Annotated in this window: 53 protein-coding genes (2 of these 53 cut by a window edge); 28 read left to right on the plus strand and 25 right to left on the minus strand. The window is 71.6% G+C overall.

Annotation, left to right across the window (positions count from 1 at the left end; genetic code table 11):
- Positions 1-451, plus strand: the 3' portion of a protein-coding gene (locus tag ACFPLC_RS29430) for a flavoprotein (protein ID WP_378190827.1). It extends 47 nt beyond the left edge of the window; 451 of the gene's 498 nt are visible here — the last part of the coding sequence; the start codon falls outside the window, past its left edge; its stop codon occupies positions 449-451.
- Between the two features lie 67 nt (positions 452-518).
- Here the strand turns inward: ACFPLC_RS29430 and ACFPLC_RS29435 are convergent, their stop codons facing one another.
- The 4 genes from ACFPLC_RS29435 to ACFPLC_RS29450 all read right to left on the minus strand — a co-directional run bounded on the left by ACFPLC_RS29435 (position 519) and on the right by ACFPLC_RS29450 (position 5,126).
- The gene (locus ACFPLC_RS29435; RefSeq protein ID WP_378190825.1) at positions 519-1,616 is read right to left on the minus strand and encodes a serine hydrolase domain-containing protein; all 1,098 of its coding nucleotides are present in this window, start codon (positions 1,614-1,616) and stop codon (positions 519-521) included.
- Positions 1,617-1,718: 102 nt separating this feature from the next.
- The gene (gene phoA, locus ACFPLC_RS29440; RefSeq protein ID WP_378190823.1) at positions 1,719-3,113 is read right to left on the minus strand and encodes an alkaline phosphatase; all 1,395 of its coding nucleotides are present in this window, start codon (positions 3,111-3,113) and stop codon (positions 1,719-1,721) included.
- 157 nt (positions 3,114-3,270) lie between these two features.
- On the minus strand, positions 3,271-3,930 hold the full coding sequence (locus ACFPLC_RS29445; protein ID WP_378190821.1) for a response regulator transcription factor: 660 nt from the start codon (positions 3,928-3,930) through the stop codon (positions 3,271-3,273).
- Positions 3,927-5,126 carry a sensor histidine kinase gene (locus ACFPLC_RS29450; RefSeq protein ID WP_378190819.1) on the minus strand — a complete coding sequence of 400 codons (1,200 nt, stop codon included), beginning with the start codon at positions 5,124-5,126 and terminating at the stop codon, positions 3,927-3,929. The genes ACFPLC_RS29445 and ACFPLC_RS29450 overlap by 4 nt, the downstream gene beginning before the upstream one ends.
- A gap of 121 nt (positions 5,127-5,247) precedes the next feature.
- Here ACFPLC_RS29450 and rpe point away from each other — a divergent pair, with 121 nt between their 5' ends.
- From rpe to ACFPLC_RS29475, 5 genes are all read left to right on the plus strand, one after another.
- Positions 5,248-5,919, plus strand: coding sequence for a ribulose-phosphate 3-epimerase (gene rpe / locus ACFPLC_RS29455; RefSeq protein WP_378190924.1), 672 nt, complete (start codon positions 5,248-5,250; stop codon positions 5,917-5,919).
- A gap of 79 nt (positions 5,920-5,998) precedes the next feature.
- The gene (locus ACFPLC_RS29460; protein ID WP_378190817.1) at positions 5,999-6,619 is read left to right on the plus strand and encodes a riboflavin synthase; all 621 of its coding nucleotides are present in this window, start codon (positions 5,999-6,001) and stop codon (positions 6,617-6,619) included.
- Positions 6,616-7,938 carry a bifunctional 3,4-dihydroxy-2-butanone-4-phosphate synthase/GTP cyclohydrolase II gene (locus tag ACFPLC_RS29465; protein WP_378190815.1) on the plus strand — a complete coding sequence of 441 codons (1,323 nt, stop codon included), beginning with the start codon at positions 6,616-6,618 and terminating at the stop codon, positions 7,936-7,938. The genes ACFPLC_RS29460 and ACFPLC_RS29465 overlap by 4 nt, the downstream gene beginning before the upstream one ends.
- Positions 7,935-8,441 carry a 6,7-dimethyl-8-ribityllumazine synthase gene (ribH, locus tag ACFPLC_RS29470; RefSeq protein WP_191314255.1) on the plus strand — a complete coding sequence of 169 codons (507 nt, stop codon included), beginning with the start codon at positions 7,935-7,937 and terminating at the stop codon, positions 8,439-8,441. Before ACFPLC_RS29465 ends, ribH begins: the two co-directional genes overlap by 4 nt.
- The gene (locus ACFPLC_RS29475) at positions 8,438-8,881 is read left to right on the plus strand and encodes a PH domain-containing protein (RefSeq protein WP_378190812.1); all 444 of its coding nucleotides are present in this window, start codon (positions 8,438-8,440) and stop codon (positions 8,879-8,881) included. The genes ribH and ACFPLC_RS29475 overlap by 4 nt, the downstream gene beginning before the upstream one ends.
- A gap of 60 nt (positions 8,882-8,941) precedes the next feature.
- Here the strand turns inward: ACFPLC_RS29475 and ACFPLC_RS29480 are convergent, their stop codons facing one another.
- Complete coding sequence (locus ACFPLC_RS29480; protein WP_378190810.1) at positions 8,942-9,718, minus strand: exodeoxyribonuclease III; 777 nt, start codon at positions 9,716-9,718, stop codon at positions 8,942-8,944.
- A 64-nt stretch (positions 9,719-9,782) separates the two neighbouring features.
- A complete protein-coding gene (locus ACFPLC_RS29485; RefSeq protein ID WP_191314252.1) occupies positions 9,783-10,505 on the minus strand; it encodes a S1 family peptidase in 723 nt (240 codons plus the stop codon).
- A gap of 227 nt (positions 10,506-10,732) precedes the next feature.
- On the opposite strand from ACFPLC_RS29485, the gene uvrC reads away from it, so the two are divergent.
- Genes uvrC through whiA form a run of 4 tightly spaced genes read left to right on the plus strand, consistent with a single transcriptional unit; the run spans position 10,733 to position 15,568 of the window.
- On the plus strand, positions 10,733-12,688 hold the full coding sequence (gene uvrC, locus ACFPLC_RS29490; protein ID WP_378190808.1) for an excinuclease ABC subunit UvrC: 1,956 nt from the start codon (positions 10,733-10,735) through the stop codon (positions 12,686-12,688).
- A 42-nt stretch (positions 12,689-12,730) separates the two neighbouring features.
- Positions 12,731-13,588 (plus strand): RNase adapter RapZ, encoded by an 858-nt coding sequence (rapZ, locus tag ACFPLC_RS29495; RefSeq protein ID WP_014466867.1) that lies wholly within the window; start codon positions 12,731-12,733, stop codon positions 13,586-13,588.
- A gap of 1 nt (position 13,589) precedes the next feature.
- A complete protein-coding gene (locus ACFPLC_RS29500; RefSeq protein ID WP_378190922.1) occupies positions 13,590-14,576 on the plus strand; it encodes a gluconeogenesis factor YvcK family protein in 987 nt (328 codons plus the stop codon).
- On the plus strand, positions 14,576-15,568 hold the full coding sequence (gene whiA, locus ACFPLC_RS29505; protein WP_043788299.1) for a DNA-binding protein WhiA: 993 nt from the start codon (positions 14,576-14,578) through the stop codon (positions 15,566-15,568). Before ACFPLC_RS29500 ends, whiA begins: the two co-directional genes overlap by 1 nt.
- Positions 15,569-15,572: 4 nt before the next feature.
- Here whiA and ACFPLC_RS29510 read toward each other — a convergent pair whose 3' ends face one another.
- Positions 15,573-16,094, minus strand: a complete 522-nt coding sequence (locus ACFPLC_RS29510; RefSeq protein WP_378190805.1) for a hypothetical protein — start codon at positions 16,092-16,094, stop codon at positions 15,573-15,575.
- Positions 16,091-16,945, minus strand: a complete 855-nt coding sequence (locus tag ACFPLC_RS29515) for a hypothetical protein (RefSeq protein WP_378190803.1) — start codon at positions 16,943-16,945, stop codon at positions 16,091-16,093. The genes ACFPLC_RS29510 and ACFPLC_RS29515 overlap by 4 nt, the downstream gene beginning before the upstream one ends.
- Positions 16,946-17,108: 163 nt before the next feature.
- Here ACFPLC_RS29515 and ACFPLC_RS29520 point away from each other — a divergent pair, with 163 nt between their 5' ends.
- Positions 17,109-18,068, plus strand: coding sequence for a glucosyl-3-phosphoglycerate synthase (locus tag ACFPLC_RS29520; RefSeq protein WP_191314249.1), 960 nt, complete (start codon positions 17,109-17,111; stop codon positions 18,066-18,068).
- Here ACFPLC_RS29520 and ACFPLC_RS29525 read toward each other — a convergent pair.
- The gene (locus ACFPLC_RS29525) at positions 18,018-18,914 is read right to left on the minus strand and encodes a phosphotransferase family protein (RefSeq protein WP_378190801.1); all 897 of its coding nucleotides are present in this window, start codon (positions 18,912-18,914) and stop codon (positions 18,018-18,020) included. The genes ACFPLC_RS29520 and ACFPLC_RS29525 overlap by 51 nt on opposite strands.
- Complete coding sequence (locus tag ACFPLC_RS29530; RefSeq protein WP_378190799.1) at positions 18,911-19,390, minus strand: glycine-rich domain-containing protein; 480 nt, start codon at positions 19,388-19,390, stop codon at positions 18,911-18,913. The genes ACFPLC_RS29525 and ACFPLC_RS29530 overlap by 4 nt, the downstream gene beginning before the upstream one ends.
- A 95-nt stretch (positions 19,391-19,485) precedes the next feature.
- On the opposite strand from ACFPLC_RS29530, the gene ACFPLC_RS29535 reads away from it, so the two are divergent.
- The gene (locus tag ACFPLC_RS29535; RefSeq protein WP_378190796.1) at positions 19,486-20,247 is read left to right on the plus strand and encodes a GntR family transcriptional regulator; all 762 of its coding nucleotides are present in this window, start codon (positions 19,486-19,488) and stop codon (positions 20,245-20,247) included.
- Here the strand turns inward: ACFPLC_RS29535 and ACFPLC_RS29540 are convergent.
- Positions 20,226-21,098 carry a sterol desaturase family protein gene (locus tag ACFPLC_RS29540; RefSeq protein ID WP_378190793.1) on the minus strand — a complete coding sequence of 291 codons (873 nt, stop codon included), beginning with the start codon at positions 21,096-21,098 and terminating at the stop codon, positions 20,226-20,228. The genes ACFPLC_RS29535 and ACFPLC_RS29540 overlap by 22 nt on opposite strands.
- Before the next feature lie 70 nt (positions 21,099-21,168).
- Between ACFPLC_RS29540 and ACFPLC_RS29545 the strand changes: the two genes are divergently transcribed.
- Positions 21,169-21,777, plus strand: coding sequence for a TetR/AcrR family transcriptional regulator (locus tag ACFPLC_RS29545; protein ID WP_378190790.1), 609 nt, complete (start codon positions 21,169-21,171; stop codon positions 21,775-21,777).
- Positions 21,778-21,840: 63 nt separating this feature from the next.
- On the opposite strand, the gene ACFPLC_RS29550 is transcribed toward ACFPLC_RS29545, so the two are convergent.
- Positions 21,841-22,788: a hypothetical protein gene (locus tag ACFPLC_RS29550; RefSeq protein WP_378190788.1), complete on the minus strand. Its 948-nt coding sequence runs from the start codon at positions 22,786-22,788 to the stop codon at positions 21,841-21,843.
- 213 nt (positions 22,789-23,001) lie between these two features.
- On the opposite strand from ACFPLC_RS29550, the gene ACFPLC_RS29555 reads away from it, so the two are divergent.
- Positions 23,002-23,370: a hypothetical protein gene (locus ACFPLC_RS29555; RefSeq protein ID WP_043788295.1), complete on the plus strand. Its 369-nt coding sequence runs from the start codon at positions 23,002-23,004 to the stop codon at positions 23,368-23,370.
- A gap of 49 nt (positions 23,371-23,419) precedes the next feature.
- Here the strand turns inward: ACFPLC_RS29555 and ACFPLC_RS29560 are convergent, their stop codons facing one another.
- The 3 genes from ACFPLC_RS29560 to ACFPLC_RS29570 form a co-directional block, all read right to left on the minus strand.
- The gene (locus ACFPLC_RS29560; protein ID WP_378190787.1) at positions 23,420-25,984 is read right to left on the minus strand and encodes a PQQ-dependent sugar dehydrogenase; all 2,565 of its coding nucleotides are present in this window, start codon (positions 25,982-25,984) and stop codon (positions 23,420-23,422) included.
- A gap of 188 nt (positions 25,985-26,172) precedes the next feature.
- Positions 26,173-27,006, minus strand: a complete 834-nt coding sequence (locus tag ACFPLC_RS29565) for a coproporphyrinogen III oxidase (protein WP_378235965.1) — start codon at positions 27,004-27,006, stop codon at positions 26,173-26,175.
- Positions 27,007-27,044: 38 nt separating this feature from the next.
- Positions 27,045-27,482, minus strand: coding sequence for a PPOX class F420-dependent oxidoreductase (locus ACFPLC_RS29570; protein WP_378190785.1), 438 nt, complete (start codon positions 27,480-27,482; stop codon positions 27,045-27,047).
- Positions 27,483-27,600: 118 nt separating this feature from the next.
- Here ACFPLC_RS29570 and ACFPLC_RS29575 point away from each other — a divergent pair, with 118 nt between their 5' ends.
- The 4 genes from ACFPLC_RS29575 to ACFPLC_RS29590 are packed head-to-tail and all read left to right on the plus strand — an operon-like array spanning position 27,601 to position 35,174.
- On the plus strand, positions 27,601-29,082 hold the full coding sequence (locus tag ACFPLC_RS29575) for a hypothetical protein (protein ID WP_378190784.1): 1,482 nt from the start codon (positions 27,601-27,603) through the stop codon (positions 29,080-29,082).
- Positions 29,082-29,882: a hypothetical protein gene (locus ACFPLC_RS29580; RefSeq protein ID WP_191314241.1), complete on the plus strand. Its 801-nt coding sequence runs from the start codon at positions 29,082-29,084 to the stop codon at positions 29,880-29,882. The genes ACFPLC_RS29575 and ACFPLC_RS29580 overlap by 1 nt, the downstream gene beginning before the upstream one ends.
- A gap of 11 nt (positions 29,883-29,893) precedes the next feature.
- A complete protein-coding gene (locus tag ACFPLC_RS29585; RefSeq protein WP_378190781.1) occupies positions 29,894-34,351 on the plus strand; it encodes a coiled-coil domain-containing protein in 4,458 nt (1,485 codons plus the stop codon).
- A gap of 37 nt (positions 34,352-34,388) precedes the next feature.
- A complete protein-coding gene (locus tag ACFPLC_RS29590; protein WP_378190779.1) occupies positions 34,389-35,174 on the plus strand; it encodes a TIGR03620 family F420-dependent LLM class oxidoreductase in 786 nt (261 codons plus the stop codon).
- On the opposite strand, the gene ACFPLC_RS29595 is transcribed toward ACFPLC_RS29590, so the two are convergent.
- Positions 35,171-35,653, minus strand: a complete 483-nt coding sequence (locus ACFPLC_RS29595) for a YybH family protein (protein WP_378190778.1) — start codon at positions 35,651-35,653, stop codon at positions 35,171-35,173. The two genes, ACFPLC_RS29590 and ACFPLC_RS29595, sit on opposite strands and share 4 nt — an antisense overlap.
- Before the next feature lie 35 nt (positions 35,654-35,688).
- Here ACFPLC_RS29595 and ACFPLC_RS29600 point away from each other — a divergent pair, with 35 nt between their 5' ends.
- Positions 35,689-36,033 (plus strand): ArsR/SmtB family transcription factor, encoded by a 345-nt coding sequence (locus tag ACFPLC_RS29600; RefSeq protein WP_378190776.1) that lies wholly within the window; start codon positions 35,689-35,691, stop codon positions 36,031-36,033.
- Here the strand turns inward: ACFPLC_RS29600 and ACFPLC_RS29605 are convergent.
- Positions 36,014-36,658, minus strand: a complete 645-nt coding sequence (locus tag ACFPLC_RS29605) for a LysE family translocator (protein WP_378190773.1) — start codon at positions 36,656-36,658, stop codon at positions 36,014-36,016. The genes ACFPLC_RS29600 and ACFPLC_RS29605 overlap by 20 nt on opposite strands.
- Before the next feature lie 72 nt (positions 36,659-36,730).
- Between ACFPLC_RS29605 and ACFPLC_RS29610 the strand changes: the two genes are divergently transcribed.
- From ACFPLC_RS29610 to ACFPLC_RS29635, 6 genes are all read left to right on the plus strand, one after another.
- The gene (locus tag ACFPLC_RS29610; RefSeq protein ID WP_378190771.1) at positions 36,731-37,927 is read left to right on the plus strand and encodes a winged helix DNA-binding domain-containing protein; all 1,197 of its coding nucleotides are present in this window, start codon (positions 36,731-36,733) and stop codon (positions 37,925-37,927) included.
- 395 nt (positions 37,928-38,322) lie between these two features.
- Entirely contained in the window at positions 38,323-39,327 is a 1,005-nt protein-coding gene (gene gap, locus ACFPLC_RS29615; RefSeq protein WP_091308527.1) for a type I glyceraldehyde-3-phosphate dehydrogenase, read from the plus strand.
- Between the two features lie 5 nt (positions 39,328-39,332).
- The gene (locus ACFPLC_RS29620; RefSeq protein ID WP_378190769.1) at positions 39,333-40,547 is read left to right on the plus strand and encodes a phosphoglycerate kinase; all 1,215 of its coding nucleotides are present in this window, start codon (positions 39,333-39,335) and stop codon (positions 40,545-40,547) included.
- Positions 40,547-41,332: a triose-phosphate isomerase gene (gene tpiA, locus ACFPLC_RS29625; RefSeq protein WP_378190766.1), complete on the plus strand. Its 786-nt coding sequence runs from the start codon at positions 40,547-40,549 to the stop codon at positions 41,330-41,332. The genes ACFPLC_RS29620 and tpiA overlap by 1 nt, the downstream gene beginning before the upstream one ends.
- A gap of 127 nt (positions 41,333-41,459) precedes the next feature.
- Positions 41,460-41,690, plus strand: a complete 231-nt coding sequence (gene secG, locus ACFPLC_RS29630; protein WP_003071471.1) for a preprotein translocase subunit SecG — start codon at positions 41,460-41,462, stop codon at positions 41,688-41,690.
- A gap of 107 nt (positions 41,691-41,797) precedes the next feature.
- Positions 41,798-42,142: an RNA polymerase-binding protein RbpA gene (locus tag ACFPLC_RS29635; RefSeq protein WP_043788280.1), complete on the plus strand. Its 345-nt coding sequence runs from the start codon at positions 41,798-41,800 to the stop codon at positions 42,140-42,142.
- A gap of 463 nt (positions 42,143-42,605) precedes the next feature.
- Here ACFPLC_RS29635 and ACFPLC_RS29640 read toward each other — a convergent pair whose 3' ends face one another.
- Entirely contained in the window at positions 42,606-43,805 is a 1,200-nt protein-coding gene (locus ACFPLC_RS29640) for a sensor histidine kinase (RefSeq protein WP_378190763.1), read from the minus strand.
- A 292-nt stretch (positions 43,806-44,097) separates the two neighbouring features.
- A complete protein-coding gene (locus ACFPLC_RS29645; protein WP_378190761.1) occupies positions 44,098-45,189 on the minus strand; it encodes an FAD-dependent oxidoreductase in 1,092 nt (363 codons plus the stop codon).
- A 70-nt stretch (positions 45,190-45,259) separates the two neighbouring features.
- Here ACFPLC_RS29645 and ACFPLC_RS29650 point away from each other — a divergent pair, with 70 nt between their 5' ends.
- Positions 45,260-45,820 carry a TetR/AcrR family transcriptional regulator gene (locus tag ACFPLC_RS29650; protein WP_191314231.1) on the plus strand — a complete coding sequence of 187 codons (561 nt, stop codon included), beginning with the start codon at positions 45,260-45,262 and terminating at the stop codon, positions 45,818-45,820.
- A 279-nt stretch (positions 45,821-46,099) separates the two neighbouring features.
- On the opposite strand, the gene pgl is transcribed toward ACFPLC_RS29650, so the two are convergent.
- From pgl to tkt, 6 genes are read right to left on the minus strand one after another with little or no spacing between them, the layout of a single operon-like run.
- On the minus strand, positions 46,100-46,879 hold the full coding sequence (pgl, locus tag ACFPLC_RS29655; protein ID WP_378190759.1) for a 6-phosphogluconolactonase: 780 nt from the start codon (positions 46,877-46,879) through the stop codon (positions 46,100-46,102).
- A complete protein-coding gene (gene opcA, locus ACFPLC_RS29660) occupies positions 46,876-47,883 on the minus strand; it encodes a glucose-6-phosphate dehydrogenase assembly protein OpcA (RefSeq protein WP_378190757.1) in 1,008 nt (335 codons plus the stop codon). The genes pgl and opcA overlap by 4 nt, the downstream gene beginning before the upstream one ends.
- Positions 47,880-49,403, minus strand: a complete 1,524-nt coding sequence (zwf, locus tag ACFPLC_RS29665; protein ID WP_378190755.1) for a glucose-6-phosphate dehydrogenase — start codon at positions 49,401-49,403, stop codon at positions 47,880-47,882. Before zwf ends, opcA begins: the two co-directional genes overlap by 4 nt.
- A complete protein-coding gene (locus tag ACFPLC_RS29670; protein WP_378190753.1) occupies positions 49,400-51,022 on the minus strand; it encodes a glucose-6-phosphate isomerase in 1,623 nt (540 codons plus the stop codon). Before ACFPLC_RS29670 ends, zwf begins: the two co-directional genes overlap by 4 nt.
- A gap of 8 nt (positions 51,023-51,030) precedes the next feature.
- Positions 51,031-52,143 (minus strand): transaldolase, encoded by a 1,113-nt coding sequence (gene tal / locus ACFPLC_RS29675; protein WP_378190751.1) that lies wholly within the window; start codon positions 52,141-52,143, stop codon positions 51,031-51,033.
- A gap of 14 nt (positions 52,144-52,157) precedes the next feature.
- A complete protein-coding gene (tkt, locus tag ACFPLC_RS29680) occupies positions 52,158-54,260 on the minus strand; it encodes a transketolase (RefSeq protein ID WP_378190749.1) in 2,103 nt (700 codons plus the stop codon).
- A 283-nt stretch (positions 54,261-54,543) separates the two neighbouring features.
- On the opposite strand from tkt, the gene ACFPLC_RS29685 reads away from it, so the two are divergent.
- Both ACFPLC_RS29685 and ACFPLC_RS29690 read left to right on the plus strand, forming a co-directional pair.
- A complete protein-coding gene (locus ACFPLC_RS29685; RefSeq protein WP_378190747.1) occupies positions 54,544-55,524 on the plus strand; it encodes a heme o synthase in 981 nt (326 codons plus the stop codon).
- An 89-nt stretch (positions 55,525-55,613) separates the two neighbouring features.
- Positions 55,614-55,961: the 5' portion of a hypothetical protein gene (locus tag ACFPLC_RS29690; RefSeq protein ID WP_378190744.1), read on the plus strand. The gene runs 168 nt beyond the window's last position; the window shows 348 of its 516 coding nt (coding positions 1-348); the start codon lies at positions 55,614-55,616; the stop codon falls past the right edge of the window.

Here is a 55,961-nt window from a genome sequence, read left to right on the forward strand (position 1 = left end):
CCGGTTCGCCGCCGAGTTGGCCCGCCCGGCCGCCGACCGCGGCTGGCGGACGGCGATCACGCTGACGCCGACCGCGCACCGCTGGCTCGACGCAACCGGTGCGCTCGCCGACGTCGCCGCCTGCACGGACCTGCCGGTCCGCAGCGTGTCCCGGCTGCCGGGCGAGCCGCGGCCGCACCCGGATCCGACGGTGTTCCTCTTCGCGCCGGCGTCGGCGAACTCGGTGGCCAAGCTGGCGCTCGGGATCGCGGACAACCAGGCCCTGACGGTGCTCGGTGACGTGCTGGGCGCGCCGGGGATCACGATGGTGGTGGCGTACCAGATCCAGGACACCCGGGTGCACCACCCGGCGTGGCAGCGCCACCTCGACACCCTGGCGGGCGCCGGGGTGACGCTGCACCGCCTGGACGTCCGGCGGCCGTGGACCGAGGCGCTCGACCTGCTGCCCTGAGCGCGCCGCGGGGGCGCCCCCCGTCTGCCACGCTACCGGCCACCACCGACAGGTTCGGGTCGTCGGCCTAGGAACAGAACGCTGCATCCACAGCCGCGAGCAAATGTGGATTCGTCTCCGCCGGGGTCGGGTTTTCGTTCAGCGCCACCGTCGCTCGCCGCTCTTTCGGACCCGTTCCTGCGAAGTTCGTGAACCCGATGATGCCGCCTTCATGCCCCCACACCACGCCGCACGACAGCGGGATGCTGCCCAGCCCCAAGCCGTACCGGGCGCCCGGGACGCCCAGGTCCGCCGGGACCGTGCGGCGCATTTCCGCCAGTTCGGCCGGGCGCAGCAGCCGGCCGCCCAGGAGAGCTCCGTAGAACCGGTTCAGGTCCGCCGGAGTGGAGACCAGGCCGCCCGCCGCTCCCGCGATCGAGGCGTCGAAGTCGCTGAAATCCACCAGCTTCTCACCGAGCGGGAAGTAGCCGATCGCGTGCGGGGACGGCAGCTTCTCGTCGCCGCGGCGAGGGAGGTACGTGTCGCGCAGGCCCAGCGGGCGGGTGATCCGGCGGGCGATCTCCGTGTCGAGCGCATGGCCGGTCACGCGTTCCACGAGCATCCCCGCCACGATGTAGTTCGTGTTCGAGTACGACCAGCTCGTGCCCGGCGGGAACAGCGCCGGGTGCTGCACCGCCAGCGCCACCAGCTCGGCCGGCTCGGCGCCGCGGTGGCGCAGCGCCTCCGGGTCGCTCAGGTCGAAGTCCTGCAGATAGTCCGGCACCCCGCTCGTGTGCTGCAGCAGCTGCCGGACCGTGATCCGCTCGTCGGGCAGCAGCCCCGGCAGGTACCGCGCCACCGGCGCGTCCAGCCGGACCCGGCCCTCCGCGACCAGCTGCAGGACCACCGTGGCGACGAACGTCTTCGTGACGCTGCCCGCGCGGTAGGAACCGTTGCGCGGGAACGGCTTCCCGGTGGTGACGTCACCCCGGCCGCTGCGGGTGACCTGCGTCCGCCGGTCGTCCTGGACGACCGCCGCCGCCCCCGGTACGCCGTCCTGGACCGTCAGCACGTCCAGGCTCTCCTGGACCGGGTTCTTGACCGCCGCCGGCGCCGGTGCCGCCGTGGTGGCCGCGAGCAGCGCGACGAGCGTGCCGGCGGTGACGGCCCGCAATGACTTCCGCATGAGAAAACCCCCTGGTGTCTCGGTGTTCCCCACGCTAGGGACACCGGACACCAGGGGGTATCGGGGAGACCACCGGAAAGTCCCGGGGGTGTACCCCACCACTCAGCGCAGCTTGAGGGCCCGCTTCAGGGTGCCGAACAGGTCGGTCTGGTTGGTCAGGCCGACGATGTTGGCCGCCTGCGGGCCGAGGCCCGCGATGCGCACCTGGGTGCCCGTGTGCGACTGCGAGCCGCCCGCTTCCGCGGTGCCGTAGGCCAGCGTCATGTTCGCGCCCTCGTTGGTGATCAGGGTCGCGGTCAGGCCCGGGGTGGCGGCGGGCTCGACGATCTGGCTGCTGTGGCCGTGGTCGGCGGTCACCAGCACCAGCGTGTCCGGGTGGCTGCGGGCGAACGCCGTGCCCGCCGCGATCGCCGCGTCGAAGTCGACCGTTTCGCCGATCTGGCCGCACGGGTCGGCCGCGTGGTCCTGCTTGTCGATGCTCGCGCCCTCGACCTGCAGGAAGAAGCCCTTGTCACTGCGGCGGTCGTCGAGCAGCTCGAGGGCCTTGCGGGTCTGGTCGGCCAGCTTCGGCTGGGTGGACGGCAGCTTCGGGTTCGGCGCGCAGCGCGTGGGCGCGGTGCCGCCGTGCACGGCCGCCGGGCCGGTCCAGTTCACCGGCATGTTGCCGTCGGCGAACAGGCCGAGGACCGGCTTGCCCTTCTTCGCCGCGGCCAGGTCGGCCGCGGTGTTCACCACGGTGTAGCCGGCCGCCTTGGCCTGGTCGAGGACGGTCTTGCCCTGGAACTTGCCCGCCGTCACCTGCTGCTTGAAGTACTTCGCGCCGCCGCCCAGCAGGACGTCGGGGCGGGTCTGCACCAGCTGCTCGGCGATCGAGCCGAGGCCGCCGTTCTCCTTGGCGTTCTTCGCGCACTTGGCGGTCGTCTCGACCGGGCCCTTGCAGTCGCGGTTGACGACGTGCGCGCCGAGCACGGCCGGGGTCGCGTCCTGGACCTCGGCGGTGGTGACGTCGCCGGTGCGCAGCCCGTTGCGCTTGGCCAGCTCCAGGATCGTCGGGACGTCGTTGCCGTAGGCGTCGACGGAGATCGCGCCGTTGTAGGTCTTCGTGCCGGTGGCCCAGCCGGTGCCGGACGCGGCCGAGTCGGTCACGTAGTTCGGCTTGGCCGGGTTGTTCTGCTCAACGGCGTAGGTCGTGTAGTCACCGGTGAGCGGCAGCTCGTCCATGGCGAGGCGGCCCGCGGCGCCGCGCTCGTAGTTGCGGGCGGCGGTGATCTCCGACTGGCCCATGCCGTCGCCGATGAACAGGATGACGTTGCGGGCGTGGCCGCCCTGGACCGCGGCGCGGACGTCGGCGGTGCGGTCACCGGTGCCGGCGGACGAGCGCGCGTCGGCGTTGTCGGAGCCGTTGGTGGCCAGGGCGACCGGCGCGGCGGCGACCAGGGCGGCGCCGAGCGCGCCCGCGACGAGCCACCGGCGGCGGCCGGCGAACAGCGAAGCCATGTTTCTCCTCGTTGGGGAACTTCGGGAGGTAAGCGCCCGGATTTCGGACACGGGTCATTAGTCCTCCCGCATGTGTGCCGCGGAGGGACTGAGGGTGACGGGAGGGTGGCCGCTGGCCGAACTCATCACTTCCCGCCGGTGACCGGGAGCACGTCGGTTATTGACCGCCAAGGTGTCCCGGCCGGACGACGCCCGATTCGTACGCTATGACCACTGCTTGACTGCGGTTCCCGGCGCCGAGCTTGGTGAAGACGTTGCCCACGTGGGTCTTCACCGTCTCCAGGCTGATCACCAGCGCCGTCGCGATGTCCTGATTGGACAGTCCGGTGGCGATGAGCCGCAGCACCTCGGCTTCGCGGCGGGTGAGCCTCTTCGCCGCCCGCGCGTGCTCGCCGCCCGGGACCCGCCCGCTCACCAGCCGCCGGATCGCCTCCGGGAACAGCAGGGACTCGCCGGCGGCGACCGTCCGGACGGCGTGCGCGATCTCCTCCTTGCGCGCCCGCTTCAGCAGGAACCCGCTGGCCCCGGCCAGCAGCGCCTCGTGCACGTAGTCGTCGTTGTCGAACGTCGTGACGACCAGGATCTTCGGGGGTTCCGCCAGCGCCGCGAGCACCTGCCGGGTGGCCTCGATGCCGTCCGTGCCGGGCATCCGGACGTCCATCAGCACCACGTCCGGCCGGGTCCGCCGCACCGCGTCCAGTACCTCGCCGCCGTCGGCCGCCTCGCCGACCACCGGCAGGCCCTGCTGCTCCAGCAGCGCCCGCAATCCGGTCCTGACCAGCGGCTCGTCGTCGGCGAGCAGCACCGTGGGCGTCACGCGCCCGCCCGCAGCGGGATGGACGCGCGCAGCCGCCACTGCTGCCCGTCCGGCCCGGCGTCGAGTTCGCCGCGCAGGGCTTCGACGCGCTCGGCGAGCCCGGCCAGCCCGCGCCGCCCGGCCCGTGGCCCGTCGCCGGGCAGCGCGTTGACGACGGCGATGCCCAGGCGCTCCGGCCCCGCCTCGACGCGCACGTCGACCGCGCCGGGACCGGCGTGGCGCAGCGCGTTGGTCAGGCCCTCCTGGACGATCCGGTAGCCCTCGCGCGACACCGTGGCGGGCAGCGAGGCGACCGGCCCGCTGACGGCCAGCCGGACGTCGAGCCCGGCTTCGCGGGCGCGCACCGCGAGGACGTCGACTTCGGCCAGCGTGCGCGTCGGCGCCTTCGCCGCCGGCTCCTCGCGAAGCAGGCCCAGGACGTGGTCGAGGTCCTCGAGGGCGCTTCGGGACGCTTCTTCGATCGTGCCGAGTGCGCGCCGGACCTGGGCCGGGTCCGCCTCGACCAGATCGGCCGCGGCGGCGGCCTGGATCGTCGACGTCGTGAGTGTATGCCCGATCGAGTCGTGCAGCTCGCGGGCCAGCCGGTTGCGCTGGGCGAGCACGGCCGAGCGGCGTTCGGCCAGCGCCGCGCGCTCGGCCGCGGACGGGCCCAGCAGCGCGGTCGCGCCGGCCTGGAACCCCCGGGTGGCGACGGCCGCGAGCAGCAGCGCCGCCACCAGCATGACCAGGGCGACCGGCACGGTCCACGGCCCGGCGGCGGCCCGCACGCCGAAGAACTCGAACTGCCCTTCGTCGCCGTTCAGCCACAGCGCCGGGATGAGCACGCCGAGCAGGAGCAGGCCTTCCACCGCGAGCAGCAGCCCGCCCAGGCCCGCGTGCAGCACCAGCCAGGCGGCCGAGCGCAGGCGCGCCGGCCACGGCGGCCGGGCGCGCCCCGGTGGGGGCAGCTCCAAGCCGAGCATGGTGTTGGCCGCGGCCACGCCGAAGCGCCGGGCCGGTCCGGCCAGCCCCGCGAGGCCGAGCACGAAGGCGACCACCGCCAGCGCGAGCACGAAGTGCAGCTGGGGCGGGCCCGGCAGCAGCGCCACGACGAGGGCGAACGGGAAGGCGGGCAGGCTCAGCGTCGCGCCCAGCAGGGCGAAGGGCACGCCGAGGTAGCCACCGGGGCGCAGCAGGGATCTCGCGAAACCGGACATGCGCCGAGGTTAGGGCGCACCCGTGCCCCGTGACCTCCCTCTCCGGAGCCAGATCCTGGTCACAACCGGTTAGCGACCGTTAGCGCCGTCCTCCTACACTCGGGAGGTGGCCGACCGACCTTTGATCGCACCCAGCATCCTCGCGGCGGACTTCGCCCGGCTCGGCGAGGAGATCGCCGCCGTGGCCGGCGCCGGGGAGAACCGCGCCGACTGGGTCCACGTCGACGTCATGGACGCGCACTTCGTGCCGAACCTGACCCTCGGCCTGCCCGTGGCCAAGGCCCTGATCGACAGCACCGACCTGCCGATCGACTGCCACCTGATGATCGACGACCCGGACCGCTGGGCGGTCGGGTACGCCGAGGCCGGCGCCTACAACGTCACCGTGCACGCCGAGGCCGCGAAGGACCCGGTCGCGCTGGCGAAGAACCTGCGGGCCGCGGGCGCGAAGGCCGGCCTGTCGATCAAGCCGGGCACCGCGCTCGAGCCGTGGCTCGACGCGCTCAAGCACTACGACACGCTGCTGGTCATGTCCGTCGAGCCGGGCTTCGGCGGGCAGTCCTTCATCGCCGACGTCCTGGAGAAGGTCCGCACCGCGCGGCGGCTGGTCGACACCGGCCACCTGAAGCTGGTCGTCGAGATCGACGGCGGCATCAACACCGACACGATCGAGCAGGCCGCCGAGGCGGGTGTCGACTGCTTCGTCGCCGGATCCGCCGTCTACGGCGCCGCCGACCCGGGCAAGGCGGTCGCCGCGCTGCGCGAACAGGCGGCCCGCGGCCGGGCCGGCTGACCTCGCGGCGGCACCGGAGAAGCCACCGGACCGCGGCGGGTGTTGGATGGAAGGACCGGCTCTCAAGGAGGCAGCGCACGTGTTCACCGGCATAGTCGAGGAGATCGGCGAAGTCACCGCGGTCGAGCAGCTGACGAACGCGGCCCGGCTGCGCGTCCGCGGCCCGCTGGTCACCAGCGACGCCGGGCACGGCGACTCGATCGCGGTCAGCGGGGTCTGCCTGACCGTCGTCGAGGTGGCGGGCGGCGAGTTCACCGTCGACGTCGTCAACGAGACGCTGCAGCGCTCCAGCCTGGCCAAGGTCGCGGTCGGCGACCGGGTCAACCTCGAACGCGCCACCCCGGCGGGCGGACGGCTCGGCGGGCACATCATGCAGGGCCACGTCGACGGGACCGGCGTGTTCCTCGGCCGCGACGAGAACGGCGTGACGACGTTCGCGCTGCCGGCGCACCTGTCGCGGTACGTGGTCGAGAAGGGCTCGATCGCCGTCGACGGCGTCTCGCTGACGGTCGCGGCGATCACGGACGACCGGTTCGCGGTCGCCCTGATCCCGACCACCCTCGAAGTGACCACCCTCGGCGGCCGGGAAGCCGGTGACCTGGTCAACCTCGAGGTCGACGTGGTCGCGAAGTACGTGGAAAAGCTGGCCGAGGCACACATCCGCGACCAGGTGCAGAATCGGCACGGAGGAGCGTCATGAGTGAGACGGCAGAGCCCGCGGCGGGCTGGACCCCGTGCGGCAGCGGAGCGGTGTTCGACGCCGACGCCATCGAGCGGGCGATCGCGGACATCGCGGCGGGCCGTCCGGTCGTCGTGGTCGACGACGAGGACCGCGAAAACGAGGGCGACCTGATCTTCGCCGCCGAGAAGGCGACGCCGGAGCTGCTGGCGTTCATGGTCCGCTACACCTCGGGGTACGTCTGCGTGGCGCTGACCGAGGCCGAGGCCGACCGGCTCGACCTGCCGCCGATGTACCACACGAACCAGGACGCGCGCGGCACCGCGTACAGCGTCACGGTCGACGCCGCCGAAGGCATCAGCACCGGCATCTCCGCCGCCGACCGCGCGCACACGATCCGGCTGCTGGCCGACCCGTCGTCCACGGCGAAGGACTTCCGCCGTCCCGGGCACGTCGTGCCGCTGCGGGCCAAGGAAGGCGGCGTGCTGCGCCGCCCCGGGCACACGGAGGCCTCGGTCGACCTGGCCCGGATGGCCGGGCTCGCCCCCGCCGGCGTGCTCTGCGAGATCGTGTCGCAGAAGGACGAAGGCGACATGGCCCGCCGCGACGAGCTCGAGGTCTTCGCCGCCGACCACGACCTCGCGATCATCACCATCGCCGACCTGATCGCCTACCGCCGCCGCACCGAGAAGCAGGTCGAGCGGGTCGCCGAAGCCCGCATCCCGCTGGCCGCGGGCACGTTCCGGGCGGTCGGCTACGACTCGCTGCTCGACGGCATCGAGCACGTCGCCTTCGTCTACGGCGAGATCGGCGACGGCCAGGACATCCTGGTCCGCGTCCACTCCGAGTGCCTCACCGGCGACGTCTTCGGCTCGCTGCGCTGCGACTGCGGCCCCCAGCTGGAGGCGGCCCTGGAAGCGGTGGCCACCGAAGGCCGCGGCGTCGTGCTCTACATCCGCGGCCACGAGGGCCGCGGCATCGGCCTCCTGCACAAGCTGCAGGCCTACCAGCTGCAGGACGACGGCGCGGACACGGTCGACGCGAACCTCGCGCTCGGCGTCCCGGCCGACGCCCGCGACTACGGCACCGGTGCGCAGATCCTCTGCGACCTCGGCGTCCGCACCATGCGGCTGCTGTCGAACAACCCGGCCAAGCGGATCGGCCTGGAGGGCTACGGCCTGCGCGTCACCGGGCGGGTGCCGCTGCCGATCTCGCCGAACCCGGAGAACCTGCGCTACCTGCGGACCAAGCGCGACCGGATGGGTCACGACCTGGCCCAGTTGGAGCACTACGACCAGGTCGGCGCGCGCGCCGAGCACCCCGACGGAGGAGCACTGTGAGCGGCGACGGCCGACCCGATGTCAAGCTGGACCTCTCCGACTGCAAGTCGCTGAAGCTCGGCATCGTCGCCACCCGCTGGAACGCGGACATCACCGACGTCCTGCTGGAGCGGGCGCTGGTCGCGGCGAAGGAAGCCGAGCTGGAGGAGGAGCCGACGGTCGTCCACGTGGCGGGCGCGGTCGAGCTCCCGGTGGTGGCGCAGGCGCTGGCCCGCAACCACGACGCCGTGGTCGCGCTCGGCGTGGTCATCCGCGGTGGCACCCCGCACTTCGAGTACGTGTGCGACGCGGTGACGGCGGGCCTGACCCGGGTCGCGCTCGACGAGAGCACCCCGGTCGGCAACGGCGTCCTGACGTGCGACACGCACGAGCAGGCCGTCGACCGCTCGGGCCGCCCAGGGGCGAAGGAGGACAAGGGCTACGAGGCGACGGTGGCCGCCCTGGACTCCGCGCACGTGCTGCGGAGCCTGCGCCAGCCGTGGACCGAGCGGGGTTTCCAGTGAGCGTCGCGACTTCGCTGGTGATCCGCCCCCGCCGGGCGATGATCATGTGCAGCGTGCTGGCGGTGGCGCTGCTCGCGGTGTTCGTCGTGGTGGCGGTCCTTCTGCGCAACGGCGACACGGGCGTGCGTTTCCAGCGCTCCGACCAGGCGGCGATGGTGGGCATCGGGATCCTGCTGGCGTGCGGGGTGATGCTGTTCGCGATCGCGCGCGTGCGGGCCGACGCCGAGGGCATCGAGGTCCGGAACGTGCTGATCACCCGGCGCTTCGCGTGGAGCGAGGTGCTGTCGGTGAGCTTCCCGGACGGCGCGTCGTGGGCGCGGCTGGAGCTGCCGGACGACGAGTACCACGCGGTGATGGCCGTGCAGGCGGTGGACCGGGACCGGGCGGTGGAGGCGGTGCGGGCGCTGCGCAAGCTGCACCGCGCGGCCACCGGCGCCTGACACACCGTCGTGAGTGGTAAAGCGGGTTAGAACCCTCCTTGCCACTCACGACCGGGCGGGTCAGAGGTTCAGGTCGACCACGATGGGGGCGTGGTCCGACGGGCCCTTTCCCTTCCGCATGTTCCGGTCCACATAGGAATCCGTGACCGCGGACGTGAAAGGCTCGTTGCCGTACACCAGGTCGATCCGCATGCCCTTGTTGTTCGGGAAGTTCCCCGCCCGGTAGTCCCAGTACGTGAACGGGTGGTCGTACTTCAGCGGCCGCGGGAAGACGTCCGACAGGCCGAGGTCCCGCAGCCGGGCCAGGGCGTCGCGCTCCGGCTTCGTCACGTGCGTCGACTCCGCGAACAACGCGATGTCCCAGACGTCCGCGTCCGTCGGAGCCACGTTGAAGTCGCCCAGTACCGCGAACGGGCCGCCGGAAACCTCCGAAGCCACCAAGGACCGCAAGGCGTCCAGCCACTCCAGCTTGTACGCGTAGTGCGGGCTGTCCGGCTCCCGCCCGTTGGGCACGTACACCGACCACACCCGCACGCCCCCGCAGGTGGCGCCCACCGCGCGGGCCTCCGCGGCGCCGTCGAACTGCGGCTCGCCCGGCAGGCCGCGCACCACGTCGGCCAGCCCCACCCGCGAGACGATCCCGACGCCGTTCCAGCGCCCCAGCCCGTAGGCCGCCACCTCGTAGCCCAGCGCCTCGACCTCGGCCAGCGGGAACTTCTCCGTCGTGGTCTTCAGCTCCTGCAGGCACAGCACGTCCGGCGCCGTCTCCTCCAGGAAGCCCAGCAGGCGGGGCAGGCGGGGGACGATGGAGTTCACGTTCCAGGTGGCGATCCGCATGTCCGCGAGCATCCCACACACGACCGACAAAACCGGGGCGGCGCCGGAGCGCCGCCCCGGTGACTCACACGCCCGCGGTCGTCCGGATCCAGGACCGGCTCGCCGCCACGCTCGCGTAGTTGTTCGTCCCGCGCGTGTTCGACCCGCTCTGGTTCTGGACCGTCGACGCGACGCCGACCTGCACGCCGTTCGCGACCTCGGGGCCGCCCGAGTCGCCCTTCCACGCCGAGCCGTTGATGCCGACGCTCTGGATCGCGCGGCCGCCGTAGGCGTCCGTGGAGCGGCCGGTCACCTGGACGTTCGCCGTCTTCAGCGACGTCGCCGGCGGGCCGGTCGGGGTGGTGCGGCCCCAGCCGTAGATCTGGTTGGTGCTGCCGGTGGCCGGGTCCGAGCTGCCCAGTGAGATCGGCGCGGCGCTCGTCGCGGAGGCCAGGTGCAGCAGCGCGATGTCGCCGTTCGGGGACTCGTACTCGTTGTCGACGGCGATCTTCGTGCCCGAGAGCAGCGTGTTGCTGCCGACCCGGACGAACATCCCCGAGCCGTCGGAGTCGAGGCAGTGCACCGCGGTCAGCACCCAGCGGGCGGCGATGACCGTGCCCGAGCAGTTGAAGCCCTGGTAGTCGCGGCCGGGCGTGTTGACGTACACCTGGGCGCCCCAGGAGACCGTCGGCGCGGTGGTGCCGCCGACGATGTTCGGCTGGACACCCGCGGAGGCGACCGCGCCACCGGCGAGGGTGAGCGCGACGGCGGCCGCGGAAGCGGCGCCGAGGAGGCGGAGAGAGGTCACGGCGGTGATCCTTTCGACAGGGGGGACCGGATCGCCGTCGGAAAGTAACCACCGCGTCACAGGTGCGGACACCGACGAAGGTCGGAAGCGGACGAACACCCTACTTCCGGCGGTGCCAGGCCTCGTGAGTGTTTAGGGCGGTTCTAACCGCCCTAAACACTCACGAGGGGGCAGGCCAGAGCCGGGGGTGTGCGAGAACTGTCGGTGGTGCCAAATACGCTGGGGGGGTGGCTGACCCGACCACCTACCGTCCCTCGCCGGGGAGCATCCCGGATGCCCCTGGCGTGTACAAGTTCCGCGACGCGACCAAGCGGGTCATCTACGTCGGCAAGGCCAAAAGCCTCCGCAGCAGGCTGAACTCCTACTTCGCCGACCTCTCCGGCCTGCACCCGCGCACCCGCCAGATGGTCACGACGGCCGCGAGCGTCGAATGGACCGTCGTCACCACCGAGGTCGAGGCGCTCCAGCTCGAGTACAACTGGATCAAGGAGTTCGACCCGCGGTTCAACGTCCGCTACCGCGACGACAAGAGCTACCCGGTGCTCGCGGTGACGCTGAACGAGGAGTTCCCCCGCCTGCACGTCTACCGCGGCGCGCGCAAGAAGGGCGTCCGGTACTTCGGCCCGTACGCGCACGCGTGGGCCATCCGCGAGACGCTCGACCTGCTGCTGCGTGTCTTCCCGGCGCGCACCTGCTCGGCCGGGGTGTTCCGCCGCCACGGCCAGATCGGCCGTCCCTGCCTGCTCGGCTACATCGACAAGTGCTCGGCGCCGTGCGTGGGCCGCGTCTCGGCCGACGAGCACCGCGACATCGTCGAGGACTTCTGCGACTTCCTGGCCGGCAAGACCGACGTCATGATCAAGCGCCTCGAAGCGGAGATGGCCGCCGCGTCCGAAGAGCTCGAGTTCGAGCGCGCGGCCCGGTTGCGCGACGACCTCGGCGCGCTGCGCCGCGCCATGGAGAAGCAGGCCGTGGTGCTCGGCGACGGCACGGACGCCGACGTCGTGGCCTTCGCGCACGACGAGCTGGAGGCCGCGGTCCAGGTCTTCCACGTGCGCGGCGGCCGGGTCCGCGGCCAGCGCGGCTGGGTCATCGACAAGGCCGAGGAGATGGACGTCCCGGCGCTGGTCGACCACTTCCTCACCCAGTTCTACGGCGACGAGGCCGAGCTCGACGCCCGCGACGACGTCGACGCCGGCCCGGTCGTCCCGCGCGAGGTCCTGGTCCCGGAGCTGCCGGCGGACGCCGAGGCGGTCGCGGAGTGGCTCACCGGGCTGCGCGGCTCGCGCGTGCAGCTGCGGGTGCCGCAGCGCGGCGACAAGAAGGCGCTGGCCGAGACCGTGCAGCGCAACGCGGGGGAGGCGTTCACCCAGCACAAACTGCGCCGCGCCGGCGACCTCACCGCCCGCTCGGCGGCGCTCACCGAGCTGCAGGAGTTCCTCGGCCTCGACACCGCGCCGCTGCGCATCGAGTGCATCGACATCAGCCACATCCAGGGCAGCGACGTCGTGGCGTCGCTCGTCGTCTTCGAGGACGGGCTCGCGCGCAAGTCCGAGTACCGGCGCTTCGCGCTGCGGGAGGCGGCCACGGAGGGTGACGTCGCCTCGATCGCCGAAGTGGTGCGCCGGCGGTTCTACCGCTACCTGAAGGAAAGCGCGGAGGAGTCGAGCACCCCCGGCCTCGACCCGGAGACCGGGCGGCCGAAGAAGTTCGCCTACCCGCCGAACCTCCTGGTCGTCGACGGTGCCGGCCCGCAGGCCACGGCGGCCGCGGACGTGCTGGCCGAGCTCGGCATCACCGACATCTCCGTGGTCGGGCTGGCCAAGCGGCTCGAAGAGGTCTGGCTGCCCGCCGACCCCGATCCGGTGATCCTGCCCCGGACGTCGGAGGGGTTGTACCTGCTGCAGCGGCTGCGTGACGAGGCCCACCGCTTCGCCATCGCCTACCACCGCGAGAAGCGGTCCAAGCGGCTGGTGACGTCCGAATTGGACAGTGTGCCCGGGCTGGGGCAGGCTCGCCGCACCGCGCTGATCAAGCACTTCGGCTCGGTGAAGAAGCTCAAGCAGGCCAGGGTCGAAGAGATCGAGGCGGTGCCCGGCTTCGGCAGGCGCACCGCGGAGGCCGTGGTCGCCGCGCTGGCCGGGGAGTCCGGCGCGAGCAACGGCACAGGAGCAGGGGAGTAGGGAAACACAGTGAGTGCGCAAGAGGAGATCCGCGGCTCCGGCATGGAGGTCGCGGTCGTGTCCGGGTTGTCGGGGGCGGGCCGCAGCACCGCGGCCAAGTGCCTGGAGGACCTGGGCTGGTTCGTCGTCGACAACCTGCCCCCGGAGCTGATCGCCACCATGGTCGAGCTGGGCGCGCAGGCGCGCGGCGCGATCACCAAGGTGGCGGTGGTGATGGACGTGCGCTCGCGCGCGTTCACCGACGACCTCGCCTCGGTGATCAAGGACCTCGACGCCCGGGGCTACAAGCCGCGGGTGCTGTTCCTGGAGGCGACCGACGCGGTGCTGGTGCGGCGCTTCGAGGCCGTCCGCCGGGGCCACCCGATGCAGGGCGACGGCCGGCTCGCCGACGGCATCACCGCCGAGCGGACGCTGCTGGAGCCGCTGCGCGAAGAGGCCGACCTGGTGCTCGACACGTCGTCGCTGTCGGTGCACGACCTGCGTGCCAAGATCGAGGACGCGTTCGGTTCGGAGGCGAGCACGCAGACCCGCGTCACCGTGCTGTCCTTCGGCTACAAGTACGGCCTGCCGATGGACGCCGACCTGGTGATGGACGTCCGGTTCCTGCCCAACCCGTTCTGGATCCCGGAGCTGCGCGAGCACACCGGCCTCGACGGCGAGGTCCGCAACTACGTCCTCTCGCAGGAAGGCGCCGAGGAGTTCCTCGACCGCTACCACCAGCTGCTGCGGCTGATCGGCGCCGGCTACAAGCGCGAGGGCAAGCGGTACCTGACGCTGGCCGTCGGCTGCACCGGCGGCAAGCACCGCAGCGTGGCGCTGTCGGTGGAGCTCGCCGAGCGTCTGTCCAAAGAGGACGGTATGGCCGTGAAGGTGGTGCACCGCGACCTTGGTCGTGAATAACGTGCGCGCGGTCGCCCTCGGGGGCGGCCACGGGCTGCACGCCACGTTGTCCGCGGTGCGGCGGGTGACCCCCGACGTCACCGCGGTCGTCACCGTGGCCGACGACGGCGGATCGTCCGGCCGGCTGCGGCGTGAACTCGGGCTGCTGCCGCCGGGCGACCTCCGGCAGGCCTTCGCGGCCTTCGCGGCGGAAGACGGCGGCACGTTGTGGGCCGAGGTCTTCCAGCACCGCTTCGGCGGCGACGGCGCACTGGCCGGGCACGCGGTGGGGAACCTGCTGCTGGCCGGGCTGTTCGAGGTCCTCGGCGACCCGGTCGCCGCGCTCGACGAGGCCTGCCGGCTGATGGGCGTCTCGGGCCGGGTGCTGCCGATGTCGCCGGAACCGCTGGAGATCGAAGGCGAGGTCAGCGGGCTCGACAGCGAAGACCCGGCGGCGCTGCGCACGATCCGCGGTCAGGTCGCGGTGGCCTCGACCCCGGGCCAGGTCCGGCGGGTCAACCTGCGCGCGCCGGGGGTGGCCGGGCGGCCGCCGCAGGCGTGCACGGAGGCCGTCGACGCCGTGCTCGCCGCCGACGTCGTGTTCCTCGGGCCGGGCTCGTGGTTCACCAGCGTGCTGCCGCACCTGCTCGTGCCGGGGCTGCGCGACGCGCTCGTGCACACGGCCGCGACGAAGGTGCTCGTGCTCAACCTTGTCCCCCAGCCGGGGGAAACCGCGGGATTCTCCCCGGAGCGCCACCTCGACGTACTCTTCGAGCACGCGCCCGATCTGCGGGTCGACGCGGTGATCGCGGACCGCGATTCCGTGCCCGACCCGGCGAATCTCCGCCGCGCGGCGGAACGGCTGGGCGGCCGGGCACACCTGGGGGCGGTGGCCGACCCCGAAGTGCCGGGACGGCATGATCCTGATGCGCTCGCGTTGTGCATGCGGGAGGCTCTCGGTCTCGGCGGGGAGCACGGGGGAGGAGCGAAAGGCAGGGAGGGGCAGTAATGGCGATGACCGCCGCGGTGAAGGACGAGCTGAGCCGGCTGGAGATCACGAAGATCGGGCCGCGCCGGGCGGAGGTCGCGTCGCTGCTTCGCTTCGCCGGCGGGCTGCACATCGTGGCCGGCCGGGTGGTCGTGGAGGCGGAGCTGGACACGGGCTCGGTCGCGCGACGGCTGCGCAAGGAGATCCACGAGCTGTACGGCCACCATTCGGACGTCCACGTCATCACCGCCAGCGGCGGCCTGCGCAAGGGCACCCGCTACGTCGTGCGCGTGGTGAAGGACGGCGAGGGCCTGGCCCGCCAGACCGGGCTGATCGACCAGCGCGGCCGCCCGGTGCGCGGGCTGCCCGCGGCCGTGGTGTCCGGCGGGGTGGCCGACGCGGAAGCGGCGTGGCGGGGCGCGTTCCTCGCCCACGGGTCGCTGACCGAACCGGGCCGCTCGTCGTCGCTCGAGGTGACGTGCCCGGGCCCGGAGGCGGCGCTGGCCCTGGTGGGCGCGGCGCGCCGGATGGGCATCCAGGCGAAGTCCCGCGAAGTCCGGGGCGCCGACCGCGTGGTGGTCCGCGACGGCGACGCGATCGGCGCGCTGCTGACCCGCCTGGGCGCGCACGCGAGCGTCCTGCAGTGGGAAGAGCGGCGGATGCGCCGCGAGGTCCGCGCCACGGCGAACCGACTGGCCAACTTCGACGACGCGAACCTGAGGCGCTCGGCCCGTGCGGCGGTGGCGGCGGCGGCCCGCGTGGAGCGCGCGCTGGAGATCCTCGGCGACACGGCCCCGGACCACCTCCTGGCGGCGGGCCGGCTGCGGCTGTCCAACCGGCAGGCGTCCCTGGAGGAGCTGGGCCAGCTGTCGGACCCGCAGATGACGAAGGACGCGGTGGCGGGCCGGATCCGGCGGCTGCTGGCGATGGCGGACAAGCGGGCCAAGGACCTGAACATCCCGGACACCGAGTCGGCGGTCACCCCGGAGATGCTCGAAGAGGAAGACGCCTGAGGACTCAGCGGTCGCTGTCGGGCCCGTGGTTCGGGCATTCGGCCTCGTGCTTCGCCCGCCAGACCGCGTGCATCGACTCCTGCTGCCGCTGGAACTTGGCGTCGCGACGCGCCTGCCAGGGCGAAGGGGCCAGTCGGCGGGTGACCAGCAGCTGGTCCGGCGAGTAGTCGTCGCCGCTGTCGGCGACTTCGAGCCCGGCCGCGGTGAGGATCTTCCGCATCGCCTCGGCCATCGCCTCGCCGATCGCGACCGCGAGTTTGCCGAACGCCGCGCACTCGACACCTTCCTGGAGGGGGTCCTCGGCCATGGCTTCCTGGCTCGCGTCCCAGAAGAGGGTGTGCTCCTGCCAGTCGACCGTCACACCGCGCAGCTCCGGCACGTCGGCGTGCACGACGGCGCCGACCGAGCCGATCGGGTCGTTGCCGGACAGGACCGGCAAGCCGGCCGCCATCAGCTCCGCCTGGACGGTGGTGGCCAGCACGTCCAGGCGGAACCGCCGGTCCTGATCGTCGTTCGCGGCTGTCATGTGCTCCCCTTGGAGGTGAGACGCCCGACGAGGTCCCGCAGCCACGGTTCGGCGATCGCGGGCTCGCGGCTCATCGTGCGGGCGAGCCGCTCGCGCACGTCCCGGGTGCGACCGGCTTCGACGATCGCGACCGCTTCGGCCAGCGCCCGGCGGGTCCCGTGGTCCCGGGCCGGCTCGCGGACCTCTTCGGCGGCCCAGAGGTACCGGCCGAACGACGACGTCAGCTTGTGCTGGTGGTCGGCGAGGTAGCTGAACAGCGCGGACTCGACCGAGACGTTCCGGATCGGGACGGCGCGCGCCCAGTCGGCGTGCTGCTGCCACCGGTGGGTGTTCGGGCTGGTGTGCGTGCGCCGCGTCAGGCCGACGATCCGGATCCGGCGCAGGATCGCCGGCCAGTCGGCCCGTTCGTCGGAGGCCCAGTCGCGGAGGATGCCCAGCAACTGCTTCATGGTCGTGCCCGTCGACACGACGTCGGCGAAGACGATCGGCCGGGAGCCGCGGGCGAGCGCGGTGGGGGCCAGTCCGTGCGCGGCGAGGTTGACCCGCAGCTGCGTCACCTCGGCCGGGTGAAGCCGCCCGTCGAAGAAGCTGTCCATCGAAGCGGTGGACAGCGGCAGCAGGTGCAGCCGCCCCGGGTCGGGCAGGGCGCCGCCGAGCAGGTCGAACACGGAGTCCGCGGACCGGCCGACGAAGTACAGCTCGCCGTCCTCGGACCGCGCGAGGACCTTCGCGGCGCAGTCGACGAGGTCGTCGAGGAACCACAGGTCCGGCTCGGGAATGCCGTCGAGCAGGGAACCGAGGTGGTCCGGGCGCACCAGGTCCCACCGGAACGGCCGGATCGCTTCGCGCATTTCGTGGTTCCCCCTCGGTCCGCCGTGAGCCTAGGCGCGTTGCCTGCGGCCGTCAGCCGGTTTAACGCGGGCCGCCATCTCGTAACACCCCGGTAGCACCGGGGAGCCGTCGCCGAAACGCGGCACCCGGAACCTCGGAAGCGAACGAGGGAAGGGGAAACGCATGCTGCAGGTTTCGCCGGAGATCGGCACCTGGCTCACCCGGCGCAGCAGCAAGGCCGGGGACTGGACCACCCGCGAGCTCGTCGCGGCCAAACGCGGCACCACCGTCTCGGTCGTCATCCCGGCCCGGAACGAGGAAGCCACGGTCGGCGCGATCGTCACGGCGATCCGCGACGAGCTGCAGGGCGTGCTCGTCGACGAGATCCTCGTCGTCGACAGCCACTCCACCGACGCCACCGCCGAAGTCGCCGCGGCCGCGGGGGCGGACGTCGTCGCGCAGGACGCCGTCTTCCCCGGCCTCGCCGGCCTGGCCGGCAAGGGCGAGGCGCTCTGGAAGGGCGTGGCGGCCACGAGCGGCGACCTCGTCGTCTTCGTCGACGGCGACCTGTACGACTTCACCACGGACTACGTCACCGGGCTGCTCGGCCCGCTGCTCACCGACCCGACGGTCGCCTACGTCAAGGGCTTCTACCACCGCCCGCTGGGCACCGAGGCGGACGGCGGCGGCCGGGTCACCGAGCTCGTCGCCCGGCCGCTGCTCAACATGTTCTGGCCGGAGCTGGCCGGGTTCGTCCAGCCGCTGGCCGGGGAGTACGCGGGCCGCCGCGAAGTGTTGGAGAGCATCCCGTTCGTCGCGAACTACGGCGTCGAAATCGGGCACCTCATCGATTTGCTGGAGTTGCGCGGCCTCGACGCGCTAGCCCAGGTCGACCTCGGCCACCGCGCGCACCGCCACCAGAGCACCCAGGCACTGGGCCGGATGTCCGGCCAGATCATGCAGACGCTCTTCGACCGCCTGGAACGCCACGGCCGCCTGGTCACCGCGGCCCCGCCGGCCACGCTGCTCGCCCAGTTCCGGCGCGGGACGTCGCCGGGTGTCGAGCGAGAGATCGTGCTGACGGATCTGACTTCACCGCAGCGACCGCCGCTGAACAGCTTGGCGCTGCGGGACATCGCCTAGCTCAAGCCGCCAGCTCGCGTAGCCACGGGCCGTCCGGGCCAGGGATGCGGCGGCCGCCTTGCCGGTCCACAACCCCGCGACACAGGCGGCGAAGGCCGTCACGGATTCCGGGGGTGCCGAAGCCCAGCACGTGTGCGCACGCGCCCAGGCTTCGGCGTCCGCCGGACGGTGCCCGGCGGCGACGAGCCGGATGACGAGGAACGCCGGGTCGATCCACGGCGCGCCGGAAGCGGGCCAGCCCCAGTCGACGACGTGGGTGGTGCCGTCGGCGTCGAACAGGAACTGGTCGGCGTGCAGATCGGTGTGGAGGAGGCAGTCGCCGGCCAGCAGCTCCGGAGCTTTTTCTTCCCAGGTGGCGAGTCGGCGGACATCGAGAGCATCGGACAGATCCGGCCGGGTGGCGGCGAGGCGAGGCCACCAGGGAGTCTTCCATCGCTCGCCCAGCGACCGCAGGTGGGGCGCCGCGATCGCGCCGATCCGATTCACGGCGGCGGCGACGGCGGGAAGATCCGGCGACCCCGGTCCGAGAGCCGCGGGCCGCCCTTCGACGTGGGCGAAGCCGACGAGCAGCCACTCGCCGACGTCCTGGTGGAACAGCAGCTCCGGCGCGACCCCGCCGAGGAGCGGCGCGATCTCGACCTCGTTGCGCAGCCACCGCATCGCGGCCGACACACCCCGGACCCCCTTGAGGAAGACGGACGGCCGGCCGGGGCGCCGGAGGGTCAGCGCTACGCTCGCACTCTGCATCGCCGACGCCGGAACGGTTTCGCTGATCGGTCCGAGGTGGTCGTGGATCACGTCCCGGACCGCGGCGGGCAGCTCGGTCCAGTCGTACAGAGCCGTCACCTTCCGTTCGTGTCGGTGTTTTCGTTGCCGTCCTTGCCGGACGCGCGGCATCCGTCGTCCCCGCTGCTGCAGTTCGCCGCGCGGAGGGACCACAGATCAGGATCCACCGGGAAGCCTGCGGACGCGATCGCGGAGACGGCCCGGGTCAGCTCGGCGTACCGGTGTGCGATCGAGGTGTCCCGATCAGGCTCCGGCACGTGGTGGATGTAGCCGCCGGCCACCCGGTCGCAGAACTCGGCGTATTCCTTGGTGTGCAGGATGAAAGCGTGCCAGCCGAGGTCGACGAGTGGTGAGGGGGCCAGGCCCGAGCCTCGCTCGGTGGCGCACGCGCACAGGAAGGCGAGAGTCTGGTCGACGATCCGTTCGGCGAGTGCGTGGGGCAGGTCGTCGGTGTCGGCGATCCGGTCGGTCAGGCGGTCGAACAGCGCGCCCGGGATGAGGGATCGAGGGGAAACAGCTTCGGCGACGACGGTCATGGGGCCTCCCGTAACTGGTAAGGACGTCAATACCAGTACGGTCGCAGCAGAGTGCCAACTGGTCAAGACGAGTTACCCAGTGGGAGGATGGACGCATGGTGGATCGCCGAAGTGGAGTTCCTGCGTTCCGGCAGGTTGCCGCCGATCTGCGCAACAAGATCACGACCGGTCGGCTGTCGGCCGGCGAGCAGCTTCCCAGCGAGCGTGACCTTGTCGACCAGTACGGTGTTTCGAGGCCTACAGTTCGGGATGCGGTGAATGTCCTCCGATCCGAAGGTCTGGTGACCTCCGAGCATGGGCGAGGTGTATTCGTGCGTCCGCCTGCGAATGTCCAGCGTCTCGCGCGATCCCGGCTCTCGCGTTCGGCGCGGGAAGAAAATCGCGGCGCATTCCTCGCGGATGCCGCAGCGCACGGGTTCACGCCGTCGACATCGGTGAAGGTCTCCTTCGAGGCCGCAGATGACCGGGTCGCCGGCTATCTGGCGATTGAAACCGGCGCGGAAGTCACCGTGCGAGACCGGGTGCTGCGCGCCGACGGGCTCGTGGTCCAGCTCGCGGTGTCGCGGCTTCGCCGGGAGTTCACGCGCGGTACCGCGATCGAGCAGGTCGACACCGGGCCGGGCGGCACCTACGCGCGGCTGGAAGAGGCCGGGCACCGGCTGGCCTCGTTCACCGAGCACGTCGGTGCGCGGATGCCGACGCCTGATGAGGCTTCCCTCTTGCAGCTCGCCGAGGGCGTGCCGGTCGTGACCGTCACGCGGGTGGCGTACCGCGAGGACGGCGTGCCGGTGGAAACCAACGACATGGTCCTCGCGGCGGACCGCTATCAGCTGTCCTACGAGTGGGCGGCCGACTGAAGATCGGCGGGCTGCCAGCCGGGTGGACCGAACACGTACCCCGCGCGCTCGCGCCACGTCCGGGCCCCACGCAGGTCACGCAGGATCGAGCCGTACTCGTGGAAGCCGACCCGCAGCAGGTTGTACGTCCCGATGTTCGTCGTCAGCCCGTACGTCGGACGCTTGCCCTCGGGCACGAAGCTGCCGAACAGCCGATCCCAGATGATCAGGATTCCGCCGTAGTTGGCGTCCAGGTACTCCTCGTCGCTGCCGTGGTGGACGCGGTGGTGGGACGGGGTGTTGAAGACGTACTCGAACCAGCGGGGGAGCTTGCCGACCTTCTCGGTGTGCACGAAGAACTGGTAGACGAGGTCGATCGACAGCCCGGTCAGGATCATCCAGGGCGGGATGCCGCACAGCGCCAGCACCGACCAGAACGGCAGCTGGAAGTACGGGGTCCACTTCTGGCGCAGCGCCGTCGAGAAGTTGTAGTGCTCGCTGGAGTGGTGCACCTGGTGGCCGGCCCAGAGCAGCCGCACGCGGTGGCTCGCGCGGTGGTAGGCGTAGAACACGAGCTCCTGGCCGAGCAGCATGAGCACCCACGTCCACCAGTCGCGCGGGTCGAACCTGACCGGCGCCAGCTCGAACAGCGCCGCGAACACGACCAGCATCACCAGCCGGAACAGCGCGTTGACGCCGACGGCGACGGTGCCCATCAGCATGCTCGTGCGGGTGTCGGCGACGCTGTAGCCGACGACGTTGTCGTCGTGGCCGAGGACGTGCACGGCGACGATTTCGATCGTCACGAACAGCAGGAACACCGGTATCGCGAACAGCACGGGGTCGCGCAGGTGCGCCACGAACTCGGCCACGTCGCCTCCTCTGATCTGACCATACGGTAACTTACCCTTGGGTCACTTTACGCACGGTAGGCTCTGGCGTGTGACGGAGTCAAGGGCGGTGGGGACCAAGGGGATGCCCCGCGAAGAGCGCGAGGCCCAGCTCGTGGTGGCCGGCACCGAGGAGTTCGGCCGGGCGGGGTACGCGGGCGCGTCGATGGTCGAGATCGCGCGCCGGGTCGGGGTCACGAAGCCGTTGCTGTACCAGTACTTCGGCTCGAAGGACGGGCTGTACCTCGCGTGCCTGCACCGCGCGGGCGGCCGCCTCACCGACGGCGTGGCCACGACCATGGCGGCCGGCGGCGAGCCCGACCAGATGCCGCTGAAGGTCCTTTCGGCGATCTTCACGACGTTCGACCACGACCGCTACGCGTGGCGCCTCCTGCGCGACCCGACGGTGCCGTCGACGGGTGACATCGCCGCGGCGGCCGCCGACTACCGCCGCCGGCTCGACGTGTTCGCGGTGCTCGGCGCGACGCAGCTGCTGAGCTCCCGCGGCCTGGCCGACCCGACGGACATCGAGGCGGTCGCGCAGGTGTGGACCGGGGTGGTGGACTCGCTGATCAGCTGGTGGATCGACCGGCCCGACGAAGACGCGGACGCGATGACGGCCCGCTGCGCCCGGATCATGGGCGGCCTGTTCGGCTGGTGAGCGGTGGCCGGACGGCTTGGCGCGGGAGGCTCGGCGTGCCGGTCGTCACCGAAACCCGCCGGGTCAGCCGCTTCCAGCCAGCTCGGCCAACGCCGCCCGCACTTCCGCCGAGAACCGCTCCCGGTCGGCGCCGTAGGTGTACTCCGCCGCTGACAACGCCTCGCCCAAAGCCCTCGACAAGTCCTCGTGCGCCGCGGCGAAAATCGCCGGGAACGCCATGGCCTGCTGCAACGCGTTGTCGTGGCGTCCGTCCGGTGTGCGCACCAGTGTGTGCGGGACCTCCGGGTCCGACAACAGCCGGTCCCACGCCGCGGTCCAGTCGTCGAACGGTGGGGGCAGCGTGCTCCCTTCGTCCAGCGCGCGCAAACCGTCGGCGATCCAGCCGACGCCGTCCAGCCCGGCCCGCTCGAACGCCAGGCGTGCTACCCGGCGGGCGAGCGCACGCCGGACCTCCGGGCCGGCCGCCAGCGCCGCGGCCACCAGTTCGCGGTCGCGCTGGGCGAACGCCCGCAGCGGACCCGGTGGCAGGTCGAGCACCGGTGCGGGCGGCAGCACCCCCTCCCACTCCCGCAGCAGCTGCTCGTGCTCCGCCTTCGCCCGCGCCTGCTCCTCGGCCCGCCGGTCCGCCTCCCGCTGCGCGGCGTGCTCGGCTTCCGTCGGCGGCGGAGGCAGGTTCCGCGCGAAACCGTGCCAATAAGCCGCGATCGCGCTCGTTTCGCGGACGACGACGTCCGGCGCCGCCGGTGCGGGCCAGAACTGCAGCAGGTAACTGTCCAGCCGGGGCTCGCCGCCGAGGCGGGTGTCGCGCTCGCGGCCGCCCGGTGTCAGCTCGAGGTCCCACCAGTCCCCGCCACCCCACGTGACCAGCACCGTCCGGCCGAGAGCCCGAAACGATGCCTCGACGACGTCCTCGCCGCCGCCGTCCGGTGGCTCGGACGAGTGCACCTCGGCGGTGAAGCCGACCTCGCCGGTGTGCAGCCTGGTGATGAGAAAGAGGGTGCCGGGCACCATAGACGTAGATTTGTCCATAGTGGACGTGAACGTCGCCGTGGACCTCGCATGGCGGTCAACATGGCAGAGATCACCGACAGTTTCGGTTTGCCCTGTTTGTCCGCTTCTTTCGCCACGCAGAGTGCATCCGCCGAATTCGTTGCTCGAATGGCGTAGCGAAACCGCCCCGGTTCGCGATTAATCTGGGAAGCCGTCGCGTCGAGAGGTTGCCCCATGCCCGAACCAGCCGCATCCGTCCCGGCCGATCCTCGGCTGGCTGCGCGATTCACCGAGGATCTGCTCGATGGATGCCGGGTTCTCGCCAAGGATTACGGCTACCGGCCCGCCCAGTTCGAACGCATGGTGCGCGAGCACGGCGGGGTCGAAGCGGCCCGGCTGCTGCTGCGCGGGGCCGGCACCGCGGGCGGGTTCACCGTGCTCTGGGAGAAGAACCAGCTCGGCCGCAGCTCCGAGGCGGTCATGCTCCGCGAGGAGTACGCCGAGCTGTTCACCCCCGACGAGCTCCTGCTGGCCCGCCGCCGGCTGGAGGAACACGGCTTCGACGTCGACGCCCACCTGCGCCGGGTGGCGGAGTCGCAGTGAAGGGCGGCAGGGGTGACCGGCGCCGCTCCGGTCACCCCTGCCGCGGCTTTCAGGCGGCCGCGCTGGACTTGCCGCGCAGCACCACGTTCGCCGTCGACGCGCCCTTGATCGCCGTCTCGATCTGGGCCATCGTCGAGGACGACGTCAGGCCGGGGACCGTGGCGGTGTTCAGGGCGTAGAGGGTGAACGTGTACGGGTGGCTCGGACCGCCCGGGCAGGGGCCGAAGAACTTCTGCGCGTTCGCCCCGCTGCCCATCGCCTTCTGCTTGGCGCCACCCTGGTTCGGCACGGTGTACCCCGCCCCGAGCCCCTCCGGCAGCGAGCGGGTGGCCGCCGGGACGTCCCAGATCGCCCAGTGCAGCTTGTTGCCGCTGTTGGCGACGTCGGCGAACACGACCGCGTAGCCCTTCGCGCCCTCGGCGGCGCCCCACGCCAGCGGCGGCGACGGGTCCTGGCCCGCCGTGCCGTCCCCGGCGCAGGTGTACTTGTCCGGGATGGTCGTGTTGTCGGCGAAGGCGGAGCTGGTCAGCTTGAAGCCGCCGGGTGTGCTGCCGCCCGGGAACTTCAGCCGCACGATCACGTTGTCCAGCACCGACGGCGTGCCGCCGTTCTTGTCGTTGTTCGTCGAGGTCAGCCAGAGCCCGCCGTCCGGGGTCTTGGTGACCGAGCGCAGCCGGCCCCAGCGGCCGGAGAACAGCGTCGACACTGTGCCGACACCCGTGCCCGCCGCGTTGATCTGCGTGGCGAACAGCTGCTGCCCGGTGACACCGGCGATGTAGATCCAGTCGTTGACGATTTCCACGCCGCTCGGCCCGGCCTGCGAAGTGGACCACGTCTTCTTCGGCGCGATGTAGCCGCTGCAGCTGCCCTGCGTGCCTTCGCAGCTGGGCCAGCCGAAGTTGCCGCCCTTCTGGATCAGGTTGAGCTCGTCCTGGCTGCTCTCGCCGAACTCCGCCGCCCACAGCTGGCCGCGCGAGTCCCAGGCCAGGCCCTGCGGGTTGCGGTGGCCGTAGCTCCAGACGTACCGCGCGTTGCCGCCGGTGGCGTAGAACGGGTTGTCGGACGGCGCCGAGCCGTCCGGGTTGAGCCGCAGGATCTTCCCGTTGAGCGAGCTCTTGTTCTGCGCGTTGTCGCTGTTCTTGGCGTCGCCGACGGTGGCGTACAGCTTGCCGTCCGGGCCGAACTTGATCCGGCCGCCGTTGTGGTAGCGGTTCTTCGCGATCCCGGTCAGCACCGGCGTCGACGTCGACGACAGCGTGCTGCCGTCGTAGGTCATCTTCACGATCCGGTTGTCCCCGGAAGCGGTGTGGTACAGGTAGATCGCGTGGTCGCTCGACCAGTTCGGCGAGATCGCCAGGCCGAGCAGGCCGCCTTCGCCGTTGGTGCCGACCGCGCCGGGCACCTTGCCCAGCGTCGTCTTCTGGCCGGACGGCGTCACCAACAGGACCTCGAAGCGGTCCCGCTCGGTCACCAGGGCGTTGCCGTTCGGGAGGAAGTCCACCGACCAGCCGAGGTCGACCTTCGCGATGTCCCGGTCGTACTCGGGAATGCCCCCGGCGCCGCCCGGGGCGCTGGTCTTCGCCGTGACGGCGTTGCTGGCCGCCGAGGTGTTGCCGTCGGGGTCACGGGCCTTGACGGTGAACGTGTAGGAGGTGTTCGGGCTCAGGTCGGTGACCGTCGTGCTCAGTGACGTCGTGGTCGCCACCTTCGTGGCGCCCTGGTAGACGTCGTAGCCGGCGATGGTCCCGCCGTTGTCCGTGGAAGCGTTCCACGCGAGGGAGACGCTGTTCGCGGTGACACCCGTGGAACGCAAGTTGGCCGGCACGCTGGGCGGGGTGGTGTCGTTGCTGGGCGGCGTGGTGAAGGTGACCACGTTGCTCTGCTGCGACGGGTTGCCCGCGGCGTCGTACGCGCCGACCGAGATGTCGTAGGCCGTGTTCGGGGTCAGGTTGTCGACGGTCGCGCTCGTGGTGTTCCCGTCGACGGTCTTGAGGATGTTGCCGCCGCGGTTGATCTCGTAGCGGACGACGCCGACGTTGTCCGTCGCGGCGGTCCAGGTGAAGGTGGCCGCGGTGGGCAGGATGTTGCTGGCCTTGAGGTTCGACGGCGCCGACGGCGGTTCCGGGTCCACCGGCGCGGTGAAGGTGTCGGTGACCTTGTCGGCGTTCGGGCCGCCGTTGGCGGTGGTCGCGGTGGTGCGGACCTTGTTGACGCCGGCGGTGAGCTGGACGGTCGCGGTGACGGTTTTCCACGTCGTCCACGCGCCGGTGGCGGGGAAGTCGACGGTGCCCTTGTCGCCGCCGTCGACGGTCAGCTTCACCGGCCGGTTGTCGGCGGTTCCGTTGGCGTAGCGGAAGGTCAGCGTGTGCGTGCCCGCCTGGGCGGCGTTGACGGAGTATTCGACGTAGCTGCCGACGACGTTGTCGAAGTTGACGAAGCCGGTGCCGCTGTAGCCGGCGTGGTTCGATTCGACCGCGCCCTGCGAGATGGTGGCGTTCTCGGACTCGTATCCGGTGTCGGCCGCGAAAGCGTTTACCGGGCTGAGCGCGGTGAGGCCGAGCGCCGCGACCGCGGTACCGGCCAGTACCGCACGCCACGGTGGACGGGGTGCCACTGGGAGCCTCCTGCGTTGTCGGGGACAGGGGGTGACCGGGGCGGAAGGGTCGGCGGACCACCGGCGGTAATAGTTAGGAAAGTTTCCTATCTATGGGACAGATCACACACCCTCCGAGCGGGCTCTGTCAATACTCGACACGACGGGCTCACCCGGCGTGCCAACGGTTTCCCGCTCAGCGGGGCGCGTCAGCCCGCGGTCACCGGGGTCTCGGCGGCCCAGTCACGCGGGACCAGGAACGAGGCCAGTTCCGCCTCCGCGCTCCCCGGTTCGGGCGTGAACTCCGCCTCCCACCGCGCCAGCGGCGGCAGCGCCGTCAGGATCGCTTCGGCGTCGGCCTGCACCGCGGTCGCCGCGTCGTGGACGAGCGTGAACTCGACGTACCGGCCGCGGCGGTAGAGCTGCCACTGCCGCTCGCGTTCGCCGTGCGGCAGGTCCTTCCGCCGCCGCACGAGCGGGAAGTACGCGGGCGCGATCGCGGCGATGCCCGCCGCGGTGAACGCCGCCGACCGCCGCCAGCCGTCCGGGCCCGGCAGGCACAGGTGGTCGAAGAGGATGCCGCCGATGCCGCGGGCCTCGTCGCGGTGGGGCAGCCGGAACCGGTCGTCGCACGCGCGTTTCGCCTGCGCGTGGAACGCCGGGTCGAGCGTGTCGCAGTAGTTCTTCAGCACCCGGTGGAAGTGGGTCGCGTCCGAGGCGAAGCCGTAGCAGGGCAGGAGGTCGACGCTGCCGCCGAACCACCACGCGTCCGCGGTCTCGCGGTAGCGGAAGTGCGCCTGGAACGCCGGAACGTACGGGTTGCGCGGGTGCAGCACGACCGACAGGCCGGCCACGAAGAACTCGTCGGAAAAGGCCGCGCTGACCACGGCGCGCTCGAAGACGTCACCGTTCTCCAGCCGCCGCGTGCGGCCGGACCGGCCGAAGCGGCCGCCGCCGTCGAGGCGTTCCAGTTCGGCGACCAGCTCCCGCTGGCCCGCGCTGACGATCGCCTTGACGGCGTCGCGTCTGTCCCCTGAAGGCATACCCCCACCCCCGGGGGCAGATTACCAGCGAATCGGGGTCAGTCGGCGATGTCGGCCCGGGCGATCACCCTGGTGATCTTCGCCCGGACGAGGGATTCCTCGGGGACGGCGTTGCGCTTGCCGTACTCCTCGGCCTGGGCGGCGCCCATGTACCGGCCGCCCAGCCTGGTCGCCCAGTCGAGCAGTTCGTCGTGGTCGTGGGTCAGCCGGGCTTCGGCGGTGAACTGGACGTAGGAGTACGGCGGCTTCTGGTCGTCGACGGCGAGCGAGATGCGGCCGTCGCGGGCGATGGCCTTGCCCTTGAGGGTCTCGGTGCCGGTGGTGAAGATCAGCTCGTCGCCGTCGGGGCCCTCGTTCAGCAGGAACCAGATCGGGGTGACGATCGGGGAGCCGTCCTTCCTGACCAGGCCCAACATGCCCGTCCGCGTGCCTTCCGACGCGAACTGCCACCACTCGTCACGGCTCATCTCACGCATAGGAGGGACGTTATTACAAACACTGCGACGCGTCAGCGTCACCGTTGAGGGTGGTGGTGGGGGCATGGATGGAGTCACCTGAGCGTGCGCAGAGGGTGGCCGACTAGCCTGGCCTGCTGTGCGAGACGACGAGACCGGACTGACGGGCCTGGCCGACGAGGGGCTGACGCGCCGCCTCAAGGCGCTGGCCTGCACCGCGCCGCTGCACGACCTCGACGCGCGGAAGGCGAAGCTCGACTGGGCCGACGCCACGATCTACCAGATGGCCGAGATCGCGCTGCACACGATCGACCAGGTCACCATCGCCATGGACTTCGACACCGGCGCCGGCCACGACGAGGTCATCGACCGGCTGCTGCCGTTCATCGCCCAGCAGGCGCCGTCGCGGATGCCCGAAGAGCACGTCCGGGTGGCCAAGTGGGTCCTGGACAACCTGATCAACGTCGGCACGACCGACCGCGGCTTCCGGCGCGTCTACGGCTCGATCGGGCCCGGCGGCTACCAGCGGCGCCAGTTCGACTTCAAGCTGCTGGTCGAGCTGGCCGCCCGCGACGGCGAGGTCTACCTGCGCGCCACCGACGAGGCCATCAACGTCCTGGTCGGTGCCCTCGACACCGACGTCGAATCCGCGCAGATCGCGGCCGAGGTCAAGCTGGAGAACCTGATCAACCGCGGCCGCCTGGCCGACGCGAAGCTGGCTGCCGAGCAGGCCCGCTACCGGACCGTCCAGTACGGCGAGACGCTGCGCGCGAAGCTCGACGCGACCCGCCGCGACGTCCGCTCGGTCGACTGGGAACGCGAGGTCCCCGAGCTGCTCGACAGCGCGCTGAGCCACATCGAGGCCCGGTTCCGCGCCGAGAACGCCATCCTCAAGAACATCACCACCGCCCGCGACGAGACCGAGGACCTCGACAAGAAACGCCGCGCCGCCGAGCTCGTCGACATCGTCGGCGACTGCATCCGCCGGCACACGCGCCTGCAGTCCCGGCTGGCCGACGCGGGCGCGGTGTTCCGCGCCGAGCAGGACCGCCAGCAGTTCTCCGGCCCGCCCCAGCGCGCGACCCTGGACCTCTTCGGCCAGCTCCTCGTGCCGACGCTGGGCCTGCCGCTGGCCGACGCCGTCGCCCCCGCCGAACACTTCTTCCACGCCGCCGCCGGCATCACCGCGCCGGTGGTGCCGTCGCTGTCCTCCCTCGTCTCGCTGCTGCTGCGCCCGGCCCCCGAACGCGACCAGCTGGTCGGGGAGATCCCGGAACCCGAGCTGATGCCCGCCGAGGTCACCGACAAGTTCGGCGACGACGTCTGGCGCGCGGCCGACGAACTCCTCGACCTGCCCGACGTGCCGCGACGGCTGTCGGGCCTGCTCGAAGAAGCCCGCCGCAGCCGCCAGCCCGGGCTCGCCACCCTGGTCGCGCTGCGGGCGGTGCACGCCTACAGTCCCGGGGTCGGCGCGGCCCGCCGCCAGGGCGACCGGCAGGTCCTGCTGGCCGTCGACGACGGCACGCTCCTGGACGACCCGGAGTTCGGCGGCGCCGACCTGCTGCTGTCCACGGCCGCCGTCGAACGCGCCGGCGAAGAAGAAAACGAGGAGGTCGCCTGATGGCGCTGTCCCACAGCAGCGTGGACGCCGAGGCCGCGGCCCGGCTGGTCGCCTTCGGCATGCGGCCGAAGCAGCTGCCCGCGCGGGACGTCGTGTACGGCGACCTCGTGCGCCGCTACGGCGAGGACAACGCGTTCAAGGCCCTCACGCACGCCGTCGCCGCCGGGCTCGGCCTGATGGTCCTCGAAGTCAACCAGCAGGCCGGCGCGGTGCTGGCGGCCACCGACGAGTCCGTGTTCGAGATCAAGATGGACTCCTACGCGCGCCAGGCCAAGATCCGCGAGCGCCGCGAGACCGAGAAGGTCCTGCACGGCCTGATCCACCTCGCCACCGCCGCGCTCGGCTATCCGCGTCCCGACGACCTGGCCAACGACACCTACATCGGCCGCGTCAGCGTCGAGCAGGTCGACGCGATGGTCCGTGAAGCCGCGCGGATGCTGGACGAACGCGCCGCGCAGGCCGAAGCCAACAACGACCCCCTGGCCGACGCGCCCGAGCTCGAACAGGCCTGGCGCGCCTACACCCGCCGTCCCGCCGCGGCCGCCACCAAGGACGGCCGGCTGGCCGCCGACACCACCCGCGGCATGGTCAGCCGCGCCCTGCGGTTCCTCGCCGACCAGGGCTTCCTGGTCCCGGTGAGCGACGAGCAGGGCGGCACCTACCGGACCACGCCGCGCTACCAGATCCAGGTCCGCGAACTCGCCGCCGACGCCGCCTTCGACGACCTGCTCGCGCTCGACGTCGTGGCCGTCGCGGCCGCCGGGGGCACGCTGCGCGCGGCCGCCTCGGACACGCTCTAAGAGGGGAACCGATGTACGAGCTTTCGCGGGTCCGCCTGCATTCGGTGGGCCCGGCGGGTGCCCGCTACCAGGACGTCGTGCTCGACTTCAGCGGGGTCGGCGCCAAGATCACCGCGCCCCAGCAGGACGCGCTGTTCAGCGCGGGCATCCACGCGACCGGCCCGGCCGAGCTGCGCCGCCCGTCGCCGGCGAGCGTGCTGTTCCTGGAGAACGGCGGCGGCAAGTCCGTGCTCATCAAGCTGATCTTCTCGGTGATGCTGCCCGGCCGCCGCCAGGTGGTGGGCACGACGAGCACGAAGGTCCTCGAGAAGTTCGTCGCCGCCAAGGACGTTTCGCACGTCGTGCTGGAGTGGCTGCACGTCGAAAGCGGCCACCGGATCATCACCGGCAAGGTGTCGGAGTGGCGCGGGCACGTCGTGTCCGCCGACTCCGAGAACCTGGTCGACTCCTGGTACTGCTTCCGGCCGACCGCGGCGCTGGGGCTCGATTCACTGCCGATGACCCAGGACGGCCGGCTGCTCACCATGTCCGGCTTCCACGACAAGCTCACCGCGGCCCAGCTCGCCGAACCCGAGCTGGAGCTGTCCTGGACCCGCCGTCACCACGAGTGGACCGGCCGCCTCGACGGCCTCGGCCTCGACACCGAGCTGTTCCGCTACCAGCGCGCGATGAACGCCGGCGAAGGCGAGGCGGCGGACGCGTTCGCCTTCGGCACCGACGACGCGTTCGTCGAGTTCCTGCTGCGCGCGGTCATCTCGGAAGAGGAGCCGAAGGACCTCGCCGAGGTCGTCGCGACCTACGCCCACAACCTGGCCCAGCGCGGGGATCTGCTGTCCGAGCGCGACTTCGTGGCGGGTGCGCTCGACCTGCTGGGCCCGCTGGCCGCCGAAGAAGGTGTCGCCGCGGAGTCGCGGAAGATCGCCGAGTCCGCGAAGGCCGACATGGCTTCGCTGGCGGCCCGCGTGGTCGCGCGCAACGAACTCGAGAACGCGCGGCTGTCCGGGCTCGAGGACCACGTCACCGAGGTCAAGTCTGCGGAGAAGCTCGCCGAGGGCGACCACCGGCGGCTCGCCGCGGCCGTCACGGAGCTGCGCCGCCTGGTCGCGGTGCTGCGGCTGGACGAGGCCCAGGAGGCCCGCAAGCGCGTCGACGCCGAGCTCGCTCAGGCGAAGACCGAAGCGGAGGCCTGGCGCGAGACGGCGACCGTGCTCCACTCCCTGAACGCGGCCCGCAAGGCGAAGGACCTGCGCGAGCTCGTCGGCAGCCGCGAGGAGAAGGCCCGTCCCGCCCTGAAGGCGCGCAACGACGCCGCTTCGGCGCTCGCCCGCGGGTTGCACGCGCTCGCGCAGGACGCCCAGCGGCAGGCCGACAAGGCCGAAGCGCACGCGGGTGCGTTGCGTGCCGAAGCCGAGAAGGCGCAGACCGAGCGTGACGAAGCCGCGAATCTCGCGGCCGCGCGCCGGGCCGAAGCCCTCGGGCTGACCACGCGGATCACCGAACTGCGCGAAGAGGTCCAGGCCGCCGTCCGCGCCGGGTTGCTGCCCGCGGGCGCCGACGTCGCCGAAGCGTCGCGGGCCGCGCGCGCCGCGGCCGAGCAGGCCGCTGCGGAACTGACCCGCCGCGAGCAGGAACTCGACCGCGTCGGCGCGGATCTGCAGGCGGCGCAGCGGGCCGTGAACGAGGCGCACCAGCTCGCGGGCACCACCCAGGACCGCCTGGAACGCGCCACCGAGGACCTCGACCGCGCCCACCGCCGGACCGACGCGCTCGCCGCCGAAAGCCGCCTGGTCGAGCTGCTCGGCGCGGACGACGTCAACCTGGAGAGCGACCTTCCGGTGCTGCTGGAACGGCTGCGCGAGGCGAGCGCGGCCGTCGAGAAGGAGCAGACCGCGCTGCGGATGGAGGAGTCCGCCGACGAGCGGGCCCTGGCCGCGCTCGGCTCCGGCGGGCTGCTGCCGCCGCCCGAAGACGTCCAGGCCGCCCTGGACGCACTGGAGGAGGCCGGGATCACCGCGTGGTCCGGCTGGCGCTATCTGTCCAAACTGGACGCTCCGCGGCGCGCCGAGGTGCTGGAAACCCTGCCGCAGCTGGTGTCCGGCGTGCTGCTGAACGACGCCGCGCACGCCGATCGCGCCCGCGAAGTGCTGACGAAGCGCCGCCTCCTCCCCAGCTCCATCATCGCCGTCGGCACCACCGAGGCGGCACTTTCACGTGAAAGTGCCGCCCCCGGCGTCGAGTTCCTCGTGCCGCCGAACCCCGCGATGTACGACGAAGAAGCCGCCGACGCCGAGCGGGAAGCTGTCGCCCGGCGGCACACCGAGCGGCAGCGGCGGCTCGAAGCGTTGTCCGCCAAGCTGTCCGCGGACGGCGCCTTGACGTGGAAACTGACGACCTGGCGCGAGGACTACCCGGCCGGCGCCGTCGCCACCCTGGCCGAGCAGGCCCAGGCCGCCCGGACCGCGGGGGAGACCGCCCGGACCGCGCTGGCGCAGGCCGAGGCGGAATTCGCGCGGCTGAGCGAAAAAGCCGCGTCGCTGCGCGAGCGCGTCCCCGAGCTGCGGGCGGCCGCCGCCGAGGCCGAGGAGAAGGCCCGGCGGCTCGGCGAGCTGGGCGTGCGCAGCGCGCGGATCGCCGAGTGGACCGAAGAAGCCGAGCGCGCCACCGAGATCGCCGAGCGCGCCGACCTGCAGGCGTCCGACGCGGCGGGCAAGGCCGCCCGGCTGCGCGAGCAGGCGGGGGAGGAGCAGCGCACCGCCGACGGCCACCGCCGGACCGCGACCACCGCGCGCGCCGAGCTGGCCGAGGTGCCGGGTGCGGCCGACGCCGCCGAAGGCCCGGCGCCCAGCGAACCGGTCGACGCCCTGCGCCGGACCTACCTGTCGGCGTCGGAGTCGTACGCGAAGGTCGAGGTCGGCAGCGACCTGCGGAGCGAGCTGGAGCAGGCGGAATCCGCCGAAGCGGCGGCCGGCTCGGCCGTCGAGTCCCTCGACGAAGCCGTCCGGGCCCGCGCGGCCGAGCTGCTGGAGACGCCCGACGGCTCCGACGCGTCGGCGCGGGCGGCCGCGCTGGCCCGCGCCCGCCGGGTCGTCGACGGCCTGGAGGAAGAGCGCACCGAAGCGATCGGGCTCGTCTCGACGCGGCGCGCCGAACTGGACGCCCTGCCGCTGCAGAACGGCGTCAACGGCGAGAAGCCGCGGGACATCGAGCACGGCCTGGAGCTGATCGACGCGGCCGGGCTGGAGGCGTCGGCGGCGGCGCGGAAGTGGGAGGAGCTGCAGGAACGCCGGGCGGCGGCGGAGGCCACGCTGGAGTCCGCTCGCAGTTCCGCCTCGGGCTTCTCCCTGCTCGCCGAGTCGATGGCGCACCTGGTCACCGACCCGGACGCCGCGGCCTACGACGGCGACGTCGACACCGCACGCGCCCAGCACGCGCGGCTGAACGCCACGTTGGGGCAGGCGCAGGAAGCCGCCGACGCCGGCGACCGGCGGGTGCGCGCGGCCGCGGACCAGCTGGCGCAGTACGCGACGGAGAAGCGGTTCGAGAAGCTGAGCACGCCGGTGCGGCAGCAGGTCATCTCGGTCAAGCGCGACCAGCTCCCGGCGCACGCCGCCGAGTGGGCCGAAGCGCTGCGGCCGCGGCTGCGGTCCCTGACCGACGACCTCGCGCAGATCGACCGGCACCGCGGCGGCATCATCACCCGCCTGCAGGGCATGGTCGACGGCGCACTCCGGACGTTGCGCTCGGCCCAGCGCGTCTCGCGCCTGCCGGACGGGCTCGGCGACTGGTCCGGGCAGGAGTTCCTCCGCATCCGCTTCACCGAGCTGGAGGACAACGCGCTCACCGAGAAGCTCGGCGAAGTCGTCGACGAGGCCGCCGTGGGCAAGACGGCGGACGGCCGGGACGTCAAGCGCGACGGGCTTTCTCTCGTGCTGCGCGGGGTGCGCGCCGCGGCGCCCAAGGGGTTCCGCGTCGACATGCTCAAGCCGGACTCGGTGCTGCGCACCGAACGCCAGCGCGTCTCGGAGACCCGCGACGTGTTCTCCGGTGGCCAGCAGCTGACCGCGGCGATCATCCTGTACTGCACCCTCGCCGCGCTACGGGCCAACAACCGCGGCAAGGCCCGCAACCGGCACTCGGGCGTGCTGTTCCTGGACAACCCGATCGGCCGCGCGTCGGCGGGGTACCTCCTGGAACTGCAGCGGGCCGTGGCCGAGGCGCTGGGCGTGCAGCTGATCTACACGACGGGCCTGTTCGACGCGGGCGCGCTGTCGGAGTTCCCGCTCATCGTGCGGCTGCGCAACGACGCCGACCTGCGGGCGGGCCGGAAGTACCTGTCGGTGGACTCGACGATCCGCAATTCCCTGGAGGACCTGGGCGAGCCCGACGGCGTCGCGCGGCTGTCGGCGACCCGGATGTTCACCCGGGCCGCCGAAGACGCCGATTCCGCCGAGGACGAACAACCGGCGTGACGGGAACAACTTCCGGGGTTCCGTGGTTGCCGGGCGCATGACGAAACTGGGGCCGCTGGGAGCCACCCACACCGCACTGGACACCGACACGGCCGTGGCGGCCGAGCTCGAAGAACTGGGCTACGACACGCTCTGGCTGGCCGGCGGGCAGGGCAACAACCTGCCGCGCATCACCGAGGTCGTCCGCGGAACTTCGCGGATCCAGGTGGCGAGCGGGATCCTCTCGGTCGACCGGGTGCCGTCGGCGTCCGTGGCGTCGGCGTACGCCGAGCTGCCGACCGGCCGGTTCGTGGTCGGGCTGGGCGGGGCGCACGGCCCGCGGCCGCTGGCCACGCTCGGCGACTACCTCGACGAGATCGAGGACGTCGTCCCGCGGTCCGCGCGAATCCTGTCGGCGCTCGGCCCGCGGATGCTCGAGCTGGCGCGCGATCGCGCGTCGGGCGCGTACCCGTACCTGGTGACGACGGACTACGTCGCCTCGGCGCGCGAAATCCTGGGCCCGGACCGGCAGCTGGCGGTGCTGCTCAGCGTGGTCGCGGAGACCGACGTGGCTCGCGTGCGCGAGGCAGTGCGCGGCGGGTCGCTGGGCTTCCTGGCCGGAATGCCCGGCTACGCGGCCAACTTCCGGCGGATGGGCTTCACCGACGCGGACATCGCGGACCTGTCGGACCGGCTCGTCGACGGCCTCACCGTGTGGGGCGGCTTCGACGCGGTCGTCGCGCGGCTGCGGGAGTACCGGGCCGCGGGCGCCGACCAGGTCGTCGTCCCGCTCGACGGCCTGCCGCGCGAGTGGTGGCCGGACCTGGTGAAGGCGCTGGCCTAACCGCGGATCGCCTGCTGGTAGGCGGCGAGCGCGCCGGCGTCGTCGATGCTGCCGTGGTGGTGGACCTGCACCCAGCGGCCATCTTCGTAGGCGAAAAAGCGCGTCGTGCGGATGCTCAGCGGCACGGTTTCGGTCACGCGGTATTCGCCGGTCTCGCGGCCGGCGAACACCGCGTGGCTCTCGCCGGAGTACTCGACGATGTCGCCGAAGGTGACCGTGACGCGGGCCGGGCCGTGGAAGACGCGGTCGTACAGCTCGGTGATCGCTTCGCCGCCGCGGAGGATGCCGCCGAGCGGGTTGTTCAGCTGGGCCAGCGGATCGGCCGTCCAGACCCGGCGGAACGCGTCGAGATCGCGCTGGTTAAAGGCGTAGTAGAACGATTCGAGGGCGGCCAGGGCTCCTTCGCGGCCGGGCTCGGCGGCTTCGTCGAGCCGGTTGCGTGCGTCCGGTCCGAACGTCGTGTCGAGGTGTCGCGGCACGGTTGCTCCTAGAGTGTTCGACGGAGGTCGACCAGATGAGTGTACGACAGTCATCGAACACCGCGCGGGCGCGTGGGCTCACCCACGTCATCCCGGAACAGGTCTCGTTGCAGGACGCCCTGGCCGCGGTGGCCGATCCGGTGCGCCGCAGCATCCTGCGCGAACTGGCGGCCGTGCCGGAGTGGACGAAGGCGTGCGGCACGTTCGACCTGCCGGTGGCCAAGGCGACCCGCAGCCACCACTTCGCCGTGCTGCGCGCGGCGGGCCTGATCGAACAGCGCGACGAAGGCCCGCGGCGGCTCAACCGGCTGCGGCGTCCCGAATTCGACGCCGCCTTTCCCGGGTTGCTCGACCTGGTGCTCAGTCACCCCGGCCCGTGAACGCGAGGCCGGTGCCCAGGCCGATCATCACGAGACCGCCGGTGCCGCCGACGAGTTCCAGGCGCTTCGGCGAGCGGGCGAACCACGCGCGGGCCGTGCCGGCGACAAGCGCCCACGCGCTGTCGGTGGCCAGCGCGATCGCCGGCAGGCAGAGCCCGAGGACGAGCATCTGGGCGGGCACCGAGCTGGCGGCGGGGTCGACGAACTGCGGCAGCAACGCGGCCAGGAAGACGATCGACTTCGGGTTCGCGAAGCCGACGACGAAGCCGTCGCGCAGCACGGTCAGCACGCGTCCGGGCGTGGCGCGGACCTTCGCGGCCATCGCATCGGTCAGCTTCCGGCGGTGGCGCACGGCCTGGATCCCCAGGTACACCAGGTAGAGCGCGCCGGCGACCTTGATCGCGGTGAACACCGCCGCGGACGTCGTCACCAGGGCGCCGAGGCCGAAGGCGACCGCGACGACCTGCGTGTACACGCCCGCGGAGTTGCCCACGACGGTGAGCAGCGCGTCGCGCCGCCCGACGGTGAGCGCGCGGCTGATCGTGAACAGGACGCTCGGCCCGGGGACCACGACCATGAGGAACGTCAGCGCGGCGAAGGCCGCCAAGTGCGTGCCGGAGACCATTTGCCGAGGCTATCGCCTGGTCGGGGCGGATGACCAGGCGTTTTTGTCGGTGCCCGGTGGTAGGAAAAACGGGTGTCTTCGAAGATCAGCCGTCTTGAGATCAGCACCGACCAGCGCCGGGCCCGCCTCGCCGTCCGGCACCACCTGGCCGCGCCCGCGGCCACGGTGGCCGAAGCCGTCGCCGGGGTCGTGGCGCTGCACGCCACCGACCCGGCGACCGTCCACCTGTCCGCGTCCGCCCGGCTCGCCGCCCCGGCGGTTTCCGCGGTGGAGCAAGCACTCTACGAAGACCGGACCTTGCTGCGGCTACTGGGCATGCGCCGCACGGTGTTCGTCACGGACCTGGACACGGCGGCGCTGGTGCAGGCGGGCTGCTCGGCGGACATCCTCGTGAAGCAGCGGAAACTGCTCGAACAGCACCTCGGGCAGCAGGGCCACCCGGAGAACGTGCCGGAGCCGGCCGCGTGGCTGAAGAACGTCGAGGCGTCGGTCGAGGCGGCCCTGCGCGCCCGCGGTTCGGCGACGGCCCAGCAGCTGAGCGAGGACGAGCCCCGCCTGCGCCAGCAACTGCGGATGGCGGCGGGCAAGCCGTACGAGGCGATCGGCAACGTGACCAGCCGGGTGCTGTTCCTGCTGGCGGCGGGCGGCCGGATCGCGCGTGGCCGTCCCCGCGGCAGCTGGCTGTCGAGCCAGTACGTGTGGCACCCCCTCGACGAGTGGGTTCCCGGCGGGCTGCGGGAGTGGAGCCCGGAGGAGGCCCGCGTGGAGCTGGCCCGCCGGTGGCTGCGCGCGTACGGCCCGGCGCCGGTGTCGGACCTGCGGTGGTGGACGGGCTGGACGGCGGGCCAGGCGAAGAAGGCCCTCGCCGCCCTGGACCCGGTGGAGGTCGACCTCGACGGCGTGCCGGGGATGGTGCTGCCGGACGACGTCGATCCGGTGCCGTCGCCGCCGCCGTGGGTGGCGTTCCTGCCCGCGCTGGACCCGACCCCGATGGGCTGGCAGGACCGGGACTGGTTCCTCGGCCCCCACCGGGCGGCGTTGTTCGACCGCAGCGGCAACATCGGCCCGACGGTCTGGGCCTCCGGAAGGGTGGTCGGCGGCTGGGCCCAGCGCGCCTCGGGGGAGGTGGTGTTCCGGCTGCTGGAGGACGTGGGCTCGGAGGTGCAGGCGGCGGTGTCGGCGGAGGCGGAGAAGTGCGCGAAGTGGTTCGGCGAGGTCCGGGTGATCCCGCGGTTCCGGACGCCGCTAGAGCGGGAGCTGGCGGGATGAAGCGTGCGGAGGTGTCGCTGGATCGGTCGAGTCATCGACTTCACTCGCGGTCCCGTGGACCGCTCCGGCACCCGCCGGGGAGACCCGGAGGGCTGAATCGTTCCAGCGTCGATTCGCCGCTCTCCGCAGGTCGGTCCGGTGAAGTCGGCGCACCTGCGTTGATCAGCCGGAACCGGTCCCACCGCCCGGACCCGCGACCCCCTCCGGTCCGTCGTGGTCCACCCGGTCGAAACGCTCCGGAGCGGCTTCGCTTCTTAATCGATTCTTGACCCGTTCGCCAAGTGGTGGAAGTCTCGTCAGGGCAGTCAGGGACGCGCATGCCCGCACGCTAGGGTGGCCGCGAGCCCGCAAGTCACGGCCGGTCGTCCCGGCCGATCCTCAGAGGAGTGGCAGCAGTGACCGTTCGCGTAGGTGTCAACGGCTTCGGCCGCATCGGCCGCAACTTCTTCCGCGCCGTGCAGGCCAGCGGCCAGGACATCGAGGTCGTGGCCTTCAACGACCTCGGCGACGTCGCCACCATGGCCCACCTGCTGAAGTACGACTCCATCCTGGGCCGGTTCCCGGGTGAGGTCAGCGTCAGCGACGAGGGCATCGTCGTCGACGGCAAGACCATCAAGGCCCTCGCCGAGCGCGACCCGGCCAACCTGCCGTGGGGCGAGCTGAACGTCGACGTCGTCCTCGAGTCGACCGGCTTCTTCACCAACGCCGACGCCGCCAAGGCGCACATCGCCGGTGGCGCCAAGAAGGTCATCATCTCCGCGCCGGCCAAGGGCGAGGACCTGACCATCGTGCTCGGCGTCAACGACGACAAGTACGACGGCTCGCAGGTCATCATCTCGAACGCGTCCTGCACCACCAACTGCCTCGGCCCGCTGGCCAAGGTCCTCAACGACGCCTTCGGCATCGAGCAGGGCCTGATGACCACGGTCCACGCGTACACCCAGGACCAGAACCTGCAGGACGCCCCGCACAAGGACCTGCGCCGCGCCCGCGCCGCCGCCCTGAGCGTCGTCCCGACCTCGACCGGTGCCGCCAAGGCCATCGGCCTCGTCCTGCCGGAGCTGCAGGGCAAGCTGGACGGCTACGCGCTGCGCGTCCCGGTCCCGACCGGCTCGGCCACCGACCTCACCGTCACGCTGTCCAAGGCCGCCACGGTCGAGGAGATCAACGCCGCCTACAAGGCCGCCGCCGAGGGTCCCCTCGCCGGCATCCTGCGCTACTCGGACGACCCGATCGTCTCGGCCGACATCGTCACCGACCCGGCGTCCTGCATCTACGACGCGCCGCTGACCAAGGTCATCGGCAACCAGGTCAAGGTCGTCGGCTGGTACGACAACGAGTGGGGCTACTCCAACCGCCTCGCCGACCTGGTCAAGCTCGTCGGTTCGAAGCTGTCCTGAACCCGATGAGCGTCAAGAACCTCGACGACCTGCTGGGCGAGGGCGTTCAGGGCCGGTACGTGCTCGTGCGGTCCGACCTGAACGTCCCGCTCGACGGGGACCGCATCACCGACGACGGCCGGGTCCGCGCCGCGCTGCCGACGATCAAGAAGCTCGCCGACGCGGGCGCGAAGGTCGTCGTCACCGCGCACCTCGGCCGTCCGAAGGGCGAGCCGGACGCGAAGTACACCCTCGCGCCCGTCGCGAAGCGGCTTTCGGAGCTGCTCGGCGCCGAGGTCGCGCTGGCCGGTGACCTGGTCGGCGAGTCCGCCAAGGCGCTGACCGGCGGCCTGGCCGACGGCAGTGTCGTCCTGCTCGAGAACGTGCGCTTCGACGCGCGCGAGACCAGCAAGGACGCCGTGGACCGCTCCGAGCTGGCCGCCGAGCTGGGCGCGCTCGTCCCGGGCGGCGCGTTCGTCTCCGACGGCTTCGGCGTCGTCCACCGCAAGCAGGCCTCGGTTTACGAGGTCGCGTCGGTGCTGCCGGCGTACGCGGGCGGCCTGGTGCTGGCCGAGCTGGACGTGCTGAAGAAGCTGACCGACGACGTCCAGCGGCCGTACGTGGTCGTGCTCGGCGGCGCGAAGGTGTCCGACAAGCTCGGCGTCATCGCGAACCTGCTGACCAAGGTCGACCGGCTGCTCATCGGCGGTGGCATGGCGTACACCTTCCTCAAGGCCCAGGGCCACGAGGTCGGCCAGTCGCTGCTGCAGGCCGACCAGCTCGACCAGGTCAAGGGCTTCCTCGCCGAGGCCGAGAAGCGCGGCGTCGAACTGGTGCTGCCGGTCGATGTGCTGGCCGCGACCGAGTTCGCCGCCGACGCGGAGAACGAGGTCGTCGACGCGACCGCGATCCCGGCCGACCGCCAGGGGCTGGACATCGGCCCGCGTTCGCGTGAGCTGTTCGCGAGCAAGCTGGCCGACGCCAAGACCGTGTTCTGGAACGGCCCGATGGGCGTGTTCGAGTTCGAGGCGTTCTCGGGCGGCACGCGCGCCGTGGCCGAGGCGCTGGTGAAGAGCGACGCGTTCACCGTGGTCGGCGGCGGCGACTCGGCGGCCGCGGTGCGGCAGCTGGGCCTGCCCGAGGACGGCTTCTCGCACATCTCCACCGGTGGCGGGGCCTCCCTGGAGTACCTCGAGGGCAAGGAACTGCCGGGCGTGACCGCTTTGGAGGAGAAGAACTAGTGGCACGCAAGCCGTTCATCGCCGGCAACTGGAAGATGAACCAGAACCACCTCGAGGCGATCGCGCTCGTCCAGAAGATCGCGTTCGCGCTGCCGGCGAAGTACTACGCGAAGGTCGACGTGGCGGTGCTGCCGCCGTTCACCGACATCCGCAGCGTGCAGACCCTGGTCGACGGCGACAAGCTGTCGCTCACCTACGGCGCGCAGGACCTCGCGCCGCAGGACTCCGGCGCCTACACCGGCGACATCTCGGGTCCGATGCTGGCCAAGCTGGGCTGCAAGTTCGTCACGGTCGGGCACTCGGAGCGGCGCGAATACCACGCCGAGTCCGACGAACTGGTCAACAAGAAGGTCAAGGCCGCGCTCAAGCACGGCATCACGCCGATCCTCTGCATCGGGGAGAAGCTCGAGGTCCGCGAGGCCGGCGAGCACATCCACCACACCACGACGCAGCTGATCGAGGGCCTGAAGGGCCTCAAGGCCGAGCAGGTCAAAGACGTGGTGATCGCGTACGAGCCGGTCTGGGCGATCGGCACCGGCAAGGTCGCGTCGTCCGCGGACGCCGAAGAGGTCTGCAAGGCCATCCGCGCGACCCTCCAGGAGAAGTACGGCGACGAGGTCGCTTCGTCCGTCCGGGTGCTCTACGGGGGATCGGTCAAATCGGGCAACATCGGCGAGCTGGTGGCCTGCGAGAACATCGACGGTGCCCTGGTCGGCGGAGCGAGCCTCGACGGCGAGGAGTTCACGAAACTCTGCGCACTCGCCGCGGGCGGGCCGCTGCCCTGATCGAGGCCACGACCGGGTAGCCTGTGTATCCGGTCCGTCACACAGCAGTGGACGAGTCCAGGGGTACGGTGGTGGTCGGAAACGACCATGCCGTACCCCTGCATTCTCCTAGAGCCCAGAGGATGACATGAAGCTGTTCCTGCAAATCCTGTTGATCGTCTCCAGCGTCCTGCTGGTGGTCGCCGTGCTGCTGCACCGTGGCCGGGGCGGTGGCCTGTCGTCGCTGTTCGGCGGTGGGATGCAGTCGAGCCTGGCCGGGTCGAGCGTGGCCGAGAAGAACCTCGACCGGATCACCCTGCTGCTGGGCGCGGTCTGGCTGATCAGCATCGTGGGCCTGGGTCTGCTGCTCAAGGTGTGAGGCGTCCGGCGTTCCGTCGTCGGCCGCGACCGGGTCGAGACGGCGGGGCGCAGCGATTCGGCGTGCCTATTGGGGGGCGCGCCGCCGATTCCTAGGTGTGAGGATTCATGGTTGGCGGTAACGCGATTCGGGGCACCCGGGTGGGTGCCGGTCCTACGGGCGAATCGGAACGGGGAGAGTCGGCGCCGCGCCGCCGCATCTCCTACTGGTGTGCCAACGGGCACGAGGCCCGGCCGTCGTTCGCGCTCGACGCGGAGATTCCCGACGAGTGGGACTGCCCCCGCTGCGGGCTCCCGGGTGGGCAGGACGAGAAGAACCCCCCGGCCGCGCCGCGGACCGAGCCGTACAAGACTCACCTGGCCTACGTGAAGGAGCGGCGCAGCGACGCCGACGGCGAGGCCATCCTGGCGGAGGCGCTCGACCGCCTGCGCAAGCGCCGGGAAATCCTCTAGCGGTTCCTGCTGGAAGCCACCCCGAGGGATGCGGACCCCCTCGAGGTGGCTTTTCGCGCGCTCAACCAGGCCCGACCCGTGCTTCTCGAGGCATCACGCGTGTCCAGCGAGGCATCACGCGTGCTCCCCGGGGCATCACGCGTGACTGAACGGGCATCACCGCGATGCCCCTCTGATCACGCGAGATGCCCGGCCAATCACGCGAGATGCCTCTGCAGTCACGCGAGATGCCCGGCCAATCACGCGAGATGCCTCTGCAGTCACGCGAGATGCGCCGCCAGTCACGCGAGATGGCTCTGCGGGCACCGCCGTCCGGTGCTGAGCAGCCCCCGATTTCCACGCTATCGGCACCCACCGACAATTTCCGGTCCGGAGAAGCCGCGAGCGGAAGATTCCGGTCGCGGCATCCGGCGATCCGGAAGTGTCGGTGGTCGCCGGTAAGCTGGATACCGGGGGCCGGAGGTCAGCGGTCCAGCGGATATCGCGCCCGCACCCGGAAGCCGCCGTCCTCGGTTCCCGAGGTCTCGAAGCTTCCGCCCAGGAGGCGGGCCCGCTCGGCCAGCCCCGTCAAGCCGTGGCCGCCCGAGGGCAATCCCTCCGCCGGGCGGTTCGCCCGCTCGTTGCGGACTTCGATCTTGAGCGCGCCGTGCTCACCCTGGATGCGGATGGTCGCCGTCGCGCCCGGGGCGTGTTTGTGGACGTTGGTCAAGCACTCCTGCACCGTCCGGTACGCCGCCGCCGACACCTGGTTGGGCAGGGCCTCCGGCAGGTGCTCCACCGACAGGTGCACCGGCACCTCCGACGTGCGGATCAGCCGGTCGAGGTCGTTGATGCCCGGGCGCGGGCCGTCGTCGTCCGGGCCCGCGCGCAGCACGCTCAGCAGTGAACGCAGCTCCTCCAGGGTCCGCTTGGACAACGTGCGGATGACCTGCGCGGTCTCCTGCGCGCGGTCGTCGGTCGTCTGGGCCTGCAGCGCGCCGGCCTGCATGGCGATCAGCGTGATCTGGTGGGAGACGACGTCGTGCATTTCGCGGGCCAGCCGGGCGCGCTCCTCGGCGCGGACGGCGTCGGCGTGGAAACGGCGCTCGCGGTCGCGGCTCGTGGCCAGCTCCGCCAGCTTGTTCGAAACCTCGGTGCGCGCGCCGATGAGCAGGCCGATCGCGATCGGCATGCCGGCGACCAGGACGCCGTAGATGCCGTCGAGGATGTGCTCGCGCCAGCTCAGCTCGGCGAAGTCCTCCAGCGGCCACTGCACGAACCGGCACGTCCACACCAGCGCCGCGCCGACCCAGGTCTGCCAGTGCAGCTGACGGCGGGTGGCGAGCATGCCGAGGGTGATCATCGACGCGAGCTGGGCCCAGCCGGCCAGGAAGCCGGGGACCGCGACGAGCACGGCGAGGAACGGGAACTTCCGCCGGAACACGACCGCGAGGCAGGCCGCGCCGGAGAGCCAGATGGAGTACGGCTGGGCCTTCTCGGGAATGACCAGCCAGACGTCGAGCACGGCCAGGATGACCGCGGCCGCCTCGATGGCGAACGTGACCACAGCGGGGCGGGGCACCGAGCCGAACAGGCTCACCCCGCGCTTGCGGACCCGCTCGGCGGCCGATGGCCCCGAGCCGGCGATCGAGATGCCTGGAATCGAGAGTCCCTCTGTACTCATCGCTGGCGACCCCATTCGTCTTGTGGACTTGTTGGTGAGAGGCGCTCAGGGCCCGATCGGGACGCGCAGCGGCCGACAAATGTGCGGATGCTAACGAGGTGGCCTACGGAGACGGTTAGTTTCACCCGCAGTCGGTGCTCCGGCGTCCGGATTCCGTAATCGGCTGGGCCGTCCGGGGGATGTTCGACGACGGGCGCTACCCATTGTGTGAGTGCTGTTTCCCAGCGTGCACCAAGACGACCACATCGTGGGAATCATGTTACCCACGTGTGGTCGCCTTTGGGGCACGTTCTCAGGCCGCCATGGACCGGAGGTCGTCGCTCAGCAGGTCGTGCAGGCCGGACGCGCAGGCCTTCGCCATCTCGATCGACCGCGGCAGCATGCCGGCCTCGTATGCCCGCACCGCCTCCTCGACGGTGGATGCCGTGGCCAGCGCGGTCGCCAGTTCGGCCCCGTCCAGCAGGGCGAGGTTCGCGCCGACGCCGAGCGGCGGCATCAGGTGTGCGGCGTCGCCGAGCAGGGTGAGGCCCGGGGTGGTCGTCCAGGCGTGGGGGACCGGCAGGACGTGCAGTGGCCGGTGCGCGAACCCGCCGTCGTGCTCGCGCAGGTACGCGAGCAGGTCCGGGTGCCAGCCCGCGTAGCGCTCGAGCAGGTGCGCCCGGACCGCCGCCGCGTCGGCGAAGTCGAGCTCGGTGGCCCAGTCTTCGGGGGCGTAGAAGGTGGCGTAGCAGCGGATGTGGCCGGTGCTGGTGCGCTGGGCGATGAGCGCCTTGCCGTCGGCCTTCGTCATCAGCGTGCCCTGGCCGGTGCGCGCGGACAGGTCCGGGTGGCGGCGGTCGGCGTCGTCGAGACCGAACTCGACGAACGTGACGCCGCTGTACTCGGGCAAGACGCCGGTCAGGGCGCGGCGGACGCGGGACCACGCGCCGTCCGCGCCGACGACCAGGTCGAACTCCGCGCTGCCGCCGTCGGCGAACGTCACCCGGGCGCCGGGGGCCGCTTCCACGATCGGTTGTCCCCATCGGACGGTGCCGGGGGAGAGGGAGTCGAGGAGGAGGCCGCGGAGCTGGCCGCGGTCGATCTCGGGCCGGGAGTCGCCGTCGGGGGCTTCGTCGAGGACCACCTCGCCGGTGTGCGGGTCGACGCCGCGCATCTGCTGGCCCTCCGGGCGGGCCAAGGTGCGGAAACGGTCGAGGAGGCCGGCCGTGCGAAGGGCGACCTGGCCGGTGTCGGCGTGCATGTCGAGCGTCCCGCCTTGCGGACGCGCATCGGGCGCGGGTTCCTGCTCGAAGACGGTGACGTCGAGGCCGTGGAGCTGCAGGACGCGGGCGCAGGCGAGCCCGCCGAGGCCGGCGCCGGCGATGGCAATGCGAGAGAAGGTCATGTCACTAAGAAATCATAACGACTCAAAAAGTGCAATGACTCAACTTTTTAAGTGAGTTAGACTTCGGGGCATGACGGAAGTGATCGGACGCCGGGAGCGCAAGAAGGCGCAGACCCGGAAGGCCCTGGCCGACGCCGCGCTGGAGCTGTTCCTCGCCCGCGGGTACGACAAGGTCGGGGTGAAGGAGGTCGCGGACGCCGCGGACGTCTCGGTGACGACGCTGTTCAAGTACTTCCCGAGCAAGGAAGCCCTGGTGTTCGACCAGGACGAGGACATCGAGGCGGCGCTGGTCCTCGCGGTGCACGGGCGGCCGCCGGGGCATTCGGTCGTGGACGCGCTGCGCAAGCACATCCTGCGCCTCGCCGAAAGCGCGCCGAGCGGCGAGTTCCTGCGGCTGATCGAGAACGAGCCGGCGCTGCGCGACTACGCCAGGCGGATGTGGATGCGCCACGAGACGGCGCTGGCCCGTGCGATCGCGGAGGAGATGGGCGCCCCGGAGGACGACGTGACGTGCGCGGCCCTCGCCCGGTTCGCGCTGGCCTCCCGCGAGCTGATCCAGGCGCACGAGCACCCCCGCCGGGCGGCGGAGGAGATCTTCGCCTGCCTGCAGCGCGGCTGGCGCACGGAGTAAGGGGGCGCGCGGCCAGGTCCGCCCGCTTTGCGCCGGGGCGGTCGGAGCGCGGCGAGCGGGGATGTTCGCTTCGCGCCGGTGGCGGTGGGAGCGCAGCGAGTAGGGATGCTCGCTGCGCGGCGGGCGGCGGTCGGAGCACGGCGAGGGTGGATGCCTGCTTCGAGCGGGGTGGCGGGCGGTGCAAGCGCGGTGAGCCGGGATGCTCGCCCGCTTCAAGCAATATCCGCCTCAACGAGCGAAGGCCCCCTGCCGAAGCAGAGGGCCTTCCCCGAGCACCACTCAAGCCGTCGGCGGCTGGTACACCTTCGTCAGCTTCCCCGCCGCCGCGCGGTCCAGCAGCCACAGCGTGCGCCGGTGCCCTCGAGCCCCGGCCACCGGCAACTGGACTTCCCCCGCGCCCGCCAGCGCCAGCGCCACCGCGTCCGCCTTGGCCTCGCCCGCCGTCATCAGCCACACGTCCCGCGCCCTGCGCAGAGCCGGCAGCGTCAACGAGATCCGGGTCGGCGGGGGCTTCGGGCAGTTGCGCACCGCCACCACCGACCGCTCGGTCTCGTACGCCGCCGGGGACTCCGGGAACACCGACGCGGTGTGCCCTTCGCCCCCGAGGCCCAGCAGCATGATGTCGAACGACGGCACGTCGCCGTGGTCCTCCGGCCCCGCCTGCGACGCCAGCACCGAGGCGTAGGCCGCCGCAGCAGCGTCCACGTCGGAACCGAACTCGCCGTCCGACGGCGCCATCGCGTGGACGCGCTTCGGATCCAGCGGCACGTGGTCGAGCAGTGCCTCGCGGGCCTGCTTCTCGTTCCGCTCATCCGAATCCGCCGGGACGAACCGCTCGTCACCCCAGTAGATGTCCAGCCGCGACCAGTCGATCGCGTCGCGCGCCGACGACGCCCGCAGCTCCGACAGCACCGCGATGCCCGTGCCGCCGCCGGTCAGCACCAGGGATGCCGACCCCTTGGCCGCCTGGACGTCCACCAGCCGCGTCACGAGGCGGGCCGCCGCCGCGGCCGCCAGGAGGTCCTGGTTCGCGTAGACGACCACTTCCGTCTTGCTCATTTGGCCGCGCCCGAAGCAGCCGAACCGGCCGCCGCGGCCGGCGACGTCACGTCGGCCTTGGGGGGTGCCCCGGTCTTGCCGTTCGTGCCCGACGTGATCTTGTGCAGCCCCTGCAGGGCCGCTTCGTAGACCTCGTCCGGGTCGAGCCGGCGCAGCTCCTCGACCAGGCAGTCCTGGGTGCTGCGCCGCTGCAGGGCGATCCGGCGGGTCGGCTGGCCCGGCTGGGTCAGCGTGCCCACGCGGCCGTCCGGGCGGTGCAGCTCCACCGGGCCCGACTTCCGGTCGAGCGTCACCGAGATGATCCCGGCCGCGCCCGAGCTCTTGACCCGCTTGACCGGCACCTTCAGGTACTCGGCCAGCCAGGCGGCCAGCAGCTCGGTCGACGGCGAATCGGCCTCACCGGTCACCGTCGCGCCGGTGACCTTCTCGTACGGCGGCAGGTCCAGCGCCGAGACGAGCTGGGCGCGCCAGTGCGTCAGGCGCGTCCAGGCCAGATCGGTGTCGCCCTCGGTGTATGCCTTCGCCCGCGTGGTCAGCGCCTTGACCGGGTTCTTCTCCGCGGCCGAGTCGGTGATCCGGCGCTGGGCCAGCTCGCCGAGCGGGTCCTTGTCCGGGTCCTTCGGGCCGGCCCCGGGCCACCAGCACACGATCGGCGCGTCCGGCAGCAGCAGCGGCACCACCGCGCTCTGCCCCTGCGCGGCCAGCGGGCCGTACAGGCGCAGCACGATGACCTCGCTCGCGCCGGCGTCGCCGCCGACCCGGATCTGGCCGTCGATGCGCGGGGCCGCCGTGCGGGCGCCCTTGGCCACCACGATCACCCGCGACGGGTGCTCGCGGCTCGCGCCGTTGGCCGCCTCGATGGCCTCTTCGAGCTTGGCGTCGTCGTCGGCCACGATCACCAGCGTCAGGACGCGCCCCAGCGCGACCTGCCCGCCCTGTTCGCGGATCTCCACCAGCTTCTTGTTGAGTGCCGAAGTCGTGGTGGACGGCAGGTCGATGATCACGGGCGCCTCCATTTCCGGCCGGTGCGCTCCAGCATTTCGTCGGCGGACGCCGGGCCCCACGTGCCGGGCGCGTACTGCTCCGGCGCGCCTTCCTTCGCCCAGTGGTCGAGGATCGGGTCGAGGATCTTCCAGGAGAGCTCGACCTCTTCGTTCACCGGGAACAGCGACGGCTCGCCGAGCAGGACGTCCAGGATCAGGCGTTCGTAGGCCTCGGGGGAGGACTCGGTGAACGCGTGGCCGTAGCCGAAGTCCATGGTGACGTCGCGGACCTCCATCGTGGTCCCCGGCACCTTCGAGCCGAACCGCAGCGTGATGCCCTCGTCCGGCTGGACCCGGATGACCAGGGCGTTCTGCCCCAGCTCCTCGGTCGACGTCGAGTCGAACGGCAGGTGCGGCGCCCGCTTGAACACGACGGCGATCTCGGTGACGCGCCGGCCGAGCCGCTTGCCGGTGCGCAGGTAGAACGGCACCCCGGCCCAGCGGCGGTTCTGCACCTCCAGGGTGACCGCCGCGTACGTCTCGGTCTTCGAGTCCTTCGCGAAGCCCTCTTCCTGCAGCAGGCCGGGCACCTTCGTACCGCCCTGCCAGCCGCCGGCGTACTGCCCGCGCGCCGTCGTCTTGCTCAGCGGCCCGACCGGCGTGACCCCCGAGAGCACCTTGATCTTCTCCGCGCGCAGGGCCCGCGGCTCGAACGACAGCGGCTCCTCCATCGCGGTGAAAGCCAGCAGCTGCAGCAGGTGGTTCTGGATGACGTCCCGGGCGGCGCCGATGCCGTCGTAGTACCCCGCGCGGCCGCCGAGGCCGATGTCCTCGGCCATGGTGATCTGCACGTGGTCGACGTAGTTGGCGTTCCAGATCGGCTCGAACAGCTGGTTGGCGAAGCGCAGCGCCAGGATGTTCTGCACCGTCTCCTTGCCGAGGTAGTGGTCGATGCGGAACACCGACTCCTCGGGGAAGACGTCGTTGACGATCGCGTTGAGCTCTTCGGCGCTCTTCAGGTCGTGCCCGAAGGGCTTCTCGATGACCACGCGCCGCCAGGTCTTGTCGTCGGCGTTCGCCAGCCCGGAGCGGGCCAGCTGCTTGGTCACCACCGGGAACGCGCCGGGCGGGATCGACAGGTAGAACGCGGTGTTGCCGCCGGTGCCGCGTTCCTCGTCGAGGTCGCGGACCGTCTTCGCGAGCCGGTCGAACGCCTCGTCGTCGTCGAAGGTGCCCTGGACGAACCGGATGCCTTCGGCGAGCCGGTTCCACACCGACTCCTTGAACGGCGTCCGCGCGTGCTCCTTGACCGAGTCGTGCACGAGCTCGCCGAAGTCCTGGTGCTCCCAGTCGCGGCGGGCGAACCCGACGAGCGAGAAGCCCGCGGGCAGCAGGCCGCGGTTGGCCAGGTCGTAGATGGCGGGCATCAGCTTCTTGCGGGCCAGGTCGCCGGTGACGCCGAAGATCACCAGGCTGGACGGCCCGGCGATCCGCGGGAGCCGCTTGTCCCGCGGATCGCGCAGCGGGTTGTGCCAGGTCATGCGCCACCCTCCTGTACCGCGCGGACGACGGCCGCGAGGCCCGCGGCCCGGTCGGTCAGGTGCAGGCGCAGCACCGGGCGGCCGTGCTCGGCGAGCACCTGCCCGTCGCCGAGGGCCTGGGCGTGCTGCAGCTGCCCCAGCGTGTACGGCCGGTCCGGCACGTCGAGGTCCTGCTCGACCGCGCCGGTGAGCTGCAGGAAGACGCCGTTCTGGTGCCCGCCCTTGTGATACTGGCCGGTGGAGTGCAGGAACCGCGGGCCCCAGCCGAACGTCGTCTGCTTCCCGGTGCGCTTGGCGATCTCGCCACGCAGTAGGGACGTCGACGCGTCGTCGAGCCGGTCGAGGTAGGCCTGCACGGCGATGTAGCCCGCGTCCGGCGCCGAAGCGAAGAACGCGCGCAGCACGTCGGTCAGGCTGCCCTCGGTGGAAACCCCGTCGCTGCCGAAGATCTCGACCGGACCGTCCACGTTGGACGGTTCCTCGCCGCCCTTCAGCTTCTCCGGGTCGTCCAGCAGCGCGCGGGCCGCCTTCTTGGCCGCCTCGACGTCGGGCTGGTCGAACGGGTTGATCCCGATCAGCCGCCCGGCCAGCGCGGTGGCGAACTCCCAGAGCAGGAACTGCGCGCCCAGCGAGCCGGTGACGGCGATCTTGGCCGCGCCCTGCGGGCTGCCGACCGCGGTGGCCGTGGCGTCGTCGCCGGCGTCGGCGAAGCCGGCCGCCTCCGGGCTCTCGACCGCGACCGGCAGCAGGCCGGTGCCCTGCTTGCCGGTGGACTCCGCGATCAGCTGCTCGGCCCAGTCGGGGAAGCCCTTGATGCCGGAGCCGGTGTCGGCCAGCACGACCTTCTCGGCGCCGGCCTCGTGCGCGGCGGCCCACGCGGCGGCCAGCTTGACCGCCGGGTTGTCCGCCGAGTCCGCGGCGAGCTCCTCGGCCACCGAAGCGGCCTGGTCGAGCAGCCGGGCCACGTCCGCCCCGGCCAGGCCGGCCGGGACGAGCCCGAACGCGGTCAGCGCCGAGTAGCGGCCGCCCACGTGCGGGTCGGCCAGGAAGGTCTTGCGGTAACCCTCCTTTTCGGACAGTTGCTGGAACGGCGAGCCCGGGTCGGTGACGACCACGATCCGCCGCGCCGCGTCGATGCCCGCGTCGGCGAACGCTTTCGCGAAGATCCGCCGGTGGCTGTCGGTCTCGACGGTGCCGCCCGACTTCGACGACACCACGATGACCGTGCGCTCGAGGTCGCCGGCGAGCGCGTCGGCGACCTGGCCCGGGTCGGTGGTGTCGAGGACGGTCAGCGCGACGCCGTCGGTCGCGGTGATCACCTCCGGCGCCAGCGACGAGCCGCCCATGCCGGCCAGCACGACCCGGTCGACGCCCTCGGACCGCAGTTCGGTCCGCAGCGCCTCGATCTCGCCGATCAGCGGCCGCGACGACTTGTGCAGCGTCGTCCACGACAGCCGGATCGACGCCTCGGATTCGGCGTCCGGCCCCCAGAGCGTCGCGTCCTGCGCCGCCAGCTTCGAAGCAGCCTGGTCGGCGACCAGCTGTTCGGCCAGCGGCGCGGCCCGCTCCGCCAGTGCGGCGTCCACGATCTCGACGCCGGTCTTTTCGCCTGTCGTCATGTCGTGCGTCAGCCCTTCGCCTGCTCGAGCTGCCCGTTCACGGTGTCCAGGAGCTCGGTCCACGACTTCTCGAACTTCTCGACGCCCTCGTTCTCCAGCGTCAGGAACACGTCGGTGATGTCGATGCCGACCGCTTCCAGCTGGTCGAACACCTTCTGCGCGTCCTTGCCGTGGCCGCTGACCCGGTCGCCCTGGAGGTCGGCGTGCTCGGCGACGGCGTCGAGGGTCTTCTCCGGCATGGTGTTGACGGTGTTCGCCACCACCAGGTCGTCGACGTAGAGCGTGGGGGAGTAGTCCGGGTTCTTCACGCCGGTCGAGGCCCACAGCGGGCGCTGCGCGTTGGCGCCGTCGGCCGCGAGGGCCTTCCAGCGGTCCGTGGCGAAGAGCTCTTCGTAGGCGGCGTAGGCGAGGCGGGCGTTGGCGACCGCGGCCTTGCCGCGCAGCGCCAGTGCCTCGTCGGTGCCGATCGCTTCCAGGCGCTTGTCGACCTCGGTGTCCACGCGGGAGACAAAGAACGACGCCACCGAGTGGATGCCGCGCAGGTCGTGGCCGTTGGCCTTCGCCTGCTCCAGGCCGGCGAAGTAGGCCTCGATGACCTTCTTGTAGCGCTCGACGGAGAAGATCAGCGTGACGTTGACGCTGATGCCTTCGGCCAGCGTCTTCGTGATGGCCGGCAGGCCCTCTTCGGTGGCCGGGATCTTGATCAGCACGTTCGGCCGGTCGACGGTCTTCCACAGGTCCTTCGCCTCGGCCACCGTCTTCTCGGTGTCCTTGGCCAGGCGCGGGTCGACCTCGATGGAGACGCGGCCGTCGACGCCGTTGGTCGCGGTGTAGATGTCGCGGAACAGGTCCGCGGCGTTGCGCACGTCGGTCGTGGTCAGGTCGCGGATGGTCGCCTCGACGTCGGCGCCCTGGGCGGCGAGCTCGCGGGTCCGCTCGTCGTAGGCGTCGCCCTTCGACATCGCGTTGGCGAAGATCGTCGGGTTGGTCGTCACGCCCACGACGTGCTTGTCGCGGATCAGGTCGGCGAGGTTGCCGGTGTTCAGGCGTTCACGGGAGAGGTCGTCGAGCCAGATCGAGACACCGGCTTCGGACAACGCGGCGAGCTTGTCGTTGCTCATGAATGTCATCCCCTTCAGGAATTCTTGGTGTTCTGGATCGAGCGGCGGGCGGCTTCGACGACGGCTTCCGCGGTGAACCCGAACTCACGGAACAGTGTGGCCGCGTCGGCGGAGGCACCGAAGTGCTCGATCGAAACGTTCACCCCGGCGTCACCGGTGAAGCGGTGCCACGACTGGGCGATGCCCGCCTCGACGGACACGCGGGCCTTCACGCCGGCCGGGATGACGGATTCGCGGTAGGCCGCGTCCTGCGCGTCGAACCACTCGACGCACGGCATGGACACGACCCGCGCCTTGACGCCGTCGGCGTCCAGGGTCTTCTTGGCCTCGACGGCGAGCTGGACCTCGGAGCCGGTGGCGATGAGGACCACGTCCGGGGTGCCGTCGCTGTCGGCCAGGACGTAGCCGCCCTTCTTGACGCCCTCGGCGCTGGTGCCCTCGAGCACCGGCACGTTCTGGCGGGTCAGCGCCAGGCCCGACGGGTGGTCGGTGTCCTCCAGCACGGCCTTCCAGGCGTACGCGGTCTCGTTGGCGTCCGCCGGGCGGACGACGTTGAGGCCCGGGATCGCGCGCAGCGCGGAGAGCTGCTCGATCGGCTGGTGGGTCGGGCCGTCCTCGCCGAGGCCGATCGAGTCGTGCGTCCACACGTAGGTGACCGGCGCCTTCATCAGCGCGGCCAGCCGGACCGGCGGGCGCATGTAGTCGGAGAAGATGAGGAACGTCGCGCCGTACGGGCGGGTGCCGCCGTGCAGCGCGATCCCGTTGAGGATCGAGCCCATGGCGTGCTCGCGGACGCCGAAGTGCAGCGTCCGGCCGTACGGGTTGGCCTGCCACATGTCGGTGGCGGCCTTCTCGGGACCGAACGAGTCGGCGCCCTTCATCGTCGTGTTGTTGCTCTCGGCCAGGTCGGCCGAGCCGCCCCACAGCTCCGGCAGCGGCTCGGCGAGGGCGTTGAGCACCTCACCGGAGGCCTTGCGGGTGGCGATGCCCTTGGCGTCCGGCTCCCACTTCGGCAGGTTGTCGGCGAAGCCCTCGGGCAGCGTGCGGGTGGCCATCCGGTCGCCGATCTTCTTGCGCTCCGGGTTGGCCTGGCCCCAGGCCTCGTACTTCTCCTGCCACTCGGCGTGCGCGGCCCGGCCGCGCTCGGCCGCCTGGCGGGTGTGCTTGAGCACGTCGTCCTCGACCTGGAACGACTGCTCCGGGTCGAAGCCGAGGATCTTCTTCACCGCGGCGACCTCTTCGCCGCCCAGCGCGGCGCCGTGCGCCTTGCCGGTGCCCATCTTCTTCGGGGCCGGGTAGCCGATGACGGTCCGCAGCGCGATGAACGACGGCCGCTGCGTCTCGGCCTTGGCGGCCTTGATGGCCTCCTCGATCGCGACGACGTCCTCGCCGCCCTCGACGACCTGGGTGTGCCACCCGTAGGCCTCGTAGCGCGCGACGGTGTCCTCGGACAGCGCGATGTTGGTGTCGTCCTCGATCGAGATCTTGTTGTCGTCGTAGAAGACGATCAGGTTGCCCAGCTCCTGGCGGCCCGCGATGGACGAGGCCTCGGAGGTGACGCCCTCTTCGATGTCGCCGTCGGAGGCGATCACGTAGATGAAGTGGTCGAAGATGCTTTCGCCGGGCGCGGCGTCCGGGTCCAGCAGGCCGCGCTCGCGGCGGGCGGCCATCGCCATGCCCACGGCGTTGGCCAGGCCCTGGCCGAGCGGGCCGGTGGTGGTCTCGACGCCGTCGGTGTGGCGGTACTCCGGGTGGCCCGGGGTCTTCGAGCCCCACTTGCGCAGCTGCTTGAGGTCCTCGAGCTCGAGGCCGTAGCCGGCGAGGAACAGCTGGATGTACAGGGTGAGGCTCGAGTGGCCGGCCGACAGGATGAACCGGTCGCGGCCCGGCCAGTGCTGGTCGTTCGGGTCGTGGCGCATGGTGCGCTGGAACAGCGTGTAGGCCAGCGGCGCCAGGCTCATCGCGGTGCCGGGGTGGCCGCTGCCACAGTTCTCCACGGCGTCGGCGGCCAGCACCCGGACGGTGTCCACGGCGCGGGTGTCGGTGTCGGTCCAGTCGGCGGGGACGTTACGCCGGAGGAGTGGGTTGTTCTCGCTGGTAGTGGCGGTTTCGGACACTGAACTCCAACTCCCGGTCATGATGGTTGCGGCTGGTCTTCCTCGTTCCGGTTACCCGTACGCGCGGCTACTTATCTCAATCGATCCCGAAGGGACGATATTCCTGCTCGCGGCCATGCGCAGGGGCAATCGCGGCCCGTCGCGGCCAGCCTAGTGCTTGGGCCGGTCGAGGACCCGCGATCACCCACGGGATTCACCACGTCTAACATCGTTCGAGGGTTCAGTAAGGCTGGTTCTTCGGCTACCCGGACTGGTCCCGCCCGAACCTGACGCAGGGAGTGAAATGTCGCCGGTGAACGCTGCGCACGGACGCAGTGAAGACACCAGCGCCGTGCACCCGACCGGTGAACGACCGCACGGTGAGCGGCGCAGCCTCCGCCGGGTCGTCGGCGCCTACGCCGCGCTGGCCAAGCCCCGGGTGATCGAGCTCCTGCTGGTGACCACCATCCCGGCGATGTTCCTCGCCAGCCGTCAGATCCCGTCGCCGTGGCTGGTGCTGGCCACGCTGGTCGGCGGGACGATGGCCGCGGGCAGCGCGAACGCGCTCAACTGCGTGATCGACGCGGACATCGACAAGGTGATGAACCGCACGAAGCGCCGCCCGCTGGTCAAGGACTCGGTGCCCCGCCGCGGCGCGCTGATCTTCGGCTTGGTGATGGGCGTCGCGTCGGCCGCCGTGCTCTACCTCACGGTGAACCTGCTGTCGGCCGTCCTGGCGATCGCGACGATCTTGTTCTACATCTTCGTCTACACGCTCGGCCTCAAGCGGCGCACGTCACAGAACGTGGTCTGGGGCGGCGCGGCGGGCTGCATGCCGGTGGTCATCGGCTGGGCGGCCGTCACCGGCACGGTCCAGTGGCCGGCGTTCGTGATGTTCGGCGTGATCTTCTTCTGGACGCCCCCGCACACCTGGGCGCTGGGCATGAAGTACCGCGACGACTACGAGCGCGCGGGCGTCCCGATGCTGCCGGTGGTCGCCACCGCCCAGCACGTCGCCCGCCAGATCGTCATCTACTCGTGGGTGATGGTGGCGTGGACGCTCCTGCTGCTCCCGGTGACGTCCTGGCTGTACGGCACGTTCGCCATCCTGGCGGGCGGCTGGTTCCTCTTCTACGCCCACAGCCTGCAGGCGGCGGTGCGGCGGGGTGAAGAGACGAAGCCGATGGCGCTGTTCCACCGGTCGAACACGTACCTGATGATCGTGTTCGTGGCCTTGGCGGTGGACTCGGCGATCGGCCTGCCCACGCTCGGCCTGCCGTTCTGAATCCGGCTCTGAGACGGATCGGGACCGCGGTCGCCGCGGTCGTCGTCCTGGGCCTGCTGGTCCTCCTCGGTCGCGGGAAGCTGCCCGCATTGGACGAGACCCTGCTCACCGGCGGCTGCACCATCCCGAAACGGATCACCGCGCTCCCCGGACCGGCCCCCGACGGCGGCTCCGTCCGCGTCGCCGAACAGGGGCCCGGCGCGGCTGTGCTGGAGAACACCAGCACCCTCGCCGCGTACCGGATCGTCGTCACGTCCGAGGCCCGGACGGTCGAGGTGCCGGTGCTGCTGCCGGGGCAGCGGGCCGGGGTCGTGCTCGACGGCCCCGCGGTCGGTCCGGTCGTCTGGATCGCGCCGGAAGCCCTGGGCGGCTTCACACCGGTGACCGCCGACGTAGTGCCCGGCGGCGTTCGCTACCGCTCCGGGAACTGCCGGGCG

Source organism: Amycolatopsis plumensis, assembly GCF_042652605.1.
Taxonomy (GTDB): Bacteria; Actinomycetota; Actinomycetes; order Mycobacteriales; family Pseudonocardiaceae; genus Amycolatopsis; species Amycolatopsis plumensis.

Bases quoted from the DNA above. Each gene is read 5' to 3' on its own strand.
- ACFPLC_RS29435 (WP_378190825.1), bottom strand. From the start codon at position 1,616: ATGCGGAAGTCATTGCGGGCCGTCACCGCCGGCACGCTCGTCGCGCTG.
- phoA (WP_378190823.1), bottom strand. From the start codon at position 3,113: ATGGCTTCGCTGTTCGCCGGCCGCCGCCGGTGGCTCGTCGCGGGCGCG.
- ACFPLC_RS29450 (WP_378190819.1), bottom strand. From the start codon at position 5,126: ATGTCCGGTTTCGCGAGATCCCTGCTGCGCCCCGGTGGCTACCTCGGC.
- ACFPLC_RS29465 (WP_378190815.1), top strand. From the start codon at position 6,616: ATGAGTGAGACGGCAGAGCCCGCGGCGGGCTGGACCCCGTGCGGCAGC.
- ACFPLC_RS29480 (WP_378190810.1), bottom strand. From the start codon at position 9,718: ATGCGGATCGCCACCTGGAACGTGAACTCCATCGTCCCCCGCCTGCCC.
- rapZ (WP_014466867.1), top strand. From the start codon at position 12,731: ATGGAGGTCGCGGTCGTGTCCGGGTTGTCGGGGGCGGGCCGCAGCACC.
- whiA (WP_043788299.1), top strand. From the start codon at position 14,576: ATGGCGATGACCGCCGCGGTGAAGGACGAGCTGAGCCGGCTGGAGATC.
- ACFPLC_RS29510 (WP_378190805.1), bottom strand. From the start codon at position 16,094: ATGACAGCCGCGAACGACGATCAGGACCGGCGGTTCCGCCTGGACGTG.
- ACFPLC_RS29515 (WP_378190803.1), bottom strand. From the start codon at position 16,945: ATGCGCGAAGCGATCCGGCCGTTCCGGTGGGACCTGGTGCGCCCGGAC.
- ACFPLC_RS29520 (WP_191314249.1), top strand. From the start codon at position 17,109: ATGCTGCAGGTTTCGCCGGAGATCGGCACCTGGCTCACCCGGCGCAGC.
- ACFPLC_RS29530 (WP_378190799.1), bottom strand. From the start codon at position 19,390: ATGACCGTCGTCGCCGAAGCTGTTTCCCCTCGATCCCTCATCCCGGGC.
- ACFPLC_RS29535 (WP_378190796.1), top strand. From the start codon at position 19,486: ATGGTGGATCGCCGAAGTGGAGTTCCTGCGTTCCGGCAGGTTGCCGCC.
- ACFPLC_RS29550 (WP_378190788.1), bottom strand. From the start codon at position 22,788: ATGGTGCCCGGCACCCTCTTTCTCATCACCAGGCTGCACACCGGCGAG.
- ACFPLC_RS29555 (WP_043788295.1), top strand. From the start codon at position 23,002: ATGCCCGAACCAGCCGCATCCGTCCCGGCCGATCCTCGGCTGGCTGCG.
- ACFPLC_RS29565 (WP_378235965.1), bottom strand. From the start codon at position 27,006: ATGCCTTCAGGGGACAGACGCGACGCCGTCAAGGCGATCGTCAGCGCG.
- ACFPLC_RS29570 (WP_378190785.1), bottom strand. From the start codon at position 27,482: ATGCGTGAGATGAGCCGTGACGAGTGGTGGCAGTTCGCGTCGGAAGGC.
- ACFPLC_RS29580 (WP_191314241.1), top strand. From the start codon at position 29,082: ATGGCGCTGTCCCACAGCAGCGTGGACGCCGAGGCCGCGGCCCGGCTG.
- ACFPLC_RS29585 (WP_378190781.1), top strand. From the start codon at position 29,894: ATGTACGAGCTTTCGCGGGTCCGCCTGCATTCGGTGGGCCCGGCGGGT.
- ACFPLC_RS29590 (WP_378190779.1), top strand. From the start codon at position 34,389: ATGACGAAACTGGGGCCGCTGGGAGCCACCCACACCGCACTGGACACC.
- ACFPLC_RS29600 (WP_378190776.1), top strand. From the start codon at position 35,689: ATGAGTGTACGACAGTCATCGAACACCGCGCGGGCGCGTGGGCTCACC.
- ACFPLC_RS29605 (WP_378190773.1), bottom strand. From the start codon at position 36,658: ATGGTCTCCGGCACGCACTTGGCGGCCTTCGCCGCGCTGACGTTCCTC.
- ACFPLC_RS29620 (WP_378190769.1), top strand. From the start codon at position 39,333: ATGAGCGTCAAGAACCTCGACGACCTGCTGGGCGAGGGCGTTCAGGGC.
- secG (WP_003071471.1), top strand. From the start codon at position 41,460: ATGAAGCTGTTCCTGCAAATCCTGTTGATCGTCTCCAGCGTCCTGCTG.
- ACFPLC_RS29635 (WP_043788280.1), top strand. From the start codon at position 41,798: ATGGTTGGCGGTAACGCGATTCGGGGCACCCGGGTGGGTGCCGGTCCT.
- ACFPLC_RS29640 (WP_378190763.1), bottom strand. From the start codon at position 43,805: ATGAGTACAGAGGGACTCTCGATTCCAGGCATCTCGATCGCCGGCTCG.
- ACFPLC_RS29645 (WP_378190761.1), bottom strand. From the start codon at position 45,189: ATGACCTTCTCTCGCATTGCCATCGCCGGCGCCGGCCTCGGCGGGCTC.
- ACFPLC_RS29650 (WP_191314231.1), top strand. From the start codon at position 45,260: ATGACGGAAGTGATCGGACGCCGGGAGCGCAAGAAGGCGCAGACCCGG.
- pgl (WP_378190759.1), bottom strand. From the start codon at position 46,879: ATGAGCAAGACGGAAGTGGTCGTCTACGCGAACCAGGACCTCCTGGCG.
- zwf (WP_378190755.1), bottom strand. From the start codon at position 49,403: ATGACCTGGCACAACCCGCTGCGCGATCCGCGGGACAAGCGGCTCCCG.
- ACFPLC_RS29670 (WP_378190753.1), bottom strand. From the start codon at position 51,022: ATGACGACAGGCGAAAAGACCGGCGTCGAGATCGTGGACGCCGCACTG.
- tal (WP_378190751.1), bottom strand. From the start codon at position 52,143: ATGAGCAACGACAAGCTCGCCGCGTTGTCCGAAGCCGGTGTCTCGATC.
- ACFPLC_RS29685 (WP_378190747.1), top strand. From the start codon at position 54,544: ATGTCGCCGGTGAACGCTGCGCACGGACGCAGTGAAGACACCAGCGCC.